46 protein-coding genes, 2 tRNA genes and 1 pseudogene (1 of these 49 running past the window's edge) are annotated in these 57,671 nt (G+C 71.2%); 35 read left to right on the top strand and 14 right to left on the bottom strand.

Annotated elements, in window-relative coordinates:
• Positions 1-366, top strand: the 3' portion of a protein-coding gene (locus AB0M82_RS23895; RefSeq protein WP_364725617.1) for an HAD-IB family hydrolase. The gene continues 294 nt to the left of window position 1, outside the view; the window shows 366 of its 660 coding nt (coding positions 295-660); its start codon lies off the left edge, out of view; its stop codon occupies positions 364-366.
• Between the two features lie 240 nt (positions 367-606).
• On the opposite strand, the gene AB0M82_RS23890 is transcribed toward AB0M82_RS23895, so the two are convergent.
• Together AB0M82_RS23890 and AB0M82_RS23885 are read right to left on the bottom strand one after the other, a co-directional pair.
• Positions 607-2,172 carry an FAD-dependent monooxygenase gene (locus AB0M82_RS23890; RefSeq protein ID WP_364725614.1) on the bottom strand — a complete coding sequence of 522 codons (1,566 nt, stop codon included), beginning with the start codon at positions 2,170-2,172 and terminating at the stop codon, positions 607-609.
• Between the two features lie 117 nt (positions 2,173-2,289).
• Positions 2,290-2,736: a MarR family transcriptional regulator gene (locus AB0M82_RS23885; RefSeq protein WP_364725611.1), complete on the bottom strand. Its 447-nt coding sequence runs from the start codon at positions 2,734-2,736 to the stop codon at positions 2,290-2,292.
• Positions 2,737-2,918: 182 nt separating this feature from the next.
• Here AB0M82_RS23885 and AB0M82_RS23880 point away from each other — a divergent pair, with 182 nt between their 5' ends.
• From AB0M82_RS23880 to fgd, 4 genes are all read left to right on the top strand, one after another.
• A complete protein-coding gene (locus AB0M82_RS23880) occupies positions 2,919-4,472 on the top strand; it encodes an MFS transporter (protein ID WP_364725608.1) in 1,554 nt (517 codons plus the stop codon).
• 57 nt (positions 4,473-4,529) lie between these two features.
• Entirely contained in the window at positions 4,530-5,366 is an 837-nt protein-coding gene (locus tag AB0M82_RS23875; RefSeq protein WP_364725605.1) for an oxidoreductase, read from the top strand.
• A 166-nt stretch (positions 5,367-5,532) separates the two neighbouring features.
• Positions 5,533-6,360, top strand: coding sequence for an LLM class F420-dependent oxidoreductase (locus AB0M82_RS23870; protein WP_364725603.1), 828 nt, complete (start codon positions 5,533-5,535; stop codon positions 6,358-6,360).
• A gap of 61 nt (positions 6,361-6,421) precedes the next feature.
• The gene (fgd, locus tag AB0M82_RS23865; RefSeq protein WP_364725600.1) at positions 6,422-7,426 is read left to right on the top strand and encodes a glucose-6-phosphate dehydrogenase (coenzyme-F420); all 1,005 of its coding nucleotides are present in this window, start codon (positions 6,422-6,424) and stop codon (positions 7,424-7,426) included.
• A gap of 588 nt (positions 7,427-8,014) precedes the next feature.
• On the opposite strand, the gene AB0M82_RS23860 is transcribed toward fgd, so the two are convergent.
• Positions 8,015-8,088, bottom strand: a tRNA-Pro gene (locus AB0M82_RS23860).
• A gap of 79 nt (positions 8,089-8,167) precedes the next feature.
• On the opposite strand from AB0M82_RS23860, the gene AB0M82_RS23855 reads away from it, so the two are divergent.
• Positions 8,168-8,241: transfer RNA gene (locus AB0M82_RS23855), tRNA-Gly, on the top strand.
• Here the strand turns inward: AB0M82_RS23855 and AB0M82_RS23850 are convergent.
• Entirely contained in the window at positions 8,193-12,860 is a 4,668-nt protein-coding gene (locus AB0M82_RS23850) for a HAMP domain-containing protein (RefSeq protein WP_364725791.1), read from the bottom strand. The two genes, AB0M82_RS23855 and AB0M82_RS23850, sit on opposite strands and share 49 nt — an antisense overlap.
• A 139-nt stretch (positions 12,861-12,999) precedes the next feature.
• Between AB0M82_RS23850 and AB0M82_RS23845 the strand changes: the two genes are divergently transcribed.
• From AB0M82_RS23845 to AB0M82_RS23835, 3 genes are all read left to right on the top strand, one after another.
• Positions 13,000-14,553: a SpoIIE family protein phosphatase gene (locus AB0M82_RS23845; protein ID WP_364725598.1), complete on the top strand. Its 1,554-nt coding sequence runs from the start codon at positions 13,000-13,002 to the stop codon at positions 14,551-14,553.
• 140 nt (positions 14,554-14,693) lie between these two features.
• The gene (locus AB0M82_RS23840; RefSeq protein WP_364725596.1) at positions 14,694-15,236 is read left to right on the top strand and encodes a type 1 glutamine amidotransferase domain-containing protein; all 543 of its coding nucleotides are present in this window, start codon (positions 14,694-14,696) and stop codon (positions 15,234-15,236) included.
• 119 nt (positions 15,237-15,355) lie between these two features.
• Positions 15,356-15,529 carry a hypothetical protein gene (locus AB0M82_RS23835; RefSeq protein WP_364725593.1) on the top strand — a complete coding sequence of 58 codons (174 nt, stop codon included), beginning with the start codon at positions 15,356-15,358 and terminating at the stop codon, positions 15,527-15,529.
• A gap of 219 nt (positions 15,530-15,748) precedes the next feature.
• Here the strand turns inward: AB0M82_RS23835 and AB0M82_RS23830 are convergent, their stop codons facing one another.
• Positions 15,749-16,159 carry a hypothetical protein gene (locus AB0M82_RS23830; RefSeq protein ID WP_364725590.1) on the bottom strand — a complete coding sequence of 137 codons (411 nt, stop codon included), beginning with the start codon at positions 16,157-16,159 and terminating at the stop codon, positions 15,749-15,751.
• A gap of 153 nt (positions 16,160-16,312) precedes the next feature.
• Between AB0M82_RS23830 and AB0M82_RS23825 the strand changes: the two genes are divergently transcribed.
• The gene (locus AB0M82_RS23825; protein WP_364725588.1) at positions 16,313-17,410 is read left to right on the top strand and encodes a hypothetical protein; all 1,098 of its coding nucleotides are present in this window, start codon (positions 16,313-16,315) and stop codon (positions 17,408-17,410) included.
• 141 nt (positions 17,411-17,551) lie between these two features.
• Entirely contained in the window at positions 17,552-18,391 is an 840-nt protein-coding gene (locus tag AB0M82_RS23820; protein ID WP_364725585.1) for an SAM-dependent methyltransferase, read from the top strand.
• A gap of 78 nt (positions 18,392-18,469) precedes the next feature.
• Here AB0M82_RS23820 and AB0M82_RS23815 read toward each other — a convergent pair whose 3' ends face one another.
• Positions 18,470-19,303, bottom strand: coding sequence for an aldo/keto reductase (locus AB0M82_RS23815; RefSeq protein ID WP_364725583.1), 834 nt, complete (start codon positions 19,301-19,303; stop codon positions 18,470-18,472).
• Positions 19,304-19,695: 392 nt separating this feature from the next.
• Here AB0M82_RS23815 and AB0M82_RS23810 point away from each other — a divergent pair, with 392 nt between their 5' ends.
• From AB0M82_RS23810 to AB0M82_RS23750, 13 genes are all read left to right on the top strand, one after another.
• Positions 19,696-20,967 (top strand): ROK family transcriptional regulator, encoded by a 1,272-nt coding sequence (locus tag AB0M82_RS23810; RefSeq protein WP_364725580.1) that lies wholly within the window; start codon positions 19,696-19,698, stop codon positions 20,965-20,967.
• A complete protein-coding gene (locus AB0M82_RS23805) occupies positions 20,964-22,469 on the top strand; it encodes a sugar ABC transporter ATP-binding protein (protein ID WP_364725577.1) in 1,506 nt (501 codons plus the stop codon). The genes AB0M82_RS23810 and AB0M82_RS23805 overlap by 4 nt, the downstream gene beginning before the upstream one ends.
• Positions 22,462-23,520, top strand: coding sequence for an ABC transporter permease (locus AB0M82_RS23800; RefSeq protein ID WP_364725575.1), 1,059 nt, complete (start codon positions 22,462-22,464; stop codon positions 23,518-23,520). The genes AB0M82_RS23805 and AB0M82_RS23800 overlap by 8 nt, the downstream gene beginning before the upstream one ends.
• Positions 23,517-24,551 carry a substrate-binding domain-containing protein gene (locus tag AB0M82_RS23795; protein WP_364725572.1) on the top strand — a complete coding sequence of 345 codons (1,035 nt, stop codon included), beginning with the start codon at positions 23,517-23,519 and terminating at the stop codon, positions 24,549-24,551. Before AB0M82_RS23800 ends, AB0M82_RS23795 begins: the two co-directional genes overlap by 4 nt.
• Positions 24,548-25,738: a Gfo/Idh/MocA family oxidoreductase gene (locus AB0M82_RS23790; protein WP_364725570.1), complete on the top strand. Its 1,191-nt coding sequence runs from the start codon at positions 24,548-24,550 to the stop codon at positions 25,736-25,738. The genes AB0M82_RS23795 and AB0M82_RS23790 overlap by 4 nt, the downstream gene beginning before the upstream one ends.
• Positions 25,739-25,762: 24 nt before the next feature.
• Positions 25,763-26,872: an inositol-3-phosphate synthase gene (locus AB0M82_RS23785; protein WP_364725788.1), complete on the top strand. Its 1,110-nt coding sequence runs from the start codon at positions 25,763-25,765 to the stop codon at positions 26,870-26,872.
• Positions 26,869-27,696 carry an SCO3242 family prenyltransferase gene (locus AB0M82_RS23780; RefSeq protein ID WP_364725785.1) on the top strand — a complete coding sequence of 276 codons (828 nt, stop codon included), beginning with the start codon at positions 26,869-26,871 and terminating at the stop codon, positions 27,694-27,696. Before AB0M82_RS23785 ends, AB0M82_RS23780 begins: the two co-directional genes overlap by 4 nt.
• A complete protein-coding gene (locus tag AB0M82_RS23775) occupies positions 27,693-28,514 on the top strand; it encodes a sugar phosphate isomerase/epimerase family protein (RefSeq protein ID WP_364725567.1) in 822 nt (273 codons plus the stop codon). Before AB0M82_RS23780 ends, AB0M82_RS23775 begins: the two co-directional genes overlap by 4 nt.
• Positions 28,511-29,065: an EboA domain-containing protein gene (locus AB0M82_RS23770; protein WP_364725564.1), complete on the top strand. Its 555-nt coding sequence runs from the start codon at positions 28,511-28,513 to the stop codon at positions 29,063-29,065. Before AB0M82_RS23775 ends, AB0M82_RS23770 begins: the two co-directional genes overlap by 4 nt.
• The gene (locus AB0M82_RS23765) at positions 29,065-29,916 is read left to right on the top strand and encodes a TatD family hydrolase (RefSeq protein WP_364725561.1); all 852 of its coding nucleotides are present in this window, start codon (positions 29,065-29,067) and stop codon (positions 29,914-29,916) included. The genes AB0M82_RS23770 and AB0M82_RS23765 overlap by 1 nt, the downstream gene beginning before the upstream one ends.
• The gene (gene eboE, locus AB0M82_RS23760; protein ID WP_364725558.1) at positions 29,913-31,040 is read left to right on the top strand and encodes a metabolite traffic protein EboE; all 1,128 of its coding nucleotides are present in this window, start codon (positions 29,913-29,915) and stop codon (positions 31,038-31,040) included. The genes AB0M82_RS23765 and eboE overlap by 4 nt, the downstream gene beginning before the upstream one ends.
• 73 nt (positions 31,041-31,113) lie before the next feature.
• Positions 31,114-32,484 carry a nucleotide pyrophosphatase/phosphodiesterase family protein gene (locus tag AB0M82_RS23755; protein ID WP_364725556.1) on the top strand — a complete coding sequence of 457 codons (1,371 nt, stop codon included), beginning with the start codon at positions 31,114-31,116 and terminating at the stop codon, positions 32,482-32,484.
• Between the two features lie 21 nt (positions 32,485-32,505).
• Positions 32,506-33,507 carry a sugar phosphate isomerase/epimerase family protein gene (locus AB0M82_RS23750; RefSeq protein ID WP_364725555.1) on the top strand — a complete coding sequence of 334 codons (1,002 nt, stop codon included), beginning with the start codon at positions 32,506-32,508 and terminating at the stop codon, positions 33,505-33,507.
• Between the two features lie 63 nt (positions 33,508-33,570).
• Here the strand turns inward: AB0M82_RS23750 and xylA are convergent, their stop codons facing one another.
• Positions 33,571-34,719 (bottom strand): xylose isomerase, encoded by a 1,149-nt coding sequence (xylA, locus tag AB0M82_RS23745; protein WP_364725552.1) that lies wholly within the window; start codon positions 34,717-34,719, stop codon positions 33,571-33,573.
• A gap of 99 nt (positions 34,720-34,818) precedes the next feature.
• On the opposite strand from xylA, the gene AB0M82_RS23740 reads away from it, so the two are divergent.
• On the top strand, positions 34,819-35,982 hold the full coding sequence (locus AB0M82_RS23740; protein WP_364725550.1) for an ROK family transcriptional regulator: 1,164 nt from the start codon (positions 34,819-34,821) through the stop codon (positions 35,980-35,982).
• A gap of 67 nt (positions 35,983-36,049) precedes the next feature.
• Here AB0M82_RS23740 and AB0M82_RS23735 read toward each other — a convergent pair whose 3' ends face one another.
• Positions 36,050-36,991 carry a zinc-binding dehydrogenase gene (locus AB0M82_RS23735; protein ID WP_364725548.1) on the bottom strand — a complete coding sequence of 314 codons (942 nt, stop codon included), beginning with the start codon at positions 36,989-36,991 and terminating at the stop codon, positions 36,050-36,052.
• 162 nt (positions 36,992-37,153) lie between these two features.
• On the opposite strand from AB0M82_RS23735, the gene ald reads away from it, so the two are divergent.
• Positions 37,154-38,269 (top strand): alanine dehydrogenase, encoded by a 1,116-nt coding sequence (gene ald, locus AB0M82_RS23730; RefSeq protein ID WP_364725545.1) that lies wholly within the window; start codon positions 37,154-37,156, stop codon positions 38,267-38,269.
• A 54-nt stretch (positions 38,270-38,323) separates the two neighbouring features.
• Here ald and AB0M82_RS23725 read toward each other — a convergent pair whose 3' ends face one another.
• Entirely contained in the window at positions 38,324-39,001 is a 678-nt protein-coding gene (locus tag AB0M82_RS23725) for a response regulator transcription factor (RefSeq protein ID WP_364725542.1), read from the bottom strand.
• 520 nt (positions 39,002-39,521) lie between these two features.
• Here AB0M82_RS23725 and AB0M82_RS23720 point away from each other — a divergent pair.
• The 7 genes from AB0M82_RS23720 to AB0M82_RS23690 all read left to right on the top strand — a co-directional run bounded on the left by AB0M82_RS23720 (position 39,522) and on the right by AB0M82_RS23690 (position 51,637).
• Positions 39,522-40,601 carry an ABC transporter ATP-binding protein gene (locus tag AB0M82_RS23720; protein ID WP_364725540.1) on the top strand — a complete coding sequence of 360 codons (1,080 nt, stop codon included), beginning with the start codon at positions 39,522-39,524 and terminating at the stop codon, positions 40,599-40,601.
• Positions 40,601-41,488, top strand: coding sequence for an ABC transporter permease subunit (locus AB0M82_RS23715; protein WP_364725537.1), 888 nt, complete (start codon positions 40,601-40,603; stop codon positions 41,486-41,488). The genes AB0M82_RS23720 and AB0M82_RS23715 overlap by 1 nt, the downstream gene beginning before the upstream one ends.
• Positions 41,489-41,583: 95 nt before the next feature.
• A complete protein-coding gene (locus AB0M82_RS23710) occupies positions 41,584-45,327 on the top strand; it encodes an ABC transporter ATP-binding protein (RefSeq protein WP_364725534.1) in 3,744 nt (1,247 codons plus the stop codon).
• A 170-nt stretch (positions 45,328-45,497) separates the two neighbouring features.
• The gene (locus AB0M82_RS23705; protein ID WP_364725531.1) at positions 45,498-46,031 is read left to right on the top strand and encodes a DUF4291 family protein; all 534 of its coding nucleotides are present in this window, start codon (positions 45,498-45,500) and stop codon (positions 46,029-46,031) included.
• 215 nt (positions 46,032-46,246) lie between these two features.
• Positions 46,247-49,966: a multifunctional oxoglutarate decarboxylase/oxoglutarate dehydrogenase thiamine pyrophosphate-binding subunit/dihydrolipoyllysine-residue succinyltransferase subunit gene (locus tag AB0M82_RS23700; RefSeq protein WP_364725528.1), complete on the top strand. Its 3,720-nt coding sequence runs from the start codon at positions 46,247-46,249 to the stop codon at positions 49,964-49,966.
• Positions 49,967-50,124: 158 nt separating this feature from the next.
• Positions 50,125-50,643, top strand: coding sequence for an N-acetyltransferase (locus AB0M82_RS23695; RefSeq protein ID WP_364725525.1), 519 nt, complete (start codon positions 50,125-50,127; stop codon positions 50,641-50,643).
• A 13-nt stretch (positions 50,644-50,656) separates the two neighbouring features.
• Positions 50,657-51,637, top strand: a complete 981-nt coding sequence (locus AB0M82_RS23690) for an LLM class flavin-dependent oxidoreductase (RefSeq protein ID WP_364725523.1) — start codon at positions 50,657-50,659, stop codon at positions 51,635-51,637.
• Positions 51,638-51,641: 4 nt separating this feature from the next.
• On the opposite strand, the gene AB0M82_RS23685 is transcribed toward AB0M82_RS23690, so the two are convergent.
• The 3 genes from AB0M82_RS23685 to AB0M82_RS23675 are packed head-to-tail and all read right to left on the bottom strand — an operon-like array spanning position 51,642 to position 53,827.
• Entirely contained in the window at positions 51,642-51,938 is a 297-nt protein-coding gene (locus AB0M82_RS23685) for a DUF1330 domain-containing protein (RefSeq protein WP_364725519.1), read from the bottom strand.
• Positions 51,939-51,971: 33 nt separating this feature from the next.
• A complete protein-coding gene (locus AB0M82_RS23680; RefSeq protein WP_364725516.1) occupies positions 51,972-53,387 on the bottom strand; it encodes an MFS transporter in 1,416 nt (471 codons plus the stop codon).
• On the bottom strand, positions 53,384-53,827 hold the full coding sequence (locus AB0M82_RS23675; RefSeq protein WP_364725514.1) for a MarR family transcriptional regulator: 444 nt from the start codon (positions 53,825-53,827) through the stop codon (positions 53,384-53,386). Before AB0M82_RS23675 ends, AB0M82_RS23680 begins: the two co-directional genes overlap by 4 nt.
• A 130-nt stretch (positions 53,828-53,957) precedes the next feature.
• Between AB0M82_RS23675 and AB0M82_RS23670 the strand changes: the two genes are divergently transcribed.
• Positions 53,958-54,569, top strand: coding sequence for a LysE family translocator (locus AB0M82_RS23670; protein WP_364725511.1), 612 nt, complete (start codon positions 53,958-53,960; stop codon positions 54,567-54,569).
• An 80-nt stretch (positions 54,570-54,649) separates the two neighbouring features.
• Here the strand turns inward: AB0M82_RS23670 and AB0M82_RS23665 are convergent.
• Positions 54,650-54,853: pseudogene (locus tag AB0M82_RS23665) on the bottom strand (hypothetical protein); the annotation flags it as partial.
• 89 nt (positions 54,854-54,942) lie between these two features.
• Positions 54,943-56,028 (bottom strand): ATP-binding cassette domain-containing protein, encoded by a 1,086-nt coding sequence (locus AB0M82_RS23660; protein WP_364725508.1) that lies wholly within the window; start codon positions 56,026-56,028, stop codon positions 54,943-54,945.
• A 121-nt stretch (positions 56,029-56,149) separates the two neighbouring features.
• On the opposite strand from AB0M82_RS23660, the gene AB0M82_RS23655 reads away from it, so the two are divergent.
• On the top strand, positions 56,150-57,559 hold the full coding sequence (locus AB0M82_RS23655) for a bis-aminopropyl spermidine synthase family protein (protein WP_364725506.1): 1,410 nt from the start codon (positions 56,150-56,152) through the stop codon (positions 57,557-57,559).
• The last annotated feature ends 112 nt before the right edge of the window (positions 57,560-57,671 follow it).

The following is a 57,671-nucleotide window of genomic DNA, read 5'->3' as shown; positions in this document are numbered from 1 at the left end:
CGCGAGCACAAGGCGGCCGGCGCGCGGGTGGTGTTCCTGTCCGGCTCGTTCCGGGCGGTGCTCGACCCGGTGGCGGAGTACTGCGGCGCCGACGTCGTGTGCTGCACCGAGCTGGAGGTCCGCGACGGCGTCCTCACCGGCGGGATCGCCCGCGCGATGATCGGCGACGCGAAGGCCGAAGCGGCGCGGGAGCTGCTGGCCGAAAGCGGCGTGGCGGCCGCCGATTGTCACGCCTACGGCGACCACTCGTCGGACCTCGGCCTGTTGCGGCTGGTGGGCCACCCGGTCGCCGTCGGCGCGGACCCGGAGCTGGCCACGGTCGCGGCCGGCCACGGGTGGCGCAGCCTGGCCGGCGTTCCCGGCTGATCCTTCTTCGGAACGCTCCTGGTGGCTTCCTCCCCCGGCCGCCAGGAGCGTTCCGGTGTCCGCGAACGGCGCGTCCGGTGTCCCGGGCGCGCCGTTCGCCTGTCCGCTGGTGCTGTGACCGGAAACATCGGCCGGGCCGGGGCCGGACGTTCGGTCGGCCGGTAGCGCCCCAATGTGGCGTTGGTTGCGTTGGACGCACCGAACGCCACATTGGGGCGCATGAGCCGGGCCGCGCCGGTCTCACTCCGGACGGGCCAGCACCGCCGCCAGACCGTCCACTCCGGACAGTCCGACGGTCGCCCGCAGGTAGCCGTCCGGCCGGACGACGGCGAAGACGGGCGCGCGGCCGAGCGCGTCCGCCAGCGGGCCTTCGGCGTAACGCGCTTCGGTGACGGTGGCCTCCGCGGCCGCGGCCACCTCGCGCACCTGCCCGACCAGCTCCGCCCAGCGGGCCGGCGTGCGGTGGCCCGGCCAGGCGAGCACCGTGAAGCGATCGGCCGGGATCGCCGTCCAGGACCGCCCGGCCACGCGCACCTCGGCGTCCGCCGGGTCTCCGACCGGCAGCACCGGCAGCCGCTCGCCCGGCTGGACCCGGCGGGCTCCCGGCAGGCCTCGCGCCAGCAGCCGGCGCGGCTTGGCCGGGTACCGGACGCCGGTCTGCGCCACGAGCGGCGCGAGCCCGCGCTGGATCACCCCGGCGGCGTCGGCGGAGCGCAGGACGACGTCGCGGACCGCGATGTGCCGGCTCTTGCGCAGCAGGCCCCAGTCGGTCTGCAGCGTGGTGGTGCGGGCAACCGCGTGCGCGGCGTCGCGGCGCTCGCGGTCGTAGCCGTCGACGACCCGCTCCGGCAGCGTGCCGCGCAGCACGCCGCCCAGCCGCCAGCCGAGGTTGACCGCGTCCTGCAGCCCGGTGTTCATCCCCTGCGCGCCGGCCGGGCTCATGATGTGCGCGGCGTCGCCGGCCAGGAGGCAGTGCCCGGCGCGGAACCGCGAAGCGATCCGGGCGTGCACCCGGAAGGTCGCGCTGAACCGCAGCTCGCCCAGGACGTTCCGGCCGGGACCGCGTTCGTCCACGACGGACTGGAAGAACTCGCGCGACGGCGGCGTGTCGTCGGTGGCGTGCGGGACGCTGACCGCGACCCGGCTGATCCCGCCGCCGAGCGGGGCGAACGCGAGGCTGCCCGCGGGGGAGTAGCAGTAGCTCAGCACGTTCAGCGGGATGTCACCCCGCACCTCGGCGTCGGTGACCGCGAAGCTGACGTCGAACTCGGCCCCCTCGAAAGACGTGCCGAGCTGCTTGCGCACCAGGCTGTGTGCCCCGTCGGCGCCGATCAGCCACCGGGTCCGGACGGTCTCGGTGGTGCCGTCCGGGCCCTCCAGGACCGCGATCGGCCGGGGCCCGGCGGCGTCGCGGATCTCGCTCAGCCGCACCCCGCGTTCGATCTTGCCGCCGAGCTCCGCGAGCCGTCCCTCGATGATCGCCTCCGTCTCGCTCTGGGCGATGCCCACCGCGAACGGGTACGGCGTGTCCGTCAGCCGGTTCATCCACGCCGTGCCGAGCGGGCGGCCGTGCGAGAAGTAGCTGACGCCGTCGAGCGGGTGGCCCGCCGCGGCGACGCGGTCCGCGATGTCCGTGTGCCGCAGCAGTTCCAGCAGCCGCGGCCACACGATGGTGGCCCGCGAATGCGCGGAGTGCTCCCGCGCGGCGTCGACCAGCCGCACCGGCACGCCTTGCTGCAGCAGCTCACAGGCCAGCAACATGCCCACCGGTCCCGCCCCGACGATCAGCACCTGTTCGTCCCTCAACGCACTTCTCCCTCGTCATACGGACGCTTCTCCGTTCCGCACGCTAGGGGCGCGCGGGGCGGGAACCGGTCCGGATGTCCCGGAAGACCACCCCCGGTGTCACCAAAGAAGTGGGTGTCAGTGCTCCGACAGCGTGATGATCGCGCGCTGCATCAGCTCGCGCAGGGTCTTCTCCTCGTCGTCGGTGAACGCCGCGGACAGCCGTTTCTCCACGGCGAGCGCCGCCTCGTTCGCCTTCCGGAAGGTGGCGAACCCGCCGCGGGTCAGCTTGGCGACGAGCACCTGCGCGTGGACGTCCGACGGCGTGCGCTCGACCAGCTTCTTCGCCTCCAGGTTCGCCAGCAGCGAGGCCATGCTCTGCGGGGTCACGTAGCAGATGCGGGCGAGCTGCGCGCCCGACAGCGGGGCCTGCGACAGCGCGAGCAGGGCGGCATACTGCGGCACCGACAGCCCGAACGGCTTGAGCACCCGGGCCTTTTCGGCCATCAGCGCCTGTTCGCCGCGCTTCAGAAATGTGCCGAGGCGCGACTCGAGTCCTTCGGCGATGCGTTCTTCGACGCCCATGGGACCTCATTCGTGTCGAGCAGCTCCAGCTGCGCCAAGGTGCGCGAACCAGACTATCAGGCTTCGTATGCAGGGGAGAACCCTGCGGCTTGACGAACCCCGCCGGATGCTGCTTCCATGTCTTCTGTACATCAGGGTTCGAATACTCATCAGGCATCAGGGAAACGGAAGGGCCTTCAATCGTGGTCAACGCCGCAGCTGCCCTGCGGGGCCGGGCCAGGCCGGGACTCACGCTCACCGTCGTCTGCGCCGCGATCGTGCTGGTGCCGGTCACCGCGACCGGCGCGTCGGTCGCGCTGCCCGACGTCAGCAGCAGCCTGCACACCGGGCTCAGCGCCGCGCAGTGGGTGGTCAACGCGTTCTTCCTGACCTTCGCCAGTTTCATGGCGATCAGCGGGTCGCTCGCCGACCTCACCGGCCGTCGCCGGATGTTCGGCGCCGGCATCGCGCTGTTCAGCGCCGCCATGCTGGTGGCGGCCTTCGCGCCGGCGATCGGCCTGCTCATCGCCGCCCGGGTGCTCGCGGGCATCGGCGCGGCGTGCGTGATCACCGGCGGCAGCGCGCTGCTGGCCCACAGCTTCGAAGGCCGCGCGCGCACCCGGGCGTTCGGGCTCTTCGGCACCGCGATCGGCCTGGGACTGGCGTTCGGGCCGCTCATCGCCGGGGTGCTGGTCACCTCGCTCGGCAGCTGGCGCGCGTTCTTCGTGGTCGCGGCCGTGGTCCTGCTGCCGCCGCTCGCGGTGGTCCCGATGCTGCCCGAGTCGCGGGACGCGCACCCGGCCGGCCTGGACTGGCCCGGCGCGATCACGTTCACCCTCGGGCTCTCGCTGTTCGTGCTCGCGGTCGTCGAGGGGCCGACGGCCGGCTGGACCAGCCCGCTGGTGCTGGGCTCGTTCGCCGCGTTCGTGGTGCTGCTGGCGGTGTTCGTCCGGGTCGAACGGCGGGCCGAGCACCCGATGATCGACGTCTCCCTGTTCACCGAACCACGCTTCCTGGCCATCTGCGCCATGCCGGTGCTGCTGGCCTTCGGGTTCGTCGCCCCGTTGATCGCGCTTCCCGCGTACTTCATGGCGGTGCACGGGATGAGTGCCCGCTCCGCCGGGCTGCTGCTGATCCTGCTCACGGGCCCGACGCTGGTGATGCCCGTGCTGATCAGCTCGGTCGCCCACCAGATCAGCAGGCGCGTGCTGCTGGTCGGCACGATGCTGCTGGTGGCGGCCGGGGCCGGCTGGCTGGCCGTGGTCCCGGCGCACACCGGGGCCGGTGGGCTCGCCGGGCCGCTGCTGCTGATCGGGGCCGGCTTCGGCGTGTCGCTCGCGATCCTCGACGGCGCGGCGGTTTCGTCGGTCGAACCCGCCCGGGCCGGCATGGCCGCGGGGGTGTTCAACACGATGCGCCTCGGCGGCGAGTCGGTCGCCATCGCGATCCTCGGCTCGCTGCTCACCGCCGTCACGCAGGCCCGTCTCGCCGGACCGCTCGGCGACGGCGTCGCCGGCGCCGTCACGGCCAAACTGCTGCAGGGCGACATGGCGGGCGCGGTGGCGGCCGGGCCCGGCCCCGCTCCGGCCCTGCGCGCCGCCGCGGAAGCCGCCTACACCGAGGCACTGCACGCCGGCATGGGGTCGATCGCCGTGGTCGCCCTGCTCGGCGCGCTCATGGTCGGCCTGCTGACCAGGGAGCGCGGGGCGGCGCCCGCCCGGCCCGCCGAAGAACCGGCCGCGAGCACCGCGGCCTGACCCGCTCGGACCACTCGCACTGTCCACAAGAGAACAACACCGAGGAGCACAACACCCATGAGCCAACGTGTCTGGTTGATCACCGGGGCGTCCGCCGGCTTCGGCCGCGCTCTCGCGGACGCGGCGCTCGCCAAGGGCGACATCGTCGCGGCCGCCGTCCGCCGTCCGGAGTCGGTGAAGGACCTCGCCGAGGCCCACCCCGACCGCGTCAGCGTCGTCGAACTCGACGTCACCGACCGGGCCCGGATCGACGCCGCCGTCGGCGAGGTCATCGCCGAGCACGGCCGGATCGACGTCCTGGTCAACAACGCCGGCCGCGGCCTGATCGGCTCGGCCGAGGAGATCGGCGACGAAGAGCTGCGCGGGCTGATGGACCTGCACCTGTTCGGCCCGGCCGCGATCACCCGGGCCGTGCTGCCGGGCATGCGCGCCCAGGGCTCCGGCTCGATCGTGCAGATGAGCAGCCAGGCCGGCCGGTACTCCTTCCCGGGCATCAGCGCCTACTCCGCGACGAAGTTCGCGCTCGAGGGCTGGTCGGAAGCGCTTTCGCTGGAGGTCAGGCAGCTCGGCATCAACGTCCTGATCGTCGAGCCGGGTCCGTTCCGGACGAAGTTCAACGAGCCGGACGTCATCGAGTTCACCGAAACCGGCGACGTCTACCGCGAGATCGTCGGCCCGGTGCAGAACGCGCTCGCCGACGCGAACGGCGTCCAGCGGGGCGACCCGGTCCGCGCGGCGGAGGCCATCATCAAGGCGATCGAAGCGGAGCACCCGCCGCTGCGGCTCGCGCTCGGCGGCGAGGCGCACGAGACGATCCTCGACAGCCTGGACAAGGCCCGGGCCGAGCTGGACGCCTGGGAAGCGGTCTGCCGCGGGGCGGACTACCCCGCCTGATCCTCGCTTGGAAAAGCCCGGCCCGCGGTTCGCGAATCGCAGGCCGGGCTTTCTTTTCGAGGCCGCGCGGATTTAACTGAACTAAAGTGATATGTCGGCGCACCGGCCCGGGCGGATATCTTTGCCGTACAGCGAAGAAACCAGGCATCCGCGAAAGGGATCATTCATGGCCAAGCCGGTGCGCATCGGTGTCCAGCTCGTGCAGGGCGGTTCCGGGATCACGTACCAGAAACTGCGCGACAAGGTCCGGGAGATCGAGGACCTTGGCACGGACGTGCTCTTCAGCTACGACCACTTCCACGTGCCGCACAACGCCAACATCGACCCGGCGGGCACCATCTCGGTCAGCGGCGAGCAGCTCGACGTCGACAACTTCGAAGGCTGGTCGGTGCTGACGGCGTGGGCCGAGCAGACGTCGAACATCGAAATCGGCTGCCTGGTCACCGGGGTCGGGTACCGCAACCCGGACCTGCTCGCGGACATGGCCCGCACGGTGGACCACATTTCCGGCGGCCGGCTGATCCTCGGCGTCGGCGCGGGCTGGTACGAAAAGGACTACGTCGAATACGGGTACGAATTCGGCACCGTCGCCTCCCGCATGAAGCATTTCGCCGAGTGCCTGGAGCGGATCGAGCACCGCCTTTCCGTGCTCACCCCGCCGCCGGTGCGCAAGATTCCGATCCTGATCGGCGGTGGTGGCGAGAAGAAGACCCTGCCGCTGGTCGCGCGGTACGGCGACATCTGGCACTACTTCGACACCCTGGACACGTTGGCGCACAAGAACAAGATCCTGCGGGAGAGCGCCGAGGCGATCGGCCGCGACCACACGGAGATCGAGCGTTCGCAGGAATGGGCGGGGCTCGAGCTCGCCGACGCGTACGCCGACACCGGCGTCACGCTGTTCACCCTCGTCCTGTGGTCCCCGCACGACCTGACGGAGCTGCGCAAGGCCCTGGCCTGGCGCGACGCGCGCAACGCCCGCATCGAGGGCTGACCACGCACACCGAGCCCACGGCCGCGCCGAGCGGCCGTGGGCTTCCCGGCAGGAGGACGGTATGGCACTGAAGATCGGGTACAAGGCGTCGGCCGAGCAGTTCGGGCCGCGGGAGCTGGTCGAGTACGCGGTGCTCGCCGAGCGGGTCGGGCTGGACAGCGTGCTGGTGAGCGACCATTTCCAGCCGTGGCGCCACACGGGCGGGCACGCGCCGTTCTCGCTGTCCTGGCTTTCGGCGGTCGGCGAACGGACGTCGCGGATCATGCTGGGCACGAGCGTGCTGACGGCGACGTTCCGCTACAACCCGGCGGTGCTGGCGCAGGCGTTCGGCACACTGGGTTGCCTGTACCCGGGCCGGGTCATCCTCGGCGTCGGCAGCGGTGAGGCGCTGAACGAGGTGGCGGTGGCCCGCATCGAGTGGCCGGGTTTCAAGGAGCGCTTCGCCCGGCTGCGCGAGGCGGTGGAGCTGATGCGCCTGCTGTGGCGCGAGGAGCGGGTGACGTTCGACGGCGAGTACTTCCGCACCACGGCGGCGACGGTCTACGACCGCCCACCGGGCGGGATCCCGATCTACATCGCGGCGGGCGGCCCGGTGATGGCGAAGTACGTCGGCCGCCAGGGCGACGGGTTCATCTGCACGAGCGGCAAGGGGATGGAGCTGTACACGGAGAAGCTCCTGCCGGCGGTGGCGGAGGGAGCGGCCCAGGCGGGCCGTCCGGAGTCGGCGGTGGACCGGATGATCGAGATCAAGCTGTCGTTCGACCCGGACCCCGAGCGGGCGCGGGAGAACACGCGGTTCTGGGCCCCGCTGTCGCTGACGCCGGAGCAGAAGGCGGGCATCGAGGACCCCACGGAGATGGAGAAGGCGGCGGACGAGCTCCCGATCGACCAGGTGGCCCGCCGCTGGATAGTGACATCAGACCCGGGCGAGGCGGTGGACCAGGTACGCGGGTACGTGGAGGCGGGCTTCAACCACCTGGTGTTCCACGGCCCGGGCCACGACCAGGAGCGCTTCTTGCGAACGTTCGCGGACCAGGTCCTCCCAGGCCTCCGAGAGCTGGCCTAGCAACAGAGCGACGGCCCCAGCGCCGCAGCCGCCGCGAGAAAGGCCAGAACCCGCAGGTCAGCCCGGATCCGGCCGGCGCGAAGCGCCCCAATGTGGCGTTGGGTGCGTTGGATGCACCGAACGCCACTTTGGGAGCGTTGGACGCAACCAACGCCACTTTGGGTGCGTTGGACGCACCGAACGCCACTTTGGGTGCGTTGGACGCACCGAACGCCACTTTGGGTGCGTTGGACGCACCGAACGCCACTTTGGGTGCGCTGGACGCACCGAACGCCACATTGGGTGCGCTGGACGCACCGAACGCCACATTGGGTGCGCTGGACGCAACCAACGCCACATTGGGGCGGTCGAGTCGCCCCCAACCGGAGCGGGCCGCCGGGAACTGGAACCGCACCGACGTGCCAAACGCACCCAGCGCGAGACCCAACGCGCCAATCGCGCCGAACGTGTGGGGCGGAGAAGTCCGGAAGCTCCCAACCGGCGGATGAGGCACCGTGGGGGTCCGGGGGGCTCGGCCCCCCGGGTGCAACCCGGATTTCGCCCGGGGCTCGCGCGTTCCGCGAGCACAGCTCACCCAAAGAAATCCGGTCGGGATGACAGGATTTGAACCTGCGACCCTCCGCTCCCAAAGCGGATGCGCTACCAAGCTGCGCCACATCCCGTGACACCCCCAGGGGGGTGTGCGATCAGCCTAGCGTGTCACGCTAAGCTGGCGACGCACCCGGGTACCTCCGGGGGCACGCGGGTGTAGCTCAATGGTAGAGCCCTAGTCTTCCAAACTAGCTACGCGGGTTCGATTCCCGTCACCCGCTCCAGGTTCGAAGGCGGATGCGGCGTCCGCTTCCAGTGACGCCGCTATCACGTCCAGGAGTTTGTCCGTGTCCACCGGCTTCGTGATGTAGTCGTCGGCGCCGCTGGCCAGGGTTCGGGCTCGGTCCTCGGCCGTGGCCTTGGCTGTGACCGCGATCACCGGCAAGTCCGCGTTGGCCGCCTCCGCGCGGATGGCCGCGATCGTCGCGTTGCCGTCCAGTTCCGGCATCATCACGTCCATCAGGACCAGTGCCGTGTCCTCGTTGCGCTCCAGTGCCCGGATGCCGTCGACGCCCGTTTCCGCGTAGATCACCTCGAGGCCGGCCTGTTCCAGCACCGCGGCCAGGGCGAACACGTTCCGCAGGTCGTCGTCGACGATCAGGACCTTCTCGCCGTGGAAGCGCTTCGGGGCGACGTCGGGGGCCGCCACCAGGAGTGTGCTCGGGACCGGGGGGAGCCGGGGCGTGGACAACGCCGTCACCGGGTCGATCAGGTTGGCCGCCGCCACCGGGAGGTACAGCGTGAAGGTCGAACCGACACCTGGTTCGCTCATCACCCGCAGCTCGCCGCCCAGCAACTCGGTCAGCTGCTGGCTGATGTTCAACCCGAGACCGGTGCCGCCGTACTTGCGGCTGGTCGTGCCGTCGGCCTGGCGGAACGCCTCGAAGATGACCGCGAGCTTCTCCTCCGGGATCCCTATCCCGGTGTCCTCGACCGCGAACGCGATGATGCCGGGCGCGTTCCGAAGCGCCTCCTGCTCCACCTCGGCCGGGTCGGCGGCCCGGATGTGCAGGCGGACGCCGCCTTCGTCGGTGAACTTCGCCGCGTTCGACAGCAGGTTGCGGAGGATCTGCTGGAGGCGGTGCTCGTCGGTGTGGACGCTGCCGGGCACCGGCGGGTCGATGTGGACGGCGAACTCGAGGCCCTTGTCCGCGGTCAGCGGGCGGCACAGCGATTCGACGTAGTCGACCAGCTCCGGCAGCGTGATGTCGGACATCTGCATGTCGAGGCGGCCGGCTTCGACCTTCGCCAGGTCCAGTATGTCGTTGATCAGCTGCTGCAGGTCCGAGCCCGCCGCGTAGATCGTCTTCGCGAACTGGATCTGCTTCTCCGTCAGATTGCCCTCGGGGTTCTCCGACAGCAGCTTCGCCAGGATCAACGCGCTGTTCAGCGGCGTCCGCAGCTCGTGCGACATGTTCGCCATGAACTCGGTCTTGTACTGCGACGCCACCGTCAGCTGCCCGGCGCGTTCCTCCAGCTCCTGGCGGGCCTGCTCGATCTCGCTGTTCTTGACCTCGATGTCGCGGTTCTGCTGGGCGAGCAGCGCGGCCTTCTCGGCCAGCTCGGTGTTGGACCGCCGCAGCTCGCCCTGCTGGGCCTGCAGCTGCTCGGACCGGGCCCGCAGCTCCTGCGCGAGCCGCTGCGACTCGGTGAGCAGCGCCTCGGTCCGCGAGTTGGACAGGATCGTGTTGACGTTGACGCCGATCGTGTGCCGCAGCTGCTCCAGCAGGTCCTGGTGCACCGTGCTGAACTCGTTGACCGAGGCCAGCTCCAGCACGCCGAGCACCTCGCCCTGGAACAGCACCGGCAGCACGATGAGGTTCACCGGCGCGGCCGAGCCCAGCCCGGACGAGATCAGCGCGTACTCCGGCGGCGCGTTGTGCACCAGCACTGTCCGCTGGTCGACGGCGGCCTGCCCGATCAGCGACTCGCCCATCCGGAACCGCAGCCCGGCGCGCGACTGCGCGAGGCCGTACGCGGCGATGCACTCGAGCACCGTGCCGTCGCGGTCGTCGTCGCGGGCCAGGAAGAACGCGCCCTGCTGGGCGCGGACCAGCGGCGCCAGCTCGGACAGGATCAGCGTGGCGACCGACGCGAGGTCGCGATGCCCCTGCATCCGCCCCGACAGCTGCGCCAGGTTCGTCTTCAGCCAGTCCTGCTCGCGGTTGGTCCTCGTCGTCTCCTTGAGGTTCGCGATCATCTGGTTGATGTTGTCCTTGAGGTCGGCGACCTCGCCGGACGCGTCGACCGTGATGTGCCGGGTCAGGTCGCCGGCCGTCACCGCGGTCGCCACCTGCGCGATCGCGCGGACCTGCGTGGTCAGGTTCCCGGCCAGCTGGTTCACGCTCTCGGTGAGCCGCTGCCAGGTGCCGGACACGCCGTCGACCTCGGCCTGGCCGCCGAGCTTGCCCTCGGTGCCGACCTCGCGCGCCACGCGCGTGACCTCGGAGGCGAACGCCGACAGCTGGTCGACCATCGTGTTCATGGTCGTCTTGAGCTCGAGGATCTCGCCGCGGGCGTCGACGTCGATCTTCTTCGTCAGGTCGCCCTTCGCGACCGCGGTGGTCACCTGCGAGATGTTGCGCACCTGGCTGGTCAGGTTGTGCGCCATGAAGTTGACGTTCTCGGTCAGGTCCTTCCAGGTCCCGGCAACGCCGGGGACGCGGGCCTGGCCGCCGAGGATGCCTTCGGTGCCGACCTCGCGGGCGACGCGGGTGACCTCGTCCGCGAACGCGCGCAGCGTCTCGACCATGCCGTTCAGCGTCTCGGCCAGTGCCGCGACCTCGCCCTGGGCCTCGATGCGGATCTTCTTCGACAGGTCGCCGTTGGCCACCGCGCTCGCCACGGTGGCGATGTTGCGCACCTGGTCGGTCAGGTTGTCGGCCATGACGTTGACGTTGTCGGTGAGGTCCTTCCACGTGCCCGCGACGCCGCGGACGCGGGCCTGGCCGCCGAGGATGCCTTCGGTGCCGACTTCGCGGGCGACGCGGGTGACCTCGTCCGCGAACGCCGAGAGCTGGTCGACCATCGTGTTCAGCGTGGTCTTGAGCTCGAGGATCTCGCCGCGGGCGTCGACGGTGATCTTCTGCGTCAGGTCGCCCTGCGCGACCGCCGCCGTCACCTGGGCGATGTTCCGGACCTGGTCGGTCAGGTTGTTCGCCATCGAGTTGACGTTGTCGGTCAGGTCCTTCCAGGTCCCGGCGACGCCGGGCACGGCGGCCTGGCCGCCGAGCTTCCCTTCGGTGCCGACTTCGCGGGCGACGCGGGTGACCTCGTCGGCGAACGCGGACAGCTGGTCGACCATCGTGTTCAGCGTGTTCTTGAGCTCCAGGATCTCGCCCCGGGCGTCCACCGCGATCTTCTGGGTCAGGTCGCCGCGCGCGACGGCGGTGGCGACCTGGGCGATGTTGCGCACCTGGGTGGTCAGGTTGTTCGCCATGAAGTTCACGGAGCCGGTCAGGTCGCGCCAGGTGCCGGCGACGCCCGGGACCTGTGCCTGCCCGCCCAGCTGACCCTCGGTGCCGACCTCGCGCGCCACCCGGGTGACTTCGTCGGCGAAGGCGGACAGCTGGTCCACCATGGTGTTCATGGTCGTCTTGAGCTCGAGGATCTCGCCGCGGGCATCGACGGTGATCTTCTGGGTCAGGTCGCCCTTCGCCACGGCGGTGGTCACGTGCGAGATGTTGCGGACCTGGTCGGTGAGGTTGTCGGCCATCTGGTTGACCGAGTCGGTGAGGCTGCGCCACGTCCCGGCCGCGCCGGCGACCTCGGCCTGCCCGCCCAGCTTGCCCTCGCTGCCGACCTCGCGGGCGACGCGGGTGACTTCCCCGGCGAACGCCGAGAGCTGGTCGACCATCGTGTTCAGCGTGTTCTTCAGCTGCAGGATCTCGCCGCGGGCGTCGACGTCGATCTTCTTCGTCAGGTCACCGTTGGCCACCGCGGTCGCCACCTGCGAGATCCCGCGGACCTGGTCGGTGAGGTTGTCGGCCATCAGGTTGACCGAGTCGGTCAGGTCGCGCCACGTCCCGGCGACGCCCGGCACCTGGGCCTGGCCGCCGAGCTTGCCGTCGGAACCGACCTCGCGGGAGACGCGCGTCACCTCGTCGGCGAACGACTGGAGCTGGTCGACCATCGTGTTGATGGTGTTCTTGAGCTCGAGGATCTCGCCGCGGGCGTCGACGTTGATCTTCTGGGTCAGGTCGCCGCGCGCGACGGCCGTCGTGACCTGCGCGATGTTGCGGACCTGCTCGGTGAGGTTGTCGGCCATGAAGTTGACCGAATCGGTCAGGTCGCGCCACGTGCCCGACACGCCCGGGACGACCGCCTGGCCGCCGAGACGTCCCTCACCTGCGATCTCGCGGGAGAGCCTCGTCACCTCGCGGGCGAAGCGGGACAGCTGCGCGATGAGGCCGTTGACCGTCTTCGCCAGGGTCGCGTACGCGCCCTGCAGCGGGCGGCCGTCCAAGGTCAGGGTCATCGGCTGGGACAGGTCGCCGTCGGCGACGCCGCCGAGCACCCGCTCCAGCTCGATGGCCGGCCGGGTGAGGTCCTCGACCAGGCCGTTCACGCTGTCCACGGCGGTGGTCCAGCCGCCGGGGCCGACCTCGGCCGCGAGCCGCTCGCTGAGCCGGCCTTCCTGGCCGACGGCCGCGCGCACCCGCAGCAGTTCGCTGACGAGCCGCTGGTTGCGTTCGGCGATGTCGTTGAACGCGACCGCGAGCTGCGCCGAGATGCCGTCGCCGTGCGGCACGAGCCGCCGGCGGAAGTTGCCGTCCCCGAGATCCCGCACCGCGACGAGCAGCCGTTCCAGCGCCGCCGCTTCGCTCTGGGATTCCGTTGTCATGTGTGCCGACCCTCTCCACCACGCATGCGCCAGCCATGGTCCTCGGCCCAGCGTGTCATGATTCGCCCTACACTTCGAGCCAGTCCGCCCGCTCACGCGGTAGCCGTGCGATAGCAGTCCGGAGGCAGGAGGTCCGTGCATGGTGTCACGTCCGGCCCCGGCGTCGGCGGCCCTGCCGCCGATGCGCGGTGAGGACGGGCCGCCGGGCCTCGACGCCTTCGGGCGGGCCGTCCTCGAAGACGTGCGCGACGCGGTGTTCCTCCAGGACGCCGAGGGCGTGCTGCGCTGGGCGAACCCGGCGGCGCGGACGCTGACCGGGGACGTCGAACCGCACCTGCATCCGATAGCCGAGACCTCCGGTCACGTCGAGGTGACCGGGCACCGCCGTCCGGCCCGCATTCGCGCCCTGCCCGGCGGCTGGCACGCCTGGACGGTGCCCGCGGAAGATGTCCCCCAGCGGCACGTGGGCGACTTCCTGGCCGAGGCCGCTCCCCGGCTGGCCACCGCGCGCGGGCGGCACGGCACCGCCAGGGTGATCGCCGAGCTGGCCGCGTCCGCGCTGGCCGAAACCGCGTTCGTGCTGCTGCCGACCACCCGCGGGCGGTGGGAGTGGTGGAGCTGTGAGCGGCCCGCCGCGCAGGGTCACGGCCGGATCCGGCGGGTCGCGGCCCAGGTCGCGCCGGTGCTGGCGGCGACGTTCGGCGCCACCGGGCGTCCCCAGTTCGCGCCGGTGCCCGCGTCCGAGGTCGCGACGCTGCCGCCGGTCGTCGCCGACCGGTTCGCCGGGCACGCCGACGTCTCGGTCGTTTCGCTCGGGACGAACACGAGCGCCGGGGTGAACGGCGCCCTGCTGCTGGGCCGCCGCGCCGACCCCGAGTTCGGTGCCGAGCAGGCCCGCGCCGCGGTAAAGTTCGCCACGGCGGCGGGGACGGCGCTGGCCAACGCCCAGCGCTACGCCTGGCAGGAGGAGGCGACCCGCGGCCTGGAGACCACGCTGCGGCCGGTCGACCCGCCCGAGCTCGACGGCGCCCGGTTCGAGACCTGGTACGAGCCGGCGGGCGGCGTGCTCGCGGTCGGCGGGGACTTCTTCGACGTCCTCGCCCACGACGACGGCAGCGCGTTCCTCGTGCTGGGCGACATCTGCGGCAAGGGTCCCGAGGCCGCGGCGCTCACCGGCCGGGTCCGGCACGCGCTGACCGCGCTCGCCATGGTCGAACGCGACGGCCGCACGTTGCTGCGGCTGCTCAACGAACTGCTCATCGCCGGCGGCAGCAGCCGGTTCGCCACCCTCGTCCTGGGCACGGCGCGGCCGTCCGCCGGGGGCGTCGACCTGACGCTGGCCTCCGGCGGGCACCCGGCGCCGCTGATCGTCCGCCGGGCGGGCGTCGTCGAAGAGGTCACCGTGCCGGGCACGCTGGTCGGCATTTCGCCGCAGGCCAGGTTCGCCGAGGCCGGGGTGCGGCTGGAGCGCGGGGACATCTGCCTCCTCTACACCGACGGCATCACCGAGGCCCGCAACCGGCACAACCAGACCGAGCTGTTCGGCGACGACCGGCTGCGCGCGGTGCTGGCGGCCGGGGCGGGCGAGCCGGCCCGCGAGGTGGTGCGGCGGCTGCGCCAGGCCGTGCGCGACTGGCTCGGCAGCTCCGCCCACGACGACATCGCCGTGCTGGCCGTGGAGTGCGCGGACTGATTGCTTGCGGGGGTCCGGGTGGCGGAGCCCCCGGCCCGGGGCGAAGCCCCGGATGTCCCTGAACTGTCCTTTGTGGACTGGGTTTGGCCGCGGCCGGAGAGGGTAATTCTCGGGTGCACCAATCCCGACGGAGGACTCCCATGGCGAACGCACTGCAGGGACGCCGGGTCGCGATCCTGGCCGCGGACGGCGTCGAACAGGTCGAACTGGAGAAACCGCGCCAGGCCGTGCTCGACGAAGGCGCGACGGTGGAGCTGGTGTCGCTGGACACCGGCGAGATCCAGGCGATGAACGGCGACATCGACAAGGGTGACCGGTTCCCGGTCGACCGCAAGGTCGCGGACGTGGACGTCGACGACTTCGACGCCCTGCTGCTGCCCGGCGGCACGATGAACCCCGACAACCTCCGGACGGACCAGGCCGCGGTGAAGTTCGCGGGCGACTTCGTCCGGTCGGGGAAGCCGGTCGGGGTGATCTGCCACGGTCCGTGGACGCTGGTCGAAGCGGACGTCGTCCGCGGTCGCCGGCTGACGTCGTACCCGAGCATCCGGACCGACATCCGTAACGCCGGGGGCACGGTCGTCGACGAAGAGGTTGTAGTGGACAAGGGCCTCGTCTCGAGCCGCAACCCGGACGACCTGCCGGCGTTCTGCCGCACCGTCGTGCGCGAGTTCGCGGGCTGACTTGGTCCTCTGTGGACTGCCACCCGATCGGGTGTGTTAAGTCCCGCTTAAATCTGTTGGCTTTCGATGCTCCGGCGGAGGACGCTGAGGGTGTGAATCGGACCGCCCGTGGAGAGGAGGTGGACGCGATGACTGTGTACGCGAGGCGCTACGGCCGCTGGTGCCGTGAACACTTCGATGCGATCGCCGCCGAGGGCGTTCCCACACCCCGTGGCACCGATATCGCCGACGAGGTCCAGCCCGAGACCGAGCCGGAGCCCGTCAAACCCGGCGTCGAACAGCCCCAGCACTGACGATGACGAAGAAGGCCTCCCCGAGTCCGGGGAGGCCTTCTTCCGTTTCGGCGCCGGTTCGGCTGCGGCAGCGAGCTGTCAAGCTGCCCGATTGGCCCGGTTTCAGGTGCTCGCCCAAAGCCGTGAATGGCACATTGAGGGACATAGAGTCCCTCAATGTGCCATTCACGGCCGTTCCGTTGACCGCTTGCGCGGCAGCGGAATCCTTGACTACGGTCCTCAGCGGTAGCTGCGCCGGTACCAGACCCGCTTCGGCCCCGGCACCCCGACGCGCGTCACGACGTCGGTCAAAATGCCGCCGACGACGAGCCAGATCACGGCGGCGAGGCCGTCGTTGAGGAACGTCCGCAGCTTCTCCGAGTCCGGCGTGAAGAGGTTGCGCAGGCCGAGGGAGACGCCCGACGACCACTCGCTGATCAGGTGGGCGAAGCCGTTCGCCGAGTTCGCTTCGCCCAGCACCAGCACGATGTGCACGGCGAGGACGAACGCGAACAGCACGCACACGAGGTGGATGAGGGCGTTGATCGTGCGCACCATTCGGAGGCGCGGGTGGGTGCGTTCCACGACCTCTTCGGTTTCCGCGGGCTCGTACCGCGGTTCGTACGGCTCCTGGGGCGGTGGATACGGCATCGTCGTCGCCGTCCTTTCGGCTGTCCCGTCGATCGCGGCGGACACGGTTGGGGCGTACGGTGCCCCGGGGGAATACCCGGCTGTGACGGGGGCGAAACCGGGCAGAGGGGCGCGGGGGCGCAACCCCGTCTCACGCGGGACGTCCAGGTGATCATGAGAACTCCCCGGCGCACGGCGCTGCTGGTGTCCCTCCTCGCCCTGCTGGCCTCGTTCGCGTTGCCCGCGACGGCGGAAACCGTGGTCCCGGCCGGGTTCCGGCCCGCGTCGACGAGCTGGACCGGGCCGGACACCGGGTACGTCCTGGGCTACTCGCCCTGCGCGGAGTCGTGGTGCCCGGCGCTGCTGGGCACCACCGACGGCGGACGGCACTGGCGGCGGCTGGGCGCGCCGCCGATGCCGCTGCCGGACAACCACAACCACGTCGCGCTGAAGTTCGTCACCGACCGCGTCGCCTACGTCAACGACGGCGTCCACGTCCGCACGACCCGGGACGGCGGCCGGAGCTGGCACCCGGTCGGCCTGGCCGGCGCGCGGGAACCGTTCTTCCTGTCGAAGATCGCCGAAACCGGCGGCCGCGTCTTCGCCGTGGTCACCACCTACGGCGAGGGCCGCGGCTCGACGCTGCTGTACTCGGCGGCCGCCGGCTCGCCGGTGCTGGTCCCGGTGCCCGGGTTCGCGGTCACCGGCGGCCTCACCTACGGCGACCTGGCCGTCGGCGGCGGCCTTCAGGTCGCGCTCGGCGCGGACTACGGCACCGAGCGGTACTGGACTTCGCGCGACGGCGCCCTCCTGACCTCGGCCGCCTCGCCCTGCCCGGAGGGTTCCGTCGCGTCGCTCGCCGGAGTCCGGGACCAGCAGGTCGCGGCGTTGTGCAGCAGCAGCCCCGGCTCGCCGCGACCCGGTTCGACGGAACGGCTCCTGCGCCACGCGCCGCGGCTGGGCGGGACGTTCAGCGGCGCCGACGCGGCACCCTTCACCGGGATCACGCAGGGCTTCGGCGCGGCGTCGCCGTCGTCCGCGACGGTCGCGGCCGTGGGTGGCGGCACCGGTTTCCTGCACAGCACGGCCGACGGCGGCCGCACCTGGACGACGACGGTGCTGGCCGACCGCGGGTTCGCCCTCGCCGATCTCGACTTCCCCGGCCGCGGCACCGGTGTCGTCGTCGACGGCCAACCGGACGCCGCCGGCGGCTCCGCCGTGTACCGGACCACGGACGGTGGACGCCACTGGAGTGAACTCCGCTTCGGGTAGTCCTCCCTCGCAGGCAGGGCCCTTGTGTCCGGTTCACTTGGTGCACCGCATGTCGTAGTCTGAGCACTGTCCGTTGCCGGACACGGTGAACGAGCCCGGGCAGGGGCGCCGTCCACCCCGCGAAGAGTGGGAGGTCAGCCGATGACGCCTGGCGACCTGCGGTCCGGGATCGAGGGTGGCTCGGCCTCCCTCGATTTCAGCAAGGCGAGCCTGGCCCGGCTGTCCGACGCGCTGCTCGGCGGCCACGACCACTACGAGGTCGACCGCGAAGCGATGCGGCGCCTGCTGGCGATCGCGCCCGGCGCGCAGGCGATGGCGAAGGAGCACCGCGACTGGCTGATGCGCGCGGTGCGGTTCCTCGCCGGCAACCGCGGCCTCGACCAGTTCCTCGACCTGGGTTCCGGGATGCCGACGGCGGAGAACACCCACGAGGTGGCGCAGCGGTACAACCCGGACGCGCAGGTGGTGTACGTCGACAACGACCCGGTCGTGCAGGTGCACGGCCGGGCGCTGCTCGAGGAGAACTACCTGACCCACGTCACGGGCGCCGACCTGACGCGGCCGGCCGACACGCTGGCCGACGAAGTCGTCAAGGAGTACCTCGACTTCTCCAGGCCGGTGGCGCTGATCCTGACCTCGATCATCCACCACATCGACGACTTCGAGCGCGCGAAGGCGATCGTCGCGGAGTACGTCGACGCGCTCGCGCCGGGGTCGTACCTGCTGCTCACGCACAATTTCGACCCGGAAGAGGACTCGCCCCGCCAGGAGCTGGCCCGGCTGCTGGAGACGAGTTTCCAAGGCACCGGCCTGGGCAGCGTCTACCGCACTCGCGAGCAGATCATGGCGTTATTCGAGGGCACGGAACTGCTCCCGCCGGGACTGGTCCACCTGCACGAATGGTGGCCGGACGGGCCCCGCATGCACCCGCTGAGCGAACTGAACTTCCTCACTTTGGGTGGCGTCGCCCGCAAGCGGTGACCTCGGTGCCGTGAATGGCACATTGAGGGACTTCAAGTCCCTCAATGTGCCATTCACGGCCTTCAAACGTTCACTCGATCAGGCGGCGTTGAAGGTGTCCGGGTCCGGGCCGGTGCGCTCGCCGCGGTCCAGCGGCCGCAGCGACTCCATCTCTTCCTCCGAGAGGGTGAACCCGAACAGGTCGAAATTCTGTTCGATCCGCGACGGCGTAACGGACTTCGGGATCACGACGTTGCCCAGCTGCAGGTGCCAGCGCAGGACGATCTGCGCGGGCGTGCGGGTGTACTTCACCGCGAGGTCGGCGATCACCGGGTCGCCGAGCAGGCTGCCGCCCTTGGCGAGCGGGCTCCACGCCTCCGTCGCGATGCCGTGCTTCGCGTCGAACTCGCGGAGTTCCGCCTGCTGCAGGTAGGGGTGCAGTTCGACCTGGTTGAGCGACGGCGCGACCTCGGCCGCGTCGAGCAGGCGCTCCAGGTGCGCGGGCTGGAAGTTGGACACGCCGATCGCGCGGACCCGGCCGTCCTTGTAGAGCTTTTCGAACGCTTTCCAGGTGTCGAGGTAGCGGTCACGCGCGGGCGTCGGCCAGTGGATCAGGTAGAGGTCCAGCTGCTCCAGGCCGAGCTTGGCCAGGCTTGCGTCGAACGCCTTCAGCGTCGAGTCATAGCCCTGCGCGGAGTTCCACAGCTTGGTGGTGACGAACAGTTCGTCGCGGGCGATGCCGGACTCGGCGATCGCCCGGCCGACGCCGGCTTCGTTGCCGTAGACGGCGGCGGTGTCGATGCTGCGGTAGCCCGTTTCGAGGGCGGCCGTCACGGCGGCGGTGGTCTCGTCGTCCGGGACCTGGAACACGCCGTAGCCGAGTTGCGGCATCCGCACGCCGTTGTCGAGTTCGATCACGGGCACGCTGGTCACAAAGGATTCCTTTCGGTGGGGCCGGTTCATCCTGCGGGTACCCGTTCCCGGGCGTCGAAACGGGCCGGGGTCCGCTGAAAGTTTCATCACTCCTGCCGACACTTCCGCGTCGGCCGCGGTGGTCCGGCGCGGCGGGCCGCCCGCCCGCCGAACCTCCCGCCCACCGGGACACCGGGGGAGCCGCGCCCGTTCGGACGTGGGATTAAGCCGGACGCGCACCCGAACCCGTGCTCCATCCGTGGGACAGCTCGCTGTCCGCGTTCGATAGTTTCGCTGGTCAGCTCGGCTTTGGCGGCGGCGGGCCCGGACCGCTCCCGGACAAACGTCGTTGACCCGCTCGTTCCGCCCGACCTAATTTGTTGTCCCACCAGACGAACTGGGGTGGTGTCGGCGTGGACTCCTCCTTCTCGCTCAAACCGGCGCGCCCGGCCGATCAGGCCGCCGTCCGCCGGAGCAACCTCGCGTTGGTGCTGCGGCACCTGCGTGACGCGGGGCCCCGGTCGCGGGCGGGGATCGCCGCGGACACCGGGCTGAACAAGGGGACCGTGTCGAGCCTGGTCGGCGAACTCGTCGAACGCGGGCTGGCCCGTGAAGGCGAGCGGGAGCGCGCCGGTTCGGTCGGGCGGCCGGGGACGATCGTCGAGCTGGACGGCCGGGACGTCGGCGGAATCGGCGTGGAGATCAACGTCGACTACCTGACCGCGCTCGCCCTCGACCTCACCGGCACCGTCCTTTTCGAACAACGCGTGGCGCTCGACGTGCAGGCTCTGCCGGTGGAGAAGGTGCTGGACGCCGGCGCCGAGCTGACCGCGCGGGCCCTGCGGGAATGCCGGCGGCTCGGGGCCCTGCCGGCCGGCGTGACCGTCGGCATCCCGGCGCTGGTCGACGTCACGAGCGGCACCGTCGCCTTCGCGCCGAACCTGCACTGGACCGACGTCCCGGTGGTCCGCGGCATCACCGACCGGCTGACCCGGCGGCTCGGCCCGCCGTCGTTCCCGATCCGGACGGCCAACGACGCGAACCTCGGCGCGCTCGGCGAATACGCGATGGGCAGCGTCGCCGGCACCGCCGACCTGGTGTACCTGACCGGCGAAATCGGCGTCGGCGGCGGGGTGATCTCCGGGGGCAGGCTGCTCGGGGGCGCGGAAGGGTTCTCCGGCGAGATCGGGCACATCCAGCTCGACCCGGCGGGCCGGGTCTGCGGCTGCGGCCGGCGAGGCTGCTGGGAGACGCTCGTCGGGCTGGCCGGGATGCTGCGGCTGGCCGCGTCGCCGAGCGATCCGGTGCACGACCCGTCGCTCGACCTCGAACAGCGGCTCGACATGATCCGCCGTCGCGCCCAGCTGAAGGACAAGCGGACGCTCGACGCGCTCGCGCAGGTCGGCACCGGTCTCGGCGTCGGCGCCGCGGTGCTGATCAACGTCTTCAACCCGCGCGTGGTGCTGCTGGGCGGCTACTTCGCGCAGCTCGGGCCGTACCTGCTCGGTCCGATGATGGCCGAGCTGCGGGCCAGGGTGATCGCCCCGGACATCGGGGGCTGCCGCGTCGAGCTGTCCTGGCTCGGGTTCTCCGCGGCTTCGCGGGGCGGTGCGCACGTCGCGCTGCAGGCGGTGTTCGACGATCCGGCGCTGGTGCCGGTGCGGGCGGAAAGGGACAGCGGATGACGCTCGTGGAGATGGCCGGGATCGGCAAGGAGTTCCCCGGCGTGCGCGCGCTCGACGACGTCGAGCTGAGCGTCGAGGCCGGCGAGGTGCACTGCCTGCTCGGGCAGAACGGCGCCGGGAAGTCGACGCTGATCAAGGTGCTGGCCGGCGCGCACCGGCCGGACACCGGCGAGATCCGGATCGACGGCACCCCGGTGCGGCTGCCGAACCCGACCGCGGCGATCCGCCACGGCATCGCCACGCTCTACCAGGAGCTCGACCTGGTCGACGGCCTTTCCGTGGCGGAGAACGTCTTCCTCGGCCACGAGCAGGCCCGCGGCGGCTTCGTCCGCCGCACCACCATGCGGGCCGAGGCGCGGAAGCTGCTGGAACGGCTGGGCCACCGGGAAATCCGCCCCGAGCGCGAGGTCGGCACGCTGTCCGCGGCGGGCAAGCAGATCGTCAGCCTCGCCCGCGCGCTCTCGCTCGACGCGCGGCTGATCGTGCTCGACGAGCCGTCCGCGGTGCTCGCCGCCGACGAGGTGGCGAACCTGTTCCGGGTGATCCGCGGGCTCACCGCGCGCGGGGTCGCGGTGCTCTACATCTCCCACCGGCTGGCCGAGATCCGCGAGATCGGCGACCGGGTGAGCGTGCTCAAGGACGGCCGGACCGTCGCCGCCGGGCTGCCCGCGCGCACCACGCCGACCGGGGACCTGGTGGCCAGGATGACCGGCCGCCGCGTCGAGTTCCCGTTCCCGCCGCGGCCGGAAAAGAACGCCCACGACGGCAAGCCGGAGATCCTCGGCGTCACCGGCCTGAGCCTGACGGGCGCGTTCGAGGACGTCGGTTTTTCGCTCAGGGAAGGCGAAATCCTCGGGCTCGCCGGGCTGGTCGGCTCGGGCCGGTCGGAGGTCCTCGAGACGGTTTACGGTGCTCGCAAGGCGACGGCGGGGGAGATCCGGCTGGCCGGCAAGCCCCTGAAGAACGGCGTCGGAGCCGCGGTCCGCGGCGGGCTCGGCCTGGCGCCGGAGGAACGCAAGAGCCAGGCGCTGCTGCTGCACGACTCCGTGGCCCGCAACGTCTCCCTGCCGTCGCTGCGGCGGTACGCGCGGTTCGGCTGGTTCAGCGCGAAGGCCGAGACGGACGCCGCGCGCACCCACACCGAAGCCCTCGACCTGCGCCCGGCCGACGTCCGCCGCGTGGCCGGCAAGCTCTCCGGCGGCAACCAGCAGAAGGCGGTCGTCGCGCGCTGGCTGCTCAAGGGCTGCCGGGTGCTGCTGCTCGACGAGCCGACCCGCGGCGTGGACGTCGGCGCGCGGGCGGAGCTGTACCGCGTGATCCGCGAGCTCGCCGACTCCGGCGTCGCGATCCTGCTGGTCTCCAGCGAACTGCCGGAGGTGCTCGGGCTGGCCGACCGGGTGCTGGTGCTGCGCGAAGGTCACGTCGTCACCGAAGCCGACGCGCGCGAGCTCGACGAGCGCCGCGTGCTGGATCTCATCCTGGAGGAGCACGTCCATGACTGAACAGGTGGCTGAGCCGGCTGACACGAACGGGGCTTCGCCCCCGGCTGGGGGCTCCGCCACCCGGACCCCCGAAGAGCCGGCGGCGGTGTCCGAGCGGAGACGGCTCGCCGAGGTCCGCAACCTCGGCCTGGTCGGCGTCCTCGCGGTGCTGGTGGTGATCGGGGCGCTCACCGAGCCGGGCCAGTTCCTCAGCACCGGCACCCTGGTGCTGCTGCTGACCCAGGCGTCGGTGATCGGCGTGATCACCGTCGGCATGACGTTCGTGATCATCGGGGGCGGCATCGACCTGTCGGTCGGCGCGGTGGTCGCGCTCGCGACGGTCTGGGCGACGACGAAGGCCACGCAGTCGTTCGGGATCGGCGGGATCGTGTTCTGCGCGCTCGCCGTCGGCCTCGGCTGCGGGCTGGTGACCGGGCTGCTCATCGCGTACGGCCGGCTCGTCGCCTTCATCGGCACCCTCGCCATGCTCGCCTCCGCGCGCGGCCTGGCCATCCAGATCTCGCAGGGCCGCACGCAGACCGTGTCGACGAAGAACCAGGCGCTGGTCGACCTCGGCTACCAGGACAGCTACGTGCTCGGCGTCCCGCCGCTGGTGCTGATCTTCGCGGCGGTCGCCGTCGCCGGGTGGATCGTGCTCAACCGCACCACGTTCGGCCGCCGCACGTACGCCATCGGCGGCAACCTCGAAGCCGCGCGGCTGGCCGGCCTCAACGTCCGGCTGCACACCTGCCTGCTGTACGTCCTGTCCGGGCTGTGCTGCGGCATCGCCAGCGTGATGCTGATCATCCTGACCAGCTCCGGCACCAGCGGCAACGGCAACCTCTACGAGCTCGACGCCATCGCCGCGGTGATCATCGGCGGCACCCTGCTCTCCGGCGGCCGCGGCACGCTCGTCGGGTCCGTCCTCGGCGTCCTGGTCTTCACCACCATCAGCGTCCTGTTCACCCTCAACAACCTGCCCACCGCGGTACAGCAGCTCGCCAAGGGCGTGATCATCGTGCTCGCCGTCCTGATCCAGCGCCGGTATTCGACCGAGAGGAATTCCCGATGACCAGCACCGACAGCACGTTCCGCAGACGAGCTTTCCTCGCCGGCGCCTCCGCCCTCGGCGTCGGCACGCTCGCCGCGTGCACGGGCAACTCCGACGAACCGGCCGCCGCGACCGTCACCCAGGGCGCGGCCGACACCCCGGGCAAGAAGGTGACCGTCGGGTTCGCCGGGCCGCAGGCCGACCACGGCTGGCTCAACGCCATCACCACGAACGCGAAGGCGGAAGCCGGGCGCCACCCGGACGTCGAACTCGTCGTCGCCGAGGGGTCGAACGACGCGGCCACCCAGTCGGCGCAGGTCGACGCGCTGATCAACCGCAAGGTCGACGTCCTGGTCGTGCTGCCCGCCGACGGCAAGCAGCTCACCCCGGCCGGGCGGAAGGCGATGGACGCGGGCATCCCGGTGATCAACCTGGACCGCATCTTCGACTCGCCGCAGAGCTACCGCACGTGGATCGGCGGCGACAACTACCGGATGGGCGTCAACGCGGGCAACTACATCGGCCAGAAGCTCGGCGGGAAGGGGACGGTGCTCGAGCTGGCCGGGATCGACACCCTGGAGCTGACGCGCCAGCGCACCCAGGGCTTCGACGACGCGCTGGCGAACTTCCCCGGCATCCGCAAGATCGGCCGCGCGGCCGCGGAGTTCACCGTGCCGACCGGGCAGGCGCGGATGGCCGAGCTGCTGCAGGCGCACCCGAAGTTCGAAGCCATCTGGAACCACGACGACGACCAGGGTGTCGGCGCGCTGCAGGCGGTGAAGCAGGCCGGCCGGTCGGACTTCCTCATGGTCGGCGGCGCCGGCTCGAAGGCGGCGATGGAGCAGATCAAGTCGGACTCCTCCGTGCTCAAGGCGACCGTGCTCTACCCGCCGACGATGGCCGCCTCGGCGGTCAAGCTGGCCCGGCTGCTCGGCCAGGCGAAGGGCCTCGGTGATCTGGCCGAACAGGAGATCCCGGCGACCGTGACCCTGTTCTCCGCGGTCGTCACCAAGGAGAACGTGGACAAGTACCTGCCGGTGTCGTTCGAATGAGCGGCGGGCGGATCGGGGTGGGCATGATCGGGTACGCCTTCATGGGTGCCGCCCACTCGCAGGCGTGGCGGACCGTGCACCGGGCGTTCGACCTCCCGGTGACACCGCGGATGGCGGTGCTCTGCGGCCGCGACCGGGCGGCCGCGGAGGCCGCCGCGGCGAAGCTCGGCTGGGCCTCGGTGGAGACCGAGTGGAAACGCTTGATCGAGTCCGGCGATGTAGATCTGGTGGACATCTGCACGCCCGGCGACACGCACGCGGAGATCGCGCTGGCCGCGCTCGCCGCGGGCAAGCACGTGCTGTGCGAGAAACCGCTGGCCAACACGGTCGCCGAAGCCGAGGCCATGGCCCTGGCGGCGGCCGAGGCGGCGGCCCGCGGGGTGCGGTCCATGGTCGGGTTCAACTACCGGCGCGTGCCGGCGATCGCCCTCGCGCGGCGGCTCGTGGCCGAGGGCCGCGTGGGCGACGTTCGTCACGTCCGGGCGCAGTACCTCCAGGACTGGATCGTCGATCCGGAGTTCCCGCTCGTCTGGCGGATGCGGAAGGAGAAGGCCGGTTCCGGCGCGTTGGGAGACATCGGCGCGCACGCGGTCGACCTCGCCCAGTTCGTGACGGGCTCGCTGATCACCGGCGTCAGCGGGCTGACCGAGACCTTCGTGACCGAACGGCCCCTCGTCGCGTCTTCGGCGGGGTTGTCGGCGACGAAGGCGGCCGAACGCGGACGGGTCACCGTCGACGACACCGCGTTGTTCACGGCCCGGTTCGCGGACGGCGCCGTCGGCAGCTTCGAGGCGACGCGGTTCGCGAGCGGCCGCAAGAACGCGCTGCGCCTGGAGGTCAACGGCTCCGCGGGCAGTCTCGCCTTCGACTTCGAGGCGATGAACGAACTCGCCTACCACGACCACACCGAGGACCCGGAGCTCGGCGGTTTCCGCCGCATCCAGGTCACCGAGCCCGGACACCCGTACGTCGGCGCCTGGTGGCCGCCGGGGCACGGGCTCGGCTACGAGCACACGTTCACCCACGAGGTGCGTGATCTGCTCGCCGCACTCGCCGCGGGCGAGAACCCGGAACCGTCCTTCGCGGACGGGCTGCAGGTGCAGCGGGTGCTCGCCGCCGTCGAGGAGAGTGCCGCGGCGAACAGTGTCTGGACCCGCGTAGCCGGGGGAGTCGCCGGCGCGGGCTGAGTTGCCGAAGAGGTGGAGGAAATGATGGGGAAGATCGGTGTCTGGCTGGTCGGCGCCCGCGGGTCGGTGGCCACGACGGCCGTCGCCGGGGCGGCCGCGATGCGCGCGGGACTCGCCGCGCGCACGGGGTGCGTGACCGAGCTGCCGGACTTCGCCGGGGCTGAGCTGCCCGGCTTGGGGGACCTGGTCTTCGGGGGCCACGACGTCGTGGACACACCGCTGGTCAAGCGGGCCGATCAGCTGGCGGCGGCGGGGGTGCTGCCGCCGGCGCTGCCCGGTCCGGTGAGCGCCGAGCTGGAAGCGGCCGAAGCGCGGCTGCGCCCGGCGCCGTCCGGGGGCGGGCGGGCGGCGATCGACCAGATCGTCGCGGATCTGACCGAGTTCCGCGCGGGGCTGGACCACGTCGTCGTGATCAACGTTTCCTCCACCGAGCCACCCTGTGCGCCACACCCGGCCCACGAGTCCCTCGCCGCTTTGGAGGGCGCGCTGGAGGTGCTGCCGCCCAGCGCGCAGTACGCCTACGCCGCGTTCCGCGCCGGTTGTGGATTTGTCGACTTCACTCCGTCCACGGGGGCGCGGCTGCCCGCGCTCGACGAGCTGGCCCGCACGGCGAGCCAGCCGTACGCGGGCCGGGACGGCAAGACCGGCGAGACGCTGCTGCGGTCGGTGCTCGCGCCGATGTTCGCCCAGCGCGGGCTGAACGTCCTCGCGTGGTCGGGCACGAACCTGCTCGGCGGTGGCGACGGCGCCACGCTCGCCGACCCCGGCGCGGCGTCGAGCAAGAACGCGTCGAAGCAGCAGGTGCTGGAGCGGAACCTCGGCGGCTCGGTCGGCGGCGAGGTGCACATCGACTACGTCCCGGCGCTCGGCGACTGGAAGACCGCCTGGGACCACGTCCTGTTCGAGGGGTTCCTCGGCGCCCGCATGACACTGCAGCTCACCTGGCAGGGCTGCGACTCGGCGCTCGCCGCGCCACTGGTGCTCGACCTCGCCCGGCTGACCGGCAAGGCGTGCCGCGACGGCGTGGCGGGGCCGATCGCCGAGTTCGGGTTCTTCTTCAAGGACCCCGTCGGCGCCGGCCCGCACGACCTGGCTTCGCAGTACGCGGCCCTGCGCGAGTGGGCGCACCGGTGAAGGCGCTCGTCGAACTCGTCCGCGCCCCCGCGGCGCTGACCGTGCCCGGCGACGCCGTCGCCGGGGCCGCCGCCTCGGGGTGGCCGTTCGGCCGCCGCACCCTGGCGCTGACCGGCGCGTCCGTCTGTCTGTACTGGGCGGGCATGGCGCTCAACGACTACGCCGACCGCCACCTCGACGCGATGGAACGGCCCGAGCGGCCGATCCCGTCCGGGCGGGTCAAGCCCGGCACCGCGCTCGGCGTCGCGACCGGGCTGACCGCGGGTGGCCTCGGCATCGCCGCCGTCGCCGGGGGACGGCGGGCGCTGCGCGTCGCCCTGCCGCTCGCCGCGACCGTCTGGGCGTACGACTTCGTGCTCAAGGAGACCGCGCTCGGCCCGGTCGCGATGGCCGCGACCCGCGTCCTCGACGTCCTGCTCGGGGCGGGCGGGGCCAAGCCCGCGCTGCCCGCGGCGCTGACCGTCGGAGCGCACACCCTGGCCGTGACCGCGCTGTCCCGGTCCGAAGTGGACGGTGCTCGGCCGGCGCTGCCCGCGGCCACCCTGGCCGCCACGGCCGGGGTGCGCGTCGCCGCCGGCCGCGTCGGGCCATTGGCCTCGGCGCTGCTCGGGACGTACGCGCTGACGACCGGGCGGGCGCAGTTCGACGCCATCCGCGACCCGGCCGCGCCGCAGATCCGGCGCGCGGTCGGCGCGGGGATCCACGGGATGATCCCGCTGCAGGCCGGGCTGATCGCCCGCACCGGGGCATGGCGCTCGGCGCTGGCCGTGGCCGCCGCGTTCCCGATCGCGCGGGCACTGAGCCGGAAGGTGTCGCCGACATGAGATTCGGCTACGGCACCAACGGCTTCGCCAACCACCGTCTCGGGGACGCCCTGCGCGTCCTGTCGGACCTCGGGTACGAGGGGGTCGCGCTCACCCTCGACCACCAGCACCTCGACCCGTTCGCGCCGGACCTCGCGCGGCGCGTCGCCGACGTCGCCGCGGACCTCGACCGGCTCGGCCTCGCCGTCGTGATCGAGACCGGGGCGCGGTTCCTGCTGGACCCGTGGCGCAAGCACTCGCCGACGTTCCTCGACCCGGACCGGGCCCGGCGCGTCGAGTTCCTGACCCGCGCCGTCGAGATCGCCGCCGACCTCGGCGCGGAAGCCGTGTCTTTCTGGAGTGGCAACAAACCCGGCGAACTGTCCACAGAGGACGCCTGGGACCACCTGGTCGCCGGGTGTGCCGACGTGCTCAAGGCCGCCGACGAGCACGACGTGAAGCTCGGGTTCGAGCCCGAGCCCGGAATGCTCGTCGAGGACCTCGACGGCTACTTCGAGCTTTCGTACCGGCTCGGCGATCCGGAGCGGTTCGGGCTGACGCTGGACATCGGGCACTGCCGGTGCAACGAGTCCGCGTCCGTGCCGGACTGCGTGCGTCGCGCGCTGCCACGGCTGGTCAACGTCCAGATCGACGACATGCGCCGCGGCACGCACGAGCACCTGGAGTTCGGCCACGGGGAGATCGACTTCCCGCCCGTGCTGGAAGCGCTGGCGCCGTACCCCGGGCTGGTCGCCGTCGAACTGCCGCGGGACAGCCACGCGGCACCCCGGATCGCCCGCGAGTCCCTGGAGTTCCTGCGCAAGGCGGTGACCGCGTGAACGCCTGGCTGGAAAAGGCCCTGCACGACGTCGCCGCCGACGCGACGGCGTTGCGCACGCTGTTCCCCGCGGTCGGCCGCCGGGTCGGCCGGGGCCCGTCGGCCACCCCGGGGTGGACGGTCGACGACGTGGCGCGGGTCCGGCTGCTGCGGGCCGCGCCCGGCGCGGCCGCCGAGATGCCCGATCTCTACCGCTACGGCGACGCGGCCGAGAAACGGGCCGTCCTCCATGGACTGTCCGAATTGGACACCGCGGACATTGGGGACGCGGGGCTCGAGCTCGTCGCGGACGCCCTGCGGACCAACGACACCCGGCTCGTCACCGCCGCCATGGGCGAGTACGCCGCCACGCACCTCGACGCCGCCGCGTACCGCCACGGCGTCCTCAAGTGCGTTTTCATGGGCATTCCCCTGGCCGGCATCGCCGGGCTGGCCCGCCGGACCGACGGTGAGCTGCGGCGCATGCTGCGGTCGTTCGCCGCCGAGCGCACCGCCGCGGGCCGGGAAGTGCCCGCCGACCTCCTTCCGCTGCTGCACGAACAGGACGCTTGATGCGCATCTTCGACCCCCACATCCACATGAGCTCGCGGACCACGGACGACTACGCGGCGATGCACGCCGCCGGCGTCCGCGCGCTCGTCGAGCCGGCGTTCTGGCTGGGCCAGCCCCGCACGAACGTCGGCAGCTTCACCGACTACTTCGACTCCCTCGTCGGCTGGGAGCCGTTCCGCGCGAGCCAGTTCGGCATCGCCCACCACTGCACGATCGCGCTGAACCCCAAGGAGGCCAACGATCCGCGCTGCGCGCCGGTGCTCGAGCTGTTGCCACGTTACCTCGAGAAGGACGGCGTGGTCGCGGTCGGCGAGATCGGCTACGACTCGATGACCGCCGAGGAGGACAAGGCGTTCGCCGCGCAGCTCGCGCTGGCGATCGACCACGACCTGCCCGCGCTCGTGCACACCCCGCACCGCGACAAGGCGGCCGGGACCGAGCGGAGCATCGCGGTCGTCCGCGAGTCGGGGATCGCGCCGGACCGCGTGGTGCTCGACCACCTCAACGAGCTGACTGTCCGCATGGTCAAGGAGTCCGGGTGCTGGCTGGGGTTCTCCATCTACCCGGACACGAAGATGGACGAGGACCGGATGGTCGCGATCCTTCGCGAATACGGCACCGAAAAGGTGCTGGTGAACTCCGCGGCGGACTGGGGCAAGAGCGACCCGCTCAAGACCCGCAGGACCGGCGACGCGATGCTGGCCGCCGGGTTCACCGAGGACGACGTCGACCTCGTGCTGTGGCGCAACCCGGTCGAGTTCTACGGCCAGAGCGGGCGCCTTTCTCTCGACGGCGAGGCGCCGGAAGCCGAGTTCGCGGGCAACTCGATCTTGCGGGGTGCCCGCAAGTGAGGTTCCGGCACCGCGACGGCACGCTCGTCCACCTCGCCTACTGCACCAACGTGCACCAGGCCGAGGGCCTCGACGGCGTGCTCGCCCAGCTGGCCCGCTTCGGCGAGCCGGTGCGGGAACGCCTGGGCGTGGACCGCCTCGGGCTCGGCCTGTGGCTGGCCCGGCCGGTGGCGAGCGAGCTGATCGCCGACCCGGGCGCGGTTTGCGCGTTGAAGACCGAGCTGGCCGTGCGCGGCCTGGAGGTCGTCACCTTCAACGGGTTCCCGTACCAGGGCTTCCACGACCCGGTCGTCAAGCACAAGGTGTACCGGCCGGACTGGGCCACGCCCGAACGGACCGCCTACACCCTCGACCTGGCCCGGCTGCTCGCCGAACTGCTGCCGGACGACGCCGTGCGCGGCAGCGTGTCGACACTCCCGCTCGGCTGGCGCACCGAATGGCGTGACGACCGGGGCCGGCTCGAGCTGCTCGCCGAGGGGCTGGCGAAGCAGGAGCGTCCGGTGCGCGTGGCGTTCGAACCGGAGCCCGGGTGCGTCATCGAGACCACCGCACAGGCGGCCACCCTGCTGTCCGAAGTGGACAAGGACTGGCTGGGCGTCTGTCTCGACACCTGCCACCTCGCGGTCGGGTTCGAGGACCCGGCGGCCGCGCTCGGGCGGCTCGAAGCCGCCGGGCTCGACGTCGTCAAGCTCCAGGCGTCGGCCGCCCTGGAGGCGGCGAACCCGGCCGACCCGGCCACGCGGCGGGCGCTGGAGTCCTTCGTGGAGCCCCGGTTCCTGCACCAGAGCAACGAAGGCGCGCCACCGGGCGCCGACGACCTCGACGTCGCGCTGGCCGGCGGCCTGCCCGGGGCGGCGCCGTGGCGCGTGCACTTCCACGTGCCGCTGCACGCCGACCCGGCGCCGCCGCTGACGTCGACCCGGCCGGTGCTGGCCGGGACCCTCGCCGAGCTGTTCGGCGGCGCGACCGCGCGCACCGACCACGTCGAGGTCGAGACCTACACCTGGCAGGTGCTCCCGGACGCACCCGCCGACGACGCCGGGCTCGTCGCGGGCATCGCCGCCGAGCTGGACTGGACCCGGCGTGAACTGATCACCTTAGGCTTGGAAGAGGTTTCCCGATGAGTGAGCTTGCGAACGAATCATTCAACACTGCGTTTTCGGCTCAGGCCGCACCGAGCGTCAGCGAGGTGTGCGCATGAGTTTGCTGGTCCTCGACGTCGTCGGGCTGACCCCGCGGCTGCTCCCGCACATGCCCAACCTGCGCAGGATGGCCGAACCCGGCTTCACCGCCCAGCTCGACACGGTGTTCCCGGCGGTGACGTGTTCGGTGCAGTCGACCTTCCTGACCGGGCTCACCCCGGCCGGACACGGGATCGTCGGCAACGGCTGGTACTTCCGCGAACTCGGCGAGGTCTTGCTCTGGCGCCAGCACAACAAACTGGTGCGGGGCGACAAGTTCTGGGACGCCGCTCGCCGCGCCCAGGCCGGGCATCGCGTCGCGAACGTCTGCTGGTGGTACGCGATGGGCGCGGACACCGACCTGACGGTGACCCCGCGGCCGATCTACCACGCGGACGGCAAGAAGTCCCCGGACGCCTACACCTACCCGCCGCAGCTGCACGACCGCCTGGTCGGCGACCTCGGCGAGTTCCCGCTGTTCACCTACTGGGGTCCGACGGCCGCGATCACGTCGTCGAAGTGGATCATCGCCGCCGCGCGGAAGATCATGACCGAGGACAAGCCCGACACCACGCTGGTCTACCTCCCGCACTTGGACTACGACCTGCAGCGCTTCGGCCCGGACGCGCCCCAGGCCGCGGCCGCCGCGCGGGAGATCGACGCCGCGTTGAAGCCGTTGCTGGACTTCGCGGCCGCGGGCGGGCACACCGTCGTCGCGCTCTCGGAGTACGGCATCACGAACGCGAACCGGCCGGTCGACATCAACCGCGCGTTGCGCCGTGAAGGCCTGCTCAACGTGTACGTCCAGGCGGGCATGGAGTACCTCGACCCGTGGACGTCGCGCGCGTTCGCGGTGGCCGACCACCAGGTCGCGCACGTCTACGTCGCCGATCCCGCGGACATCCCGCGAGTCCGCGACATCGTCGCCGGACTGTCCGGAGTGGACGTCGTGCTCGACCGCCCGGCGCAGGCCGGGTTCGGGATCGACCACGAGCGGGCCGGCGAGCTGGTGGCGATCGCCGAGCCGGACGCGTGGTTCACCTACTACTACTGGCTGAGCGACGACCGCGCGCCGGACTTCGCGAAGACCGTCGAGATCCACCGCAAGCCCGGCTACGACCCGGCCGAGCTGTTCTTCGACCCGAACGACCCGATGGTCAAGCTCAAGGCCGCTTCCGCGCTGGCCCGCAAGAAACTCGGCCTGCGCTACTCGATGCAGGTCGTCCCGCTCGACCCCGCGCCGGTGCGCGGCAGCCACGGCCGGCTGCCCGACTCGGCCGAGGACGGGCCGGTGCTGCTGTGCTCGGACCCCGCGTTCGCGCGCGAAAAGGTCCACGCCACCGAAGTGAAGGAACTGCTGCTCGCGGCAGCTGTCCGTACCGAGTAACCGCACCCAGGAGGTCAGGACATGGCACGACCGTTGACGCTGTTCACCGGGCAGTGGGCCGATCTGCCGTTCGAGGAGGTGTGCGAACTGGCGAGCGGCTGGGGCTACGAAGGCCTGGAGATCGCCTGCTGGGGCGACCACTTCGAAGTGGACCGGGCGCTGGCCGAAGACGGCTACGTCCAGGCGAAACTCGAGACGCTGGCCAAGTACGACCTCAAGGTGTGGACCATCTCGAACCACCTGGTCGGCCAGGCCGTCTGCGACCACCCGATCGACGAGCGGCACGAAGCCATCCTGCCGGCGCGGATCTGGGGCGACGGCGAGGCAGAGGGCGTCCGGCAGCGGGCGGCGGAGGAGATGAAGGCCACCGCCCGCGCCGCGGCGAAGCTCGGCGTGTCCACTGTGGTCGGGTTCACCGGCTCGTCGATCTGGCACACGGTGGCGATGTTCCCGCCGGTGCCGCCGTCGATGATCGAGCGCGGGTACGCCGACTTCGCTTCGCGGTGGAACCCGATCCTCGACGTGTTCGACGAGGTCGGCGTGCGCTTCGCCCACGAGGTGCACCCGAGCGAGATCGCCTACGACTACTGGAGCACGGTCGCGACGCTCGAGGCGATCGGTCACCGCGAGGCGTTCGGGCTGAACTTCGACCCGTCGCACTTCGTCTGGCAGGACCTCGACCCGGTCGGGTTCCTGTGGGACTTCAAGGACCGCATCTACCACGTCGACTGCAAGGAAGCCCGCAAGCAGCTCAACGGCCGCAACGGCAGGCTCGGCTCCCACCTGCCGTGGGCCGACCCGCGCCGCGGCTGGGACTTCGTCTCCACCGGCCACGGCGACGTGCCGTGGGAGGACGTCTTCCGCATGCTCAACGCGATCGGCTACACGGGCCCGATCTCGATCGAGTGGGAGGACGCGGGCATGGATCGCCTCACCGGCGCCCCCGAAGCCCTCGAGTTCGTCCGGAAGCTCAACTTCACCCCACCCACGGCGGCGTTCGACGCCGCTTTCTCCTCCAAGTAGCCGCAAAGCCGTGAATGGCACATTGAGGGACTTCAAGTCCCTCAATGTGCCATTCACGGACTGTCAGCGAACCCCGAACAGGTGCTCCAGGGCCAGCTGGTTCAGCCGGGTGAAGTGGTAGCCGCGCTGGGCCGCCTCCTCCAGGTCGAACTCGTCGTTCAGCAGGTCGTCGAACGACTCGCCCGTGGCCAGCGTCGGCGTCGAGAGGTCCGGGACCCGGGACGCCGCCAGGGCTTCCGCGACCTCCGGGTCCGAGCGGAACTTCGCCGCCTTCTCCTTGAGGATCAGGTACGTCCGCATGTTCGCCGCCGCGGACACCCACACGTCCGAGGCGTCCTCGGTGCGCATCGGCTTGTAGTCGAAGTGCCGCGGGCCCTCGTAGCCGGCGTTCTCCAGCAGATCGACGAGGAAGAACGCGCTCTTCACGTCGCCGTGGCCGAAGATCAGGTCCTGGTCGTACTTGGGGCCGTGCTGACCGTTGAGGTCGATGTGGAACAGCTTGCCCTGCCACAGCGCCTGCGAGATGCCGTGCACGAAGTTGAGCCCGGCCATCTGCTCGTGCCCGACCTCCGGGTTGAGCCCGAACATCTCGGGCCGCGCGAGCTGCGAGATGAAGCCCAGCGCGTGTCCGATCGTCGGCAGCAGGATGTCGCCGCGCGGCTCGTTCGGCTTGGGCTCCAGCGCGAACCGGAGCGAGTAGCCCTTCTCGACGACGTAGTCCGCGAGCAGGTCCAAGCCCTCCTTGTAGCGGGCCAGTGCCGCGCGGACGTCCTTCGCGGCGTCCGACTCGGCGCCTTCGCGGCCGCCCCAGACGACGTAGGTCTCCGCGCCGAGCTCGGCCGCGAGGTCGAGGTTCCGGCGCACCTTCCGCAGCGCGTACCGCCGGATGTCGCGGTCGTTGCTGGTCAGGCCGCCGTCCTTGAACACGGGGTGGTTGAACAGGTTCGTCGTCGCCATCGGGACGCGCATGCCGGTGTCGGCGAGGGCCTTCTTGAACCGCTCGATCGCCTTGTCGCGGTCCGGCTCGGTGGCCAGGAGGTCGTCGTCGTGGAACGTCACGCCGTAGGCGCCCAGGTCCGCCAGCCGGTGCACGGTCTCGACCGGGTCGAGCGCCGCCCGCGTCGCGACCCCGAACGGGTCGTTGGCGGGCCAGCCCACGGTCCAGAGGCCGAAGGTGAACTTGTCGGCCGGCTGGGGAGCGTAGTCGCTCATGACTGTCCCTTCATTTAGTTCACGTTATAGACTAAATATGCGCTGTGGGAGTCCCAGGCGTCAAGAGGCCGGGTTACAGTGCTTCGCGGGAGGGACACGATGACGCAGGCCGTGCGGCACGAAGAGATGCGCGCCCGCAACCTCGAGGTCGTGCTGGGCGCGGTCAGCCGCGGGGGCCCGCTCACCCGGGCCGCGCTCGCCGAAGTCACCGGGCTCACCAAGTCCACGGTCTCGAAGCTCGTCGGCGACCTGGTGGACGCGGGACTGCTCGCCGAGACCGGGCCCGCACGGGCGGGCGAGCGCGGCCGGCCGGGGGTGGAGGTCGTGCTCAGCGGCGCGCGGATGGCGTCGCTGGGGCTGGAGATCAACGTCGACTACCTCGCGGTGTGCGTGCTCGACCTCACCGGCGAGGTCCGGTTCGCCGCCCGCCGCGAGCGCGACAACCGCGGCTCGCGGCCGAAGAAGGTGCTGGGGGAGCTGCAGGCACTGGCCTTGGACGCGCTCACGGAGACCCACCGGCTCGGACTCGAGGTGGCGGGCGCGGTGCTGGCGGTGTCCGGCCCGGTCGGCGACGGCGTGCTGTTCAGCGCCCCCAACCTCGGCTGGCAGGACGTCCGCCCGGCCGACCTGCTGCGGCTGCCGATCCCGGTCGAGCTGGACAACGAAGCGAACCTCGCGGCCCTCGGCGAGTTTTGGTACGGCGACGGCGAACGCGATTTCCTCTACGTGTCCGGCGAAGTCGGCATCGGCGCGGGCCTGGTCGTGAACGGCAGGCTGTACTCCGGCGCGACCGGGCTGGCCGGCGAGCTGGGCCACGTCGTGGTGGCGCCGGACGGCCCGGCTTGCCGCTGCGGCGGAAGCGGCTGCCTGGAGACGTACGCGGGGCAGGAAGCGTTGCTGACGGCCGGAGCGGCCCCGACGCTGTCCGCCCTGCTGGCCGCCCTCGAGCGCGGCGACGGTGCGGCGCTGGACGCGTGCGCGGCGGCCGGGCACGCCCTCGGCATCGCGCTGACGTCGGCGGTGAACCTCCTGGACCTCGACCGCGTCGTGCTCGGCGGGGTGTTCACACAGCTGTACCCGTGGGTGTCCGGGCCGGTCGCGGAGGTGCTGACCACCCGCCTCGGCGGGCTCCGCGGCGCACCGCCGGTGCTGTCGGCGTCCCGGCTCGGCAGCGACGCGGCGACCCTCGGAGCGGCGGGCCGGGTCGTCCACCGCGTCCTCGCCGACCCGGCGCCGTTCGTGGCCCGCGCCCAGGAAGCCTGAAAGCCGTGAATGTCGCATTGAGGGACTTCAAGTCCCTCAATGCGACATTCACGGCTCCAGGGTCCCCTCAGGCGACCAGCAGGGTTTTGCCCAGGGTGGTGCGGGATTCGATGGCCGCGTGGGCGTCGGCCGCCTTCTCCAGCGGGAAGCGCCGGCCGATCACCGGCACCAGCCGCCCCGCCGCCGCCTCCGCCAGTGCCGACTCGGTGAACGCCCGCAGCTCCTCCGGCTCGCCGATCGACCGGACCAGCTCGACACCGCGGGCCGCGGCGTCCTCTTCGGACACGTCGACCCACGCGCCGCCCGCGAGGCCGTACACCGCCATCCGGCCGCCTCGGCGCAGCAGGCCGAACGCCGCCGCGCCGATCGCGCCGCCCACGCCGTCGAAGACGACGTCCACCTCGCCGGCCCGGTCCGCCCAGCCCGGATCCCGGTAGTCCACCGCGAGGTCCGCCCCCAGCCCGGCCACGTGCGCCACCTTCGCCGGCCCGCCCGCGGCGCCGACCACTTCGGCGCCCGCCGCCTTCGCCAGCTGCACCAGCAGGCCGCCGACCCCGCCCGCCGCCGCCTCGACCAGCACTCGATCGCCCGGGCGCACCCTGGTGGCATGGACCAAGCCGGTCGCGGTCCGGCCATCCGCGAGCACCGCCACCGCCGCGTCGAGCCCCAGCGCGGCGGGCACCGGGAACACCGCCGCCGCGTCCACGGCGACGCGCTCGGCGTACCCGCCGGAGCCGCCCGTCGCAGTGACCACCCGCTGCCCGACGAGGCCCGGGTCCACGCCCGCGCCGACCGCGCCGACCACCCCGCCGACGCCGTTGCCGGGGATCACCGGCGGACGGACCCGGAACGGCCCCGGCACGCCCGCCCGGAACTGCGTCTCGACGAACGTGATGTTCGCGAACGCCACCTCGACCAGCACCTGACCGGGCCCGGCGACCGGGTCCGGGGCCGTCCCCGGGACCAGCACTTCCGGACCGCCGAACTCTCTCAACCACACCGCACGCATGCGGTACACGCTGCAACTTCAAGTGAAGTCGAAGTCAAGGACCTTGTCCGTTCAGCACTACGAGCAGTTCGAAGAATTGTCCGGCTAGCACGATGACACCGCCGTCCGGGTGGTTCACCGTGAGTGGCAACACCGGACGCAGACCGACCCAGGAGGCCGACCGTGCGTATCGCCGTTCCCCGTGAAATCAAGAGGCACGAATACCGGGTCGCGCTGACCCCGGCCGGGGTGCACGAGCTGGTCGGCCGTGGGCACGACGTCTTCGTCGAGACCGGCGCCGGCGTCGGTTCGTCGATCACCGACGAGGAGTACGTCGAGGCCGGCGCGAAGATCCTCGCCACCGCCGACGAGACCTGGGCCGAGGGCGAGCTGGTCCTCAAGGTCAAGGAGCCGATCGCCGAGGAGTACCCCCGGCTGCGGGCCGACCAGGTGCTGTTCACGTACCTGCACATCGCCGCCGACCGGCCGCTGACCGACGCGCTGCTGGCCGCCGGCACCACCGCGATCGCGTACGAGACGGTGCAGACCGCCACCGGCGCGCTGCCGCTGCTCGCCCCGATGTCCGAAGTGGCGGGCCGGCTGGCCCCGCAGGTCGGCGCGTTCGCCCTGATGAAGCCGAGCGGCGGGCGCGGTGTCCTGCCCGGCGGCATCCCGGGCGTGCACCCGGCGCGCGTCGTCGTGATCGGCGGCGGTGTCGCGGGCCTCAACGCCGCCCGCGTCGCGCTGGGCCTGGGCTCGGACGTCGAGATCCTGGACACCAACGTCGACCGTCTCCGCCAGATCGACAACGACTTCGGCGGCCGCATCCGCACGGTGACGTCGAACCGCCTGGCGGTCGAGGAGGCCGTGCTGCAGGCCGACCTGGTCATCGGCGCGGTGCTGGTCCCGGGCGCGAAGGCGCCGAAGCTGGTCTCGAACGAGCTCGTGGCCCGGATGAAGCCGGGCAGCGTGCTCGTCGACATCGCGATCGACCAGGGCGGCTGCTTCGCCGACTCGCGTCCGACCACGCACGACGACCCGACCTACACCGTGCACGAGTCAGTCTTCTACTGCGTCGCGAACATGCCGGGCGCGGTGCCCCGGACGTCGACCTACGGCCTCACGAACGTCACGCTGCCCTACGCGGTCCAGCTGGCCGAGCACGGCTGGAAGGCCGCGCTCCAGGCCGACGCGGCGCTGGCGAAGGGCCTCAACACGCACGCGGGCGCCCTGACGAACGGCCCGGTCGCGGTGGCCCACGACCTCCCGCACACCTCGCTGGACACCGTCCTCGCCTGACCATTTCACCCGGGCGGGTCCCGATCGCACCGCGACCGGGGCCCGCTCCCCTTTTCAGGTACCCGCGGTCACGACGTGGTAGCCGGCCCCCCGGACGGTCCGGATGGTCTCGGCGCCAAAGGGCACATCGATCTTGCGCCGCAGCGCACTGACATGTACCTCCACCAGGTTGGCGGTGGCGGAGGCGGCGAAGTCCCACAGGTTGTCGAGCAACTCGGCCTTGGTGACCACCTGCCCAGGCCGTTGCATGAGATAGGCGAGCAGGGCGAACTCCTTGCTGGTCAGCACGATGTCGGCCGAGCCACGCCGGCAGGTCCGCAAAGCCTGGTCGAGTTCGAGATCCCCCACTTTGAGAACCCCCGCCCGAGTGGCTCCACCCCGCCGAATGAGCGCGCGAAGCCGCGAAAGCAGAACCCCGTAGGAGAAGGGCTTCGGCAGAAAGTCATCGGCCCCGGTATCAAGGGCCTCGATCTCGTCATCCTCACCATCCTTGGCGGTGAGCATGAGGATGGGAGTCCGATCCCCCATCTCCCGAAGCCGCCGGCAGACCCGATAGCCGTTCAGCCCCGGAAGCATGATGTCGAGAACAATGGCGGCATAAGGATGCTCCCCGGCCAGCCACAGAGCATCCCGCCCATTGTGAGCAAGATCAACGGCATAACCCTCAGCCCCAAGCCCAGCCCGAAGAGCCTCAGCAAGCCGCCGTTCATCTTCAACAAGCAAGATCCGCACCCCCCAACGATGCCCCACCCCACCCCGGAAGTCCCGACACCCCCAGCCCAACCCACCCCACCCCGAAAGTCGCGGCAGCCCCGTCCCACCCCACCCCACGCCGGGAGTGGCGGCGGCCCCGTCCAGACAACGCTGGAAGTCGCGACGAAGGCACCGTGGGGGGTCCGGGGGGCTCGGCCCCCCGGGCAAAAGGACAAAGTCGAAGCGAGGGGCGAAGCCCGAAGCGAAGACGAAGGGGCGACCCGCTCAACCAGCCTGGGGGTCACTGGGAGCGGGCCGCCGGTTCCTAGCTTAGAGGGGTCTGGGCGACTTCGCTGCACCGGGTCGGCAAGTCGAACGAATTCTTTACCAAGTTGATCTGGTGGCGGCCGTGAACCCTCTGGTCAGGCCACCGGAGGTGGCATCACGCGGTAGCGGAACGTGACGAAGGTCGCTCCGCGCGGGTTCCGGCGTTCCGTGCGCGCGGGCGGCGCGGGTAAGGCAGGATGACGCCGCATCAGTGGGAACGTTAGGGGACGGTATGCACGACGGCAGTGGCCGGATTGTGGTGCAGAACCTGAGCAAGCAGTTCGGCGCGGTGAACGCCGTGCAGAACCTCAGTTTCACGGTCGAACCGGGTTCGGTGACGGGCTTTCTCGGCCCGAACGGCGCCGGGAAGACGACGACGTTGCGGATGCTGCTCGGGTTGGTGACGCCCACGGCGGGGACGGCGACGATCAACGGGCGGCCGCATTCGCAGCTGGGGAATCCGGCGCGGGTGGTGGGCTCGGTGCTGGAGAACGAGGGTTTCCACCCGAGCCGGACGGCGCGGAACCACCTTCGGGTGTACGCGGCGGCCATCGGTGTGCCGGATCGGCGCGCGGACGAGGTGCTCGGCCTGGTCGGCCTGGGCAGCGCCGCGGACCGGAAGGCCGGCGGGTTCTCGCTCGGCATGCGGCAGCGGCTGGCGCTGGCGACGGCGTTGCTGGGTGATCCGCAGGTGCTGGTGCTCGACGAGCCCACGAACGGCCTCGACCCGGAGGGCATCCTGTGGTTGCGGAACTTCCTGCGGTCGTACGCGCGGGAGCAGCGGCGCACGGTGCTGGTGTCGAGCCACCTGCTGAACGAGGTCGAGCAGCTGATCGACCAGGTCGTGATCATCAGCCAGGGCGTCACGCGGTACTACGGTTCGCTGGACCAGCTGCGCAAGGGCCAGCAGTCGCGGGTGCTGGTGCAGCCGGCGGACGCGGCCGCGCTGGTGAAGGCGTTGCAGGAGAACGGCATCCAGCAGGTTTCGCCGACGCCGGACGGCCGGGTCGCGGTGGCCGGGTCGACGGTCCAGCAGATCGGTGACCTCGCCGCGAAGGCCGGGATCGCGGTCTACGGGATGCAGGAGGAGCACGTCGACCTGGAGCGGATGTTCTTCCAGCTGACGCAGGGGCAGTACGGCGGCGCGCCGCAGGGGTACCAGCCGCAGCCGCAGTACCAGGGCCCGCCTCCGCCCGGATATCCGCCGTCGGGTCCGCAGTACCAGCAGCAGTACCAGCAGGGCCCGCCGTCGGGTCCGCAGCAGCAATATCCGCAGCAGCAACAGCAGTACTGGGGAGGGCCGCAGCAGTGATGGGCAACCTGATCAAGGCGGAGTTCCGCAAGACGCTGTCGCTCAAGACGTGGTGGGTGCTGCTCATCCCGCTGGTGCTGGTGGCGTTCTGGCTGACTTTCGCGTGGGGCAGCCTCACGAACAACTTCGCGGACTTCCTCGGGTCGAAAGACGCCCGTCAGGTCAGCGACATGATCGGCCTCGACCCGGACAAGATCCCGGTGGGGCTGCTGGCGCTGGCGCACGGCGTGAACATCGCGCAGCTCGTCCCGGCGCTGTTCGGCGTTTTCGCACTGGCCGGCGAGTACCGCAGCAAGACGATCACGACGACCTTCCTCACCGCACCGAACCGGATCTCGGCGCTGACCGCGAAGATGCTCACGTACGCCGCGTGGGGCGCCATCTACGGCCTGGTCAGCTTCGGCGTCTCGGCGCTCGCGGTGATGGCGTCGGTCGACTCGGGCCGCTGGCCGTCCGCGGGCCAGTGGCTGGCCGCGCTCGGCGGGTCGGTGCTGGCCGCGGTGCTGGTGACGTTGTTCGGCATCGGGTTCGGCGCGGTGCTGCGCAGCGTGCCGTTGGCCGTCGTGCTGCTGCTGGTGTGGTTCCTGATGCTGGAAAACGTGCTGGTGATCGCGTTCTGGGGCTGGGCGGACATCGACATCCTCGGCGGGATCCTGCCGAACGGCACCGCGAACGGGATCGTCGGCGGCATCGCGGCGGACGCCTTCGGCTTCAACTCACTCGACCTGCCGGCCAGCGTGGACTCCGGTTCTCAGCTGATCCTGCAGCTGACGGCGGGTGCTCCCGGCGTGCTCTCGTGGTGGGCTTCGGCGCTGATCTTCTTCGCGTGGACGATGATCTTCTTCGGCCTCGGCTGGGCGGGCAACCAGCGCCGCGACATCACGTAGGTTTTCCTCGTCCGTGAAGGCCATCCCGGGGCACCGGGGTGGCCTTCACGGCGTTCGGGAAATATTTTGTCGGTGGTGGCGCTTACTGTCCTTACGTGACCATCGCTCCGTCCCGCTCCCGTCAAGAGCTCCCACAGACCGAGACCGTCGGCTGGGTCCGCCGGCTGTCGGCCGCGGCGTGGGAGCACCGCGCGCTCGTCGTCATGTCGCTGCTGGCCGCCGTGTTCAGCGTCGGCGTGCAGGCCGCGAGCCCGCTGCTGGTGCGCACGGCGGTGGACGACGCGGTGGCGGGGCAGACCGGCGCGCTGCCCGGCATCGCGGTCTTCCTGGTGGGCCTGCAGCTGGTGGCGTTCGGCACGGCGTTCGTGCGCCGGTACTTCGGCGGGAAGCTCGCGCTCGACGTCCAGCACGACCTGCGGCAGCGCGTCTTCAACGCGGTGTCGCGGCTGGACGGCGGCAAGCAGGACGCGCTGCGCACCGGCCAGGTCGTCTCGCGCGCGATCTCGGACCTGCAGCTGGTCACCGGCATCCTGATGCAGATCCCGCTGTCGTTCGGCTCGGTGATCTTCGCGCTGCTGTCGTTCGTCGCGATGCTGTGGATGTCTCCGGTCCTGACGTTGATCGCGCTGGTCGTCACGCCCGCGGTCGGCATCATCATCGCCCGCAGCCGCAAGCGCCTGTTCCCGGCGACGTGGTCGGCGCAGCAGCGCGCGGCGGACGTCGCGCAGCAGGTCGAGGAGACGGTCACCGGCGTCCGCGTGGTCAAGGGCTTCGGCCAGGAGACGCGGGAAGTCTCGAAACTCGAGCGGACCGCGCGCAAGTTGTTCGCGGAGCGGCTTCGCGCGGCGAAGCTGTCCGCGACGCCGACGGCGACGACGGCGGCCCTGCCCGCGGCCGGCCAGGTCGCCGTGCTCGGCATCGGCGGCGTCCTCGCGCTGAACGGCGCCATCACCCTCGGCACCTTCCTCGCCTTCGCGACGTACCTCGCGACGCTGATCGGCCCGGCCCGGATGCTGTCCGGCCTGGTCGTGCAGGCCCAGCTGACCCGCGCCGGCGCCGAGCGCGTGTACGAGCTGATCGACGCGCAGCCGGAGGTCGTCGACTCCCCCGACGCGCGGCCGCTGCCGGCCGGGCCGCTCGGCGTCGAGCTTGACGGCGTCCGGTTCGGCTACACCCGCAGCGAGCCGGTGCTGGCCGGGCTGTCGGTCACCGCGCACCCGGGCGAGACCCTCGCGCTGGTCGGCACCGCGGGGTCCGGGAAGTCGACGATCTCGCTGCTGCTGCCGCGGTTCTACGACGTGCACGCGGGCGCGGTGCGGGTCGGCGGCCTCGACGTCCACGACGTGCCGCTGCGGCAGCTGCGGCAGGCGATCGGCGTGGTGTTCGAGGAGGCGTTCCTGTTCTCTTCGTCCATCCGGGACAACATCGCGTACGGCCGGCCGGACGCGAGCGACGAGGAGATCGTCGCGGCCGCGCGCGCGGCGGAGGCGGACGGGTTCATCCGCGCGCTGCCGGACGGCTACGACACGCTGGTCGGCGAACGCGGGCTGACGCTCTCGGGCGGCCAGCGGCAACGGCTCGGGCTGGCCAGGGCCCTGATCACCGATCCGCGGATCCTGATCCTGGACGACGCGACGTCGGCCATCGACACCGTCACCGAGGCGGCCATCCACGACACTCTGAGGTCGGTCACCGCGAGCCGGACGACGCTGCTGATCGCGCACCGGCGGTCCACGCTGGCGCTGGCCGACCGGATCGCGGTGCTGGACGAGGGGCGCGTCATCGACGTCGGCACCGAGGCGGAGCTGATGGCGCGCTGCCCGCTGTTCCGCGAGCTGGTCGCCGGCCCGGGCGACGACGTCGAGGAAAAGCACCGCTGCGAGGGCCTCGACCGCGACCCGGCCGGGATCACGCCGTCGCTCTGGCCGCGCGCCGACCGCGACGAGGTCGAAGCCCTGGCCGAGGCGGCGCGCCGGCGCAGCGCCGACCCGAACAGCAGCGGGTTCGTCGGCGGAGGCGGCGGCCTGGACGTGCCACCGACGCCCGAGCTGATCGAAGGCGTGCGCAAGCTCCCGGCCGCCGTCGACGAGCCACGACTGTCCGATGTGGACGTCACCGCGCCCGACCCGCGGTTCCGGCTCGGCCGGCTGCTGCGGCCGGTCCGCCGGCCGCTGATGCTGGTGATCGGGCTGGTCGCGGCGGACGCGCTGGCGTCGATCGCCCTGCCTGCGCTGTACCAGTTCGGCGTCGACCACGGGGTCCGGCCGGGCGTGGAGTGGATGATCTGGCTCGCCGCCGGGATCGGCGCCGCGGTGATCGCGGCCGACTGGTTGGTGGTGTTCGCGCAGACGCGCCTGACTTCGCGGGTCGGCGAGACCGTGCTGTACGCGCTGCGCGTCCGCAGTTACGCGCACCTGCAGCGGCTCGGGCTCGACTACTACGAGCGGGAGCTGTCCGGGAAGATCATGACCCGGATGACGACGGACGTCGACGCGCTGTCGACGTTCCTGCAGACCGGGCTGGCCACCGCGGTGGTCAGCGCGCTGACGCTGGCCGGGATCACGGCGGCGCTGCTGATCACCGACGCCGGGCTGGCGCTGTTCGCGCTGGCGATGGTGCCGGTGCTGGCGGTGGCCACGGTGATCTTCCGGCGGGCGGCGTCGAAGGCGTACAACGAGGCCCGCGAGCGGGTCAGCGTCGTCAACGCGGACATGCAGGAGAACGTCAGCGGGTTGCGCGTCGCCCAGGCGTACACGCGCGAAGACCGCTCCGCGGAGGCGTTCGCTTCGCGCAGCGACGACTACCGGCGTTCGCGGCTGCGGGCCCAGCGGTACGTCGCGACGTACTTCCCGCTGGTGGCGCTGCTGTCCGACCTGGCGACGACGACGGTGCTGGTGGCCGGGGCGAACCGCGTCTCGGCGGGAACGCTGTCGGCCGGCGTGCTGCTCGCGTTCCTGCTGTACCTGCAGCAGTTCTTCTCGCCGATCCAGCAGCTGTCGTCGGTGTTCGACGGCTACCAGCAGGCGCGCGTCGGCCTGAACCGGATCGGCGACCTGCTGCGGACGCCGACGTCGGTGCCGGCGGCGGCGAACGCGGTGGCGGTGCCGGAGCGGCTGCGCGGCGAGGTTTCGTTCAAGGAGGTCGAGTTCTCCTACACCGGCGCGGAGAGCAAGGCACTGGCGGAGTTCTCGCTGGACGTCGCGGCCGGGGAGACGATCGCGCTGGTCGGCGCGACCGGCGCGGGGAAGTCGACGGCCGTGAAGCTGGTCGCGCGCTTCTACGACGTCACCGGCGGCGAGGTCCGGATCGACGGCACGGACGTCCGCGAGTACGAGCTGGCCGGGCTGCGGCGCCGGATGGGCGTGGTGCCCCAGGAGGCCCACCTGTTCTCGGGCACGGTGGCCGACAACGTCCGCTACGGCCGTCCGTCGGCGACGGACGCGGAGGTCGAGGCGGCGGTCCGCGCGGTGGGCGCGTTCGACGGCGTCGCGGCCCTGCGGTCGGGGTTCCTGCAGCCGGTGGGCGAACGCGGCCGGTCGCTGTCGGCGGGCCAGCGTCAGCTGGTGGCGCTGGCGCGCGCGGAGCTGGTGGACCCGGACGTCCTGCTGCTCGACGAGGCGACGGCGGCCCTGGACCCGTCGACGGAGTCGGCGGTCCTGCGCGCGACGGAGCACGTCGCCCGCCGCCGCACGACGTTCGTGGTCGCCCACCGCCTCGCGACCGCCGCCCGCGCCGACCGCATCGTGGTCCTGGACCACGGCCGGATCGTCGAAACGGGCACGCACGAGGAGCTCCTGGCCGCGAACGGCAAGTACGCCCACCTCTGGTCCCTCGGCTGACCCCGTATCTCGCGTGCTTCAAGCCGTAACTCGCGTGATTGGAGACGGAACTCGCGAGTTACGTCCCCGATCACGCGAGTTCCGGCCCCGATCACGCGAGTTACGTCCCTGATCACGCGCGATGAGGGAAATGTCTCGCGGGCCGTCTTCGCGGTGGGAGCATGGCGGGCATGTTCGAAGAGAAGCGGGTGCCCGACCGGCAGGTCCGGGCCAGGCAGACCGAGACGACCGTCCGGGTCTACCAGACCTGTTCGCCCGCCATCGCCGACGCCGCGCTCGAGAAGCAGACGTTCGAGCGAGGCGGGACGGCGTGGCTCGTGCCTTCGTTCCGCTGCGCGGCCCACCGCAGCGGCAGCGGGAGCAAGCCGGGGCACGAGCGCGTCCTGGCCGTCGACATCACCCGTGACGGCTTCGAGTGGGCCCTCGCCAACGCCGGGCCGGTGCTCGTCGAGTGGGACCCCGAACGAGACCTCGATCACTCGGCGCTGAACTTCCGCGCCATCCGGATCGGGCTGAGCGGCGAGGCCGTCGACCGCTACGTCGACGAGTGGATCACCGCGATCACCGACGTCACGCCGGTCGTCCGGGACATCGCCGGCCTCCTGGCCACCGACCAGCTCCACAAGGCGGTCAAGCTCGTCCCCCACGAGCCGCCGTACCCGCTGCCGGCCGAGCTCGCCGACGCCATCGACGCGACGGCTTAGGGCAGCGCACGGCCGAAGACCCCGAGAACCCTGTACCGGGTACAGCGCTTAAGGTTCCCTTAGCACATCTTGATCGTGTCAGTGACCGATCCCTTAGTGCGCCAGGCCTCACACAGACCGGTTCCATCACATCACGGTCACCGAGGGGGTTAGCCTGGTAGACGCATCAGCGGATTCATGATCGAGATCGAGACGGATAGAGGCGAGCCCAAGCCGTGTCCAGCAGCAGCCCTGCGTCACAGTTCGGCCCCAACGAGTGGCTGGTCGAAGAGATGTACGACCAGTTCCTCGCAGACCCTTCCTCAGTCGATGCCGCATGGCACGACTTCTTCGCGGACTTCAAGCCGACGCAGAACGCGCAGGCCAAGGCGGACACCGCCCGGCAGCAGCAGGCCGACGTCAAGCCCGCCGCCAACGGGCAGGCCAGCCAGCCGTCGCCGAAGGCGGTGCGGAACGCGGACTCGGCGGCCAAGCAGTCGGCCCCCTCGCCGACCGCCAAGCCGGCCCCCGCGAAGGCAGCCCCGGCGAAGACGGCCCCCAAGCCGGCCGCGAAGGCCGAGCCGAAGGCCGACGCGAAGCCGCAGGCCAAGGAAGAGCCGGAGTCGAAGCAGCTGCGAGGCGCCGCGGCGGCCATCGCGAAGAACATGGACGCCTCGCTGAGCGTCCCCACCGCGACCAGCGTGCGCGCGGTCCCGGCGAAGCTGATGGCGGACAACCGCATCGTCATCAACAACCACCTCAAGCGCACCCGCGGCGGCAAGATCTCCTTCACGCACCTCATCGGTTACGCCATGGTGCGGGCGCTGAAGAGCTTCCCGAACATGAACCGGCACTACCAGCTGATCGACGGGAAGCCGTTCGCGGTCACGCCGGACCACGTCAACTTCGGGCTCGCGATCGACATGAAGGGCAAGGACGGCTCCCGCACGCTCGTCGTGGCCTCGATCAAGGGCTGCGAGGACATGTCGTTCCTGCAGTTCTGGCAGGCCTACGAGGAGATCGTCAAGAAGGCCCGCAACAACAAGCTGACCGCGGACGACTTCTCCGGCACCACCATCTCGCTGACCAACCCGGGCGGCATCGGCACCAACCACTCGGTGCCGCGGCTGCAGGCCGGCCAGGGCGCGATCATCGGCGTCGGCGCCATGCAATACCCGGCGGCCTTCGAGGGCACCAGCGAGAAGACGCTGGTCGACCTCGGCATCAGCAAGATCATGACGCTGACCTCGACCTACGACCACCGCATCATCCAGGGCGCGGAGTCCGGCGAGTTCCTCAAGCGCATCCACCAGCTGCTGCTCGGCGAAGACGGCTTCTACGACGACGTCTTCACCAGCCTGCGCCTGCCGTACGAGCCGATCCGCTGGGTCGCCGACATCCCGGACGGCCCGGTCGACAAGACCGCCCGCGTCATCGAGCTGATCGACGCGTTCCGGATGCGCGGCCACCTGATGGCCGACACCGACCCGCTGAACTACCGCCAGCGCAGCCACGCCGACCTGGACGTCCTGTCCCACGGTCTCACCCTCTGGGACCTCGACCGCGAGTTCCCGGTCGGCGGCTTCGCCGGCCAGGAGCGGATGAAGCTGCGCGACATCCTGGGCGTGCTGCGCAACTCGTACTGCCGCACGGTCGGCATCGAGTACACCCACATCCTCGACCCCGAGGAGCGCCGCTGGATCCAGGAGCGCGTCGAGATCCCGCACGAGAAGCCGGACCCCGCGGTCCAGAAGTACGTGCTCTCGAAGCTGAACGCCGCCGAGGCGTTCGAGACGTTCCTGCAGACCAAGTACGTCGGCCAGAAGCGGTTCTCGCTCGAAGGCGGCGAGACGGCGATCCCCCTGCTCGACACGCTGCTGGACAAGGCCGCCGAGCACGAGCTCGACGAGGTCGTCATCGGCATGCCGCACCGCGGCCGGCTGAACGTGCTGGCCAACATCGTCGGCAAGCCGATCTCGCAGATCTTCCAGGAGTTCGAGGGCAACCTCGACCCGGGCCAGGCACACGGCTCCGGCGACGTGAAGTACCACCTCGGCGCCGAGGGCAAGTACTTCCGGATGTTCGGCGACGGCGAGACGAAGGTGTCGCTGACGGCGAACCCGTCGCACCTGGAGACCGTGGACCCGGTGCTCGAAGGCATCGTCCGCGCGAAGCAGGACCTGCTGGACAAGGGCGGCGAGGGCTACACCGTGCTGCCGGTCCTGATGCACGGCGACGCGGCCTTCGCGGGCCAGGGCGTCGTCGCGGAGACGCTGAACCTGGCGCTGCTGCGCGGGTACCGCACCGGCGGCACCGTGCACGTCATCGTCAACAACCAGGTCGGCTTCACGACCGCGCCGGAGCACTCGCGCTCCAGCCAGTACGCCACCGACGTCGCGAAGATGATCGGCTCGCCGATCTTCCACGTGAACGGCGACGACCCGGAGGCCGCGCACTGGGTGGCCAAGCTGGCCGTCGAGTACCGGCAGGCGTTCCACAAGGACGTCGTCATCGACCTGATCTGCTACCGCCGCCGCGGCCACAACGAGGGCGACGACCCGTCGATGACGCAGCCGGCGATGTACGACATCATCGACACGAAGCGCTCGGTGCGGAAGACCTACACCGAGTCGCTGATCGGCCGTGGTGACATCTCCGTCGAGGAGGCCGAGGCCGCGCTGCGCGACTTCTCGAGCCAGCTGGAGCACGTCTTCAACGAGGTCCGCGAGCTGGAGAAGCACCCGGCGAAGGCCAGCCCCTCCGTCGAGGAGGAGCAGCAGGTCCCGGCCAAGGTGAAGACGTCGGTCGACCGCGCGGTCATCGAGCACATCGGCAACGCGTTCGTCGAGGTCCCCGAGGGCTTCACACCGCACCCGCGCGTCAAGCCGGTGATGGAGCGGCGGCACAAGATGTCGCGCGAAGGCGACATCGACTGGGCCTTCGGCGAGCTGCTGGCGTTCGGTTCGCTGGCGATGGAGGGTCGGCTGGTCCGGCTGTCCGGCCAGGACTCGCGGCGTGGCACGTTCACCCAGCGGCACTCGGTGTTCATCGACCGCAAGACCGGCCAGGAGTACGCGCCGCTGCAGAACCTGGCCGACGGCCAGGGCCGGGTGATGATCTACGACTCGGCGCTGTCGGAGTACGCGGCCGTCGGCTTCGAGTACGGCTACTCGGTGGCGAACTCCGAGGCGCTGGTGATGTGGGAAGCGCAGTTCGGTGACTTCGTCAACGGCGCGCAGACCGTCATCGACGAGTACATCTCCTCGGGCGAGGCCAAGTGGGGCCAGCGCTCGGACGTCGTGCTGCTGCTGCCGCACGGCCACGAGGGCCAGGGTCCGGACCACACCTCCGGCCGCATCGAGCGGTTCCTCTCGCTGTGCGCGGAGGGCTCGATGACGGTGGCGGTGCCGTCCACCCCGGCGAACTACTTCCACCTGCTGCGCCGCCATGCCCTCGACGGCATCCAGCGGCCGCTGGTCGTCTTCACGCCGAAGTCGATGCTGCGCAACAAGGCCGCGACGTCGGCGGTCGAGGACTTCACCGACCAGAGCCGGTTCATGTCCGTCATCGACGACACGACGCCGGACCCGTCGAAGATCCGCAAGGTGCTGCTGACTTCCGGGAAGCTGTACTGGGAGCTGATCGCGGAGCGGACGAAGCGCGAGGCGTACGACGTCGCGATCGTGCGGATCGAGCAGTACTACCCGCTGCCCAAGAAGAAGCTGGTGGCGGCGCTGGAGCGCTACAGCAACGCGACGCAGGTCGCGTGGGTCCAGGAGGAGCCGGAGAACCAGGGCGCGTGGCCGTTCTTCGGCCTGAACCTGCCGCGGAAGTTCCCGGAGCTGCTGTCGGGCCTGCAGGTCGTGTCGCGCCGTCCGATGGCGGCGCCGTCGGCCGGCTCGTCGAAGGTGCACGAGGTGGAGCAGAAGGCGCTGATCTCGAAGGCGTTCGACTGACCGCTTGACCACGACGAAGGCCTCCTCCCGGTCCGCCGGCGAGGAGGCCTTCGTCGTGGTAGGCCCGGAACTGTCGGTGCCCGCCGGTACCGTGGCAACCGGGGGGCGCAGCCCAAACCGATTGCCATCCGCCGCCGGTTCACGGCAAGGTGGCGATCATGCTGATCCGCCGGGAAGCACCCGCCGACCGCAGCGCGATCCACGCCGTCCACAGCGCGGCGTTCCGGCGCGAGGAAGGCGTGCTCCCCGTCGAGGCGCCACTCGTGGACGAGCTCCGCACCGAAGGCGACCTGATCGGCACGCTGTCGCTCGTCGCGGTCCGCGAAGGTGCGGTCGTGGGGCACGTGTGCTGCAGCCGGGCCCGCCTCGGCGACGACACGACGGCCGCGGTCGGGCTCGGCCCGCTCGGCGTGCTGCCCGCGCACCAGGCGGCCGGCGTCGGCTCGGCGTTGATGCACGCGGTCGTCGGCGCGGCGGACGCGCTGGGGTACGGCCTGGTCGTCCTGCTCGGCGAGCCGGCCTACTACTCGCGGTTCGGGTTCGGCACGGCGTCGGACCTGTCGATCACCGCCCCGGACCCGCAGTGGGGCCGGTATTTCCAGGCGCGGCCCCTCTCCGCGTACGAACCCACCCAGGCGGGCGCCTTCCAGTGCGCGCCCGCGTTCTCCCGGATCTGAACAGGAGCCGCGCGTGTACACACCGACCTCGTCCGTGGGTGTCCGCATCAACCGCGAGCAGCCGCCGTCGAAGCTGATCGACCTGGCCCGGCAGGCCGAGGACGCGGGGCTCGACGAGCTCTGGCTGGTCGAGGACTGTTTCTGGGCGGCCGGGATCGCCACGGTCGCGACGGCGCTGGCGGCGACGTCGACGATCAAGGTGGGCATCGGCGTGCTGCCGGCGGTCGCGCGCAACCCGGCGATCGCGGCGATGGAGATCGCGGCGCTCGCCGAGCTGCACCCGGACCGGCTGATCGCCGGGTTCGGGCACGGGGTGCCGTCGTGGATGCGGCAGATCGGGGCCTACCCGGCGTCACCGCTGGCGGCGCTGGAGGAGACGCTGGTGGCGGTCCGCCGGCTGCTGGCGGGCGAGCGGGTCTCGGTGACGGGCAAGCACGTCAATCTGGACGAGGTCGAGCTGGTCTTCCCGCCGTCGACGCCGCCCCCGCTGGTGGCGGGCGTCCGTCGGCCGAAGTCCCTGGCGATCGCGGGCTCTTCCGCCGACGGGACGATCCTGGCCGAGCCGTCACCGCCGGAGTACGTGCGGACGGCGTTGGCGGGCATCGCGCCGGGGCGTTCCGCGGAGGGCGCACCGCCGCACCACGCCCTGGTGACGTACAACTGGCTCGCGCTGGGCGACCGCGAACGGGCGCGCCTGACGGTGGCGGATTCACTGACGCCGGGAGCACGGGTGCAGGTGGAAGACCTCCCCTTCGCCGCCGAGCTTTTGGAACTGGTGGATTCGGCGTCCACAGTGGACGAGCTGGCGGCGGGCCTGCGCCCGGAGTGGATCGACCGCCTGGCCATCTGCGGCGACCTGGACGACTGCGTGGCCGCGGTCCGCGCACTCCACGAGGCGGGGAGTGGTTCGGTGGTCCTGCTGCCGCTGCCGGAGGAGCCCCCGGAGCGAGGCATCGAGGACGCGGGCCGCGTCGCGGCGGCCCTGCGCGGCTGAGGTTTCAGCCAAGGCCTTCGATGATGCGGAAGTCGCGCTCGAAGCCGTCGGGGAGTACGGCCAGCGCCTCCTGGTAGGCCGCGCTCTCGTATGCGGCGACCGCCTGTTCGAAGCTGTCGAACTCGATCAGGACGACGCGCTCGGCGATTCCGGCTTCGTGGGCGACGACCCGGCTGCCGCCGCGGGCGAGCGTCCGCCCGCCTGCGGCCTTGACGGCCGGACCGGCCAGTCCGTTGTAGACAGCAAGCCCCTCAGGGTCGGTGATGGTGGGGTAGACGCTGACCCAGTAGCCCTTGGGCATGGAACCTCCAGTGTGGGGATGAGCGCATCCAACTTACGGGTTGGTCTCGGGTGAGCGTCGGCGGGCGAGGGCGAGGCTTGTCAGCGTCGTGATCGCCATGGCGCCGATGCCGACCAGCGCCGCGGTGGTGTAGGCGCTGTCGTCGGGGAAGAGGCGGCCCGTGGCGGTGCCGGCGGCCAGGACCAGACCGCCGATGGCGCTGCCCAGGGAGTACCCGACGCTGCGGACGACGTAGTTGAAGCTCATGGCGCTCGACGTCTCGCTCTTCGGGGTGACGGCCAGGATGACGCCGGGCATGGCGGCCGAGAAGCTGCCGACGCCGAAGCCCAGCACGCCCATGGCCGCGAGCAGTTCGGCCAGGTTGGACCGGGCGGTGGCGAACAGGACGAACCCGCCGCCGACGACGGCGGCGCTGCCGGCCAGGAGCAGGGGGCCGTTGACCCGCATCCGGACCCGCGGCGTGAGCTTGCCGGCGACGAACCCCAGCACGGAGAACGGGATGAGGACCAGCCCCGCGACGAAGGTGGTCAGTCCGAAGCCGTAGCCGGCGCTGTGCGGCGTCTGCGCGTAGCGGGTGATGAGCGTGAGCAGGAGGTACATGCCGCTCCCGCCGACGAACATGGCGATGTTCGCCCCGGCGACCGCCGGGTGCCGTACCGCCCGGACGTCGACCAGGGGCGTCTTGGCTCGCAGTTCGGCAACGGTCCAGACGCCGAGCAGGAGTACGGCGACGACGGCAAGGGTCACCGCCACGGCGAGGTGCCGGCTCCACAGGCTCCTCTCGCCGGCCAGGAACAGGACGAGAAGCAGTCCACCCGCCAGGACGAGCGCACCGGCCACGTTCACGTGCGCGGAGCGGCCTTCGGGAGCCGCGGGTATGGAGCGCCACGCGATCACGAAGGCGATGGCGGTGACGAGCAGGCCGAGGCCGTAGGCGGCCCGCAGTCCGCCGAACTCCGCGAGCAGCGCGGCCAGCGGGTAGCCGACGCCGGCTCCGATGATGGAGACCACTGAGATGAGGGCGATCGTGGCCGCGCCGCGCTCCTCGGGAAGATGGTCGCGGGCCACGCCCATCATCAGCGCCGTGAGACCGAGTCCGACGCCTTGGGCCGCTCGGCCCACGAGCAGCCAGGCGAACGGCAGCGGCAGCACGGTGAGCGCGCTGCCGACGACGACGATCGCGAGCGTGGCGAGAATCGTGGCCCGCCGGTGCGGACCGGCTCCGAGCCGGCCGAGGACGGGGGTGGCGACGGCGCCGCTGAGCAGGGCGACGGTCAGCGTCCACTGCGCGCTGTCGAGGGAGACGTGGGACGTGGTCGCCACGCTGGTGATGAGCGGCGTCCCGAGGCTGGCGACCGCCGCCACGACCAGGGCGACGAACATCAGGGCGGGAACCAGCAACCGTGCCTCGGCACGTATCAGCTGGTCACGATCCTGGGCCGCGGTCACCGGGCGTGGCTTTCGAGCTCCGTCAGATGCAGCAGCGCCGGAAGGGCCGCCGCCAAGGCCTCGACCTCGTCACCGGTGAGTTCGTCGATCAACCGCGCGTACGCGTCGACGCCCGCCTGGCGTCGCGTCCGGACGTACGACGCGCCGGCCTCGGTCAGGCACACCAGCGTGACCCGCTTGTCGGACGGATCCCCCTTCCGCTCGACCAGCCCGGCTTCCTCCATCACCCGGACCAGGACGGTCATCGCGGGCTGGGTGACGCCCTCGGCCACCGCCAGATCGGTGATCCGTCGCGGGCCGGTCTTGTCCAGGGTGGCCAAGGTGGCGGCGGACGTCAGGCTCATGTCGCGGGGAAGGCGTCTCACGGCCCTGGTGGCCAGACCGTAGAGGGCTGCCCCGATGGCATCGGAAGCGACGTGCGCGGCGTGTCGGCGACTCACGCCTGAAGCATAGCAGATTTATATGAATCCTTTATGCAACTCCCGATCAGGGTCCACCGTCGCGGGCGGCATGGCGCCCACGCGGCGAAAAGGAGTTCGTGACCCGCTCACGACGTGTCAGGATCGGCCGATGCCGGTCGACCCTCACCTCCTGCTGGCCTTCGTCGTCACCACGATCATCGCCATGGTGACGCCCGGCCCGGACATGCTCTTCGTCCTCGGCTGTGGCATGCGCGGCGGACCGAAGGCCGGGCTGCTCGCCACCGCCGGGGTCGCCACCAGCGAGGCCATCCACGTCGCCGTGGCCGCGGCCGGGCTTGCCGCACTCTTCGCCGCCGTCCCCGTCGCCTTCGTCGTCGTGAAGACCGTGGGCGCCGCCTACCTCGTCTACCTGGGCGTTCAGGCGATCCGGAACCGCGATTCGCTCCCTGGGGAGACCGACGGCAAAGTCAACCGCGCCTACCTCTCCGGCCTGCTGACCAACCTGCTCAACCCGAAGATGGTCACCTTCACCATCGCGTTCCTCCCCCAGTTCATCGACCCCGCGCTCGGCCGCGTCTGGCTGCAGTTCGCCATCCTCGGCGCGGTGATGATCGTGTTCGAGTTCCTCGTCGACGGCGCCGTCGGCGTCCTCGCCGGCCGCATCGGCAGGTGGGTGCGCCGGAAGAAGAACCAGCGCCGGATCGAGGTGGCCACCGGCGGCATCTTCATCGGCCTCGGGGTGAAGCTGGCCCTCGACTAGGACTTCAGGTTGTTGCGGGCGATACCGCAACAGGTTCCCGCTGTAGTCCGGGACGACCGAGAGCGACTTGTCCTGCAGCGCTCCAAAATGGCCAGTCCGTCGAACAGGAACCGCCCCAGGCCACCGAGTCCGACGTACGCGGCCACCGCGGCGGTCACCACCAGTTGAAGCACGGCGTTGCGGATGCCGCGTCCGACGAACAGTCCCAAGGGGACGGCGATGACCAACGCGATCACCAGCGCCAGCAGCGTGTAGCCCAGGCGCTCCAGCAGCCGCTGCGGCACGCCGTCCGGGCCGGACCAGTGCGCCGGGTCACCGAACCAGCGGCGTCAGTTCGCGCTGCTCAGGTACATTCCGAGCTCCTCGAAGAAGGTCATGACGCCTGGGGGGTCGCCTCGATCACATCCAAAACTTGCCTCGCGACCACGGCGCCGAGCACGCGGTGCTCCTCGTCGACGACCACCCCGAGACTGGCGGGCGACGACAGCGCGGCGTCGAGCGCGCCCCGGATCGGCGTCCCCCGCACCCACAGCGATCCGCCGGCCACGAGGTCGTCCCCGGCGAGCGGACCGTCCACTGTGGAGTCCGGCGGCAGCCAGCCGCGGGGCTGCTTCTCCGTGTTGACCGCGAGCCGCCACCGGTCGCTCGGGACCACCGAAGCGCCGATCTCGACCAGCTCGAGGTCCTTGATCTCGACGCCGTCGGCGGAGAGGAACGACAGGCCGCGGTAGCCGCGGTCCCGGCCGACGAACGAGGCGACGAAGTCGTCCACCGGGTGCCGCAGCACATCGGCGGGCGTGCCGTACTGGGCGAGCTTGCCGCCGACCCGCATCACCGCGACCTTGTCGCCGAGCCGGACGGCTTCGTCGATGTCGTGCGTGACGAACACGATGGTCTTGCCCAGCTGCGACTGCAGCCGCAGCAGCTCGTCCTGCAGGCCTTCACGCACCACCGGGTCGACCGCGGAGAACGGCTCGTCCATCAGCAGCACCGGCGAGTCCGCGGCGAGCGCGCGGGCGACGCCGACGCGTTGCTGCTGGCCGCCCGAAAGCTGGGCCGGGTACCGCTTGCCGAGCTCGACCGGCAGGCCGATGGTCTCGAGCAGCTCGGCCGCCCGCTTGCGCGCCTTCGCCTTGTCCCAGCCGGACAGCAGGGGCACCGTGGCGATGTTGTCCAGCACCGTCCTATGTGGAAAGAGGCCGGCGTGCTGAATGACGTAGCCGATGCCGCGGCGCAGCAGCGCCGGGTCGCCCTCGGCGACGTCCTTGCCGTCCAGCAGCACCTGGCCGCCGGTCGGCTCGACCATCCGGTTGATCATCCGCAGCGACGTCGTCTTGCCGCAGCCCGACGGGCCGACGAACACGGTGATCGTGCCGTCTTCGACCGTCAGGCTCAGCTTGTCGACGGCGACCGTCCCATCCGGATATTGCTTGGTCACGTCGCGGAATTCGATGGTCACTGCCACTCCCCATGTCCCGGTGCGTTCGACCGTAGCCGAGTTGGCGGCGGTTGGCACGGCGTTCCGAAAGGTGGCGATGCGGCGGGCGACGGCTGAACAAGCCTCACTAGGCTCGGAACCCGTGACCGCACTCGACGACGTCCTCGCCGCGCACGGCGTCGGCGTCCGCCCGTTGTACCGCGTCATCGACCTGCTCCGCACCGGCGACCACGATCTCGGTGAGCTGGTGCGGCTGAGCACGGCGCCGCGGCGCAGCGTGGAGGCCGTCCTCGCGGCGCTGGGCGACGACCTCGACCGCAGCGGCGACCGGCTGCGGATCTCCCCCGGCGTCGCCGCGTCGTACCTGCGGTACAGCGTGCCCCGCTACGCCGACCCGCTCGACGAAGCCGTGGCCACGCACGAGCTGCTGCCGAAGGTCGCCGAGTGGGTGGCGGAGGTGCCGCCGCCGCTCGCCGCGCTCGACCACGTGCAGGCGACGCCGCAGACCGTGCTGCGCCGCGCCCTGTGGCTGGACGCGCAGTACGACCTCGCCTCGGCGCGGGTGCTGTTCCTGGGTGACCACGACCTGACGTCGCTGGCGGTGCGGGCGGTCTGCCCGTCGGCGTCGCTCACGGTCCTCGACCTCGACGAGCGTGTGCTGGCCCATCTCGACGAACGCGGCGGGCGCGAAATCCGGACCGTGCACGCGGACCTGCGCGTCGGTCTGCCGCCCGCGTTGGGGAGTGCCTTCGACCTGGTGTTCAGCGATCCGCCGTACACGCCGGAAGGCATGGGCCTGTTCGCGGCGCGCGGGGTGCAGTCGCTGCGGGAGCCGAGCGAGGGGCGGCTGCTGTTCGCGTACGGCTACAGCCCGCGGCACCCGGCGCTGGGCGCGCAGGTGCAGCGGTCGCTGGCCACGCTCGGGCTGACGTTCGAGGCCATCCTGCCGGGCTTCAACCGGTACTTCGGCGCGCAGGCGATCGGCAGCGCGGCCGACCTCTACGTCTGCCAGCCGACGGCGAAGGCGAAGAAAGTGCGCGGCGGCAAGGCGATCTACACGCACGGGCCGCAGTCGGTGGAGTCGGCGGGGACGAAACCCGCGCTGCTGGAGAAGCTGAAGGAGATCGCGGTTTCGGGCGGGCTCTCGCTGGAGACGCGGCCGGTGGACTGGTCGATCTCGGGCCCGGAGGGCGACGCGGTCGCGATGGACCTCTCGGCCGACCCCGGCCCGTGGCTGCTGCGGACCCTGCTGGGCACGAACGCGCGACGGCTGGCGCTGCTGGTGCCGAACGCGCACCCGGACCTGGCGGACGAACGTTCGCAGACGGCGCTTTCGGCGCTGGTCCGCGGCAAGTACGCGCTGAGGTACCTGCGGAGCAGCCCGGACAACCGGCACGCGGTGGTGGTCGCGGACGCGGTGGAACACCAGGACGAAGTCCTGACCCGCGCCCACGCCCGGCTGGCGAACGTCTCCCTCGACGTCCCGGAGGACCTGCGCGACCTGCGACTGGTCGACGTCCCCCGCCACCGCCTCACCGACCTGCTGGACTGAAAGCGCCCCAATGTGGCGTTGGTTGCGTCCAGCGCACCCAATGTGGCGTTCGGTGCGTTGCACGACATGGACGGCGGCAACGCCACCTGGATCCCGGCGGCGACGATGGCTT

It is taken from the genome of Amycolatopsis sp. NPDC051128 (genome assembly GCF_040682715.1).
Classification (GTDB): domain Bacteria; phylum Actinomycetota; class Actinomycetes; order Mycobacteriales; family Pseudonocardiaceae; genus Amycolatopsis.
Note: the sequence above shows the minus strand (reverse complement) of the source record. Positions and strands in the feature narration are given on the sequence as shown.

What these genes read in the sequence shown, in the direction of transcription:
- AB0M82_RS23885 (WP_364725611.1), bottom strand. Translation starts at nt 2,736, where the DNA reads ATGGGCGTCGAAGAACGCATCGCCGAAGGACTCGAGTCGCGCCTCGGC.
- AB0M82_RS23875 (WP_364725605.1), top strand. Translation starts at nt 4,530, where the DNA reads ATGAGCCAACGTGTCTGGTTGATCACCGGGGCGTCCGCCGGCTTCGGC.
- AB0M82_RS23870 (WP_364725603.1), top strand. Translation starts at nt 5,533, where the DNA reads ATGGCCAAGCCGGTGCGCATCGGTGTCCAGCTCGTGCAGGGCGGTTCC.
- fgd (WP_364725600.1), top strand. Translation starts at nt 6,422, where the DNA reads ATGGCACTGAAGATCGGGTACAAGGCGTCGGCCGAGCAGTTCGGGCCG.
- AB0M82_RS23850 (WP_364725791.1), bottom strand. Translation starts at nt 12,860, where the DNA reads ATGACAACGGAATCCCAGAGCGAAGCGGCGGCGCTGGAACGGCTGCTC.
- AB0M82_RS23845 (WP_364725598.1), top strand. Translation starts at nt 13,000, where the DNA reads ATGGTGTCACGTCCGGCCCCGGCGTCGGCGGCCCTGCCGCCGATGCGC.
- AB0M82_RS23840 (WP_364725596.1), top strand. Translation starts at nt 14,694, where the DNA reads ATGGCGAACGCACTGCAGGGACGCCGGGTCGCGATCCTGGCCGCGGAC.
- AB0M82_RS23830 (WP_364725590.1), bottom strand. Translation starts at nt 16,159, where the DNA reads ATGCCGTATCCACCGCCCCAGGAGCCGTACGAACCGCGGTACGAGCCC.
- AB0M82_RS23825 (WP_364725588.1), top strand. Translation starts at nt 16,313, where the DNA reads ATGAGAACTCCCCGGCGCACGGCGCTGCTGGTGTCCCTCCTCGCCCTG.
- AB0M82_RS23820 (WP_364725585.1), top strand. Translation starts at nt 17,552, where the DNA reads ATGACGCCTGGCGACCTGCGGTCCGGGATCGAGGGTGGCTCGGCCTCC.
- AB0M82_RS23805 (WP_364725577.1), top strand. Translation starts at nt 20,964, where the DNA reads ATGACGCTCGTGGAGATGGCCGGGATCGGCAAGGAGTTCCCCGGCGTG.
- AB0M82_RS23800 (WP_364725575.1), top strand. Translation starts at nt 22,462, where the DNA reads ATGACTGAACAGGTGGCTGAGCCGGCTGACACGAACGGGGCTTCGCCC.
- AB0M82_RS23795 (WP_364725572.1), top strand. Translation starts at nt 23,517, where the DNA reads ATGACCAGCACCGACAGCACGTTCCGCAGACGAGCTTTCCTCGCCGGC.
- AB0M82_RS23790 (WP_364725570.1), top strand. Translation starts at nt 24,548, where the DNA reads ATGAGCGGCGGGCGGATCGGGGTGGGCATGATCGGGTACGCCTTCATG.
- AB0M82_RS23785 (WP_364725788.1), top strand. Translation starts at nt 25,763, where the DNA reads ATGGGGAAGATCGGTGTCTGGCTGGTCGGCGCCCGCGGGTCGGTGGCC.
- AB0M82_RS23775 (WP_364725567.1), top strand. Translation starts at nt 27,693, where the DNA reads ATGAGATTCGGCTACGGCACCAACGGCTTCGCCAACCACCGTCTCGGG.
- AB0M82_RS23765 (WP_364725561.1), top strand. Translation starts at nt 29,065, where the DNA reads ATGCGCATCTTCGACCCCCACATCCACATGAGCTCGCGGACCACGGAC.
- AB0M82_RS23755 (WP_364725556.1), top strand. Translation starts at nt 31,114, where the DNA reads ATGAGTTTGCTGGTCCTCGACGTCGTCGGGCTGACCCCGCGGCTGCTC.
- AB0M82_RS23750 (WP_364725555.1), top strand. Translation starts at nt 32,506, where the DNA reads ATGGCACGACCGTTGACGCTGTTCACCGGGCAGTGGGCCGATCTGCCG.
- xylA (WP_364725552.1), bottom strand. Translation starts at nt 34,719, where the DNA reads ATGAGCGACTACGCTCCCCAGCCGGCCGACAAGTTCACCTTCGGCCTC.
- AB0M82_RS23740 (WP_364725550.1), top strand. Translation starts at nt 34,819, where the DNA reads ATGACGCAGGCCGTGCGGCACGAAGAGATGCGCGCCCGCAACCTCGAG.
- AB0M82_RS23735 (WP_364725548.1), bottom strand. Translation starts at nt 36,991, where the DNA reads ATGCGTGCGGTGTGGTTGAGAGAGTTCGGCGGTCCGGAAGTGCTGGTC.
- AB0M82_RS23720 (WP_364725540.1), top strand. Translation starts at nt 39,522, where the DNA reads ATGCACGACGGCAGTGGCCGGATTGTGGTGCAGAACCTGAGCAAGCAG.
- AB0M82_RS23715 (WP_364725537.1), top strand. Translation starts at nt 40,601, where the DNA reads ATGGGCAACCTGATCAAGGCGGAGTTCCGCAAGACGCTGTCGCTCAAG.
- AB0M82_RS23705 (WP_364725531.1), top strand. Translation starts at nt 45,498, where the DNA reads ATGTTCGAAGAGAAGCGGGTGCCCGACCGGCAGGTCCGGGCCAGGCAG.
- AB0M82_RS23695 (WP_364725525.1), top strand. Translation starts at nt 50,125, where the DNA reads ATGCTGATCCGCCGGGAAGCACCCGCCGACCGCAGCGCGATCCACGCC.
- AB0M82_RS23685 (WP_364725519.1), bottom strand. Translation starts at nt 51,938, where the DNA reads ATGCCCAAGGGCTACTGGGTCAGCGTCTACCCCACCATCACCGACCCT.
- AB0M82_RS23670 (WP_364725511.1), top strand. Translation starts at nt 53,958, where the DNA reads ATGCCGGTCGACCCTCACCTCCTGCTGGCCTTCGTCGTCACCACGATC.